The sequence below is a fragment of the Microcoleus sp. PH2017_08_TRC_O_A genome (assembly GCF_020738665.1).
GTDB lineage: Bacteria > Cyanobacteriota > Cyanobacteriia > Cyanobacteriales > Microcoleaceae > Microcoleus.
In genome coordinates this window covers 1-57,671 of the sequence record NZ_JAEQCE010000055.1, presented here as the reverse complement: position 1 = coordinate 57,671, position 57,671 = coordinate 1, and the positions used below count along the sequence as shown (strand labels likewise).

The 57,671-nt window shown below is 45.5% G+C and carries 56 protein-coding genes (1 of these 56 running past the window's edge); 26 read left to right on the top strand and 30 right to left on the bottom strand.

Annotated elements, in window-relative coordinates; genetic code table 11:
- A protein-coding gene (locus JGK22_RS19880) for a TetR/AcrR family transcriptional regulator (protein WP_293184083.1) crosses the window boundary here: on the top strand, positions 1–449 show its 3' portion. It extends 148 nt beyond the left edge of the window; the window shows 449 of its 597 coding nt (coding positions 149–597); its start codon lies beyond the left edge, outside the window; the stop codon is at positions 447–449.
- An 813-nt stretch (positions 450–1,262) separates the two neighbouring features.
- On the opposite strand, the gene JGK22_RS19875 is transcribed toward JGK22_RS19880, so the two are convergent.
- The 4 genes from JGK22_RS19875 to JGK22_RS19860 all read right to left on the bottom strand — a co-directional run bounded on the left by JGK22_RS19875 (position 1,263) and on the right by JGK22_RS19860 (position 7,066).
- Positions 1,263–3,278 carry a family 10 glycosylhydrolase gene (locus JGK22_RS19875; RefSeq protein WP_293313454.1) on the bottom strand — a complete coding sequence of 672 codons (2,016 nt, stop codon included), beginning with the start codon at positions 3,276–3,278 and terminating at the stop codon, positions 1,263–1,265.
- A 185-nt stretch (positions 3,279–3,463) separates the two neighbouring features.
- On the bottom strand, positions 3,464–4,870 hold the full coding sequence (locus tag JGK22_RS19870; protein WP_293184088.1) for an N-acetylmuramoyl-L-alanine amidase: 1,407 nt from the start codon (positions 4,868–4,870) through the stop codon (positions 3,464–3,466).
- Between the two features lie 169 nt (positions 4,871–5,039).
- Positions 5,040–6,137: a DJ-1/PfpI/YhbO family deglycase/protease gene (locus JGK22_RS19865; RefSeq protein ID WP_293206893.1), complete on the bottom strand. Its 1,098-nt coding sequence runs from the start codon at positions 6,135–6,137 to the stop codon at positions 5,040–5,042.
- A gap of 170 nt (positions 6,138–6,307) precedes the next feature.
- Positions 6,308–7,066 (bottom strand): SDR family oxidoreductase, encoded by a 759-nt coding sequence (locus JGK22_RS19860; protein WP_293184092.1) that lies wholly within the window; start codon positions 7,064–7,066, stop codon positions 6,308–6,310.
- 146 nt (positions 7,067–7,212) lie between these two features.
- On the opposite strand from JGK22_RS19860, the gene JGK22_RS19855 reads away from it, so the two are divergent.
- The 3 genes from JGK22_RS19855 (at position 7,213) to pip (ending at position 10,905) form a co-directional block, all read left to right on the top strand.
- Positions 7,213–8,166: an NAD(P)-dependent alcohol dehydrogenase gene (locus tag JGK22_RS19855; protein ID WP_293242938.1), complete on the top strand. Its 954-nt coding sequence runs from the start codon at positions 7,213–7,215 to the stop codon at positions 8,164–8,166.
- 853 nt (positions 8,167–9,019) lie between these two features.
- Positions 9,020–9,787 carry a twin-arginine translocase subunit TatC gene (tatC, locus tag JGK22_RS19850; protein WP_293313461.1) on the top strand — a complete coding sequence of 256 codons (768 nt, stop codon included), beginning with the start codon at positions 9,020–9,022 and terminating at the stop codon, positions 9,785–9,787.
- Positions 9,788–9,960: 173 nt separating this feature from the next.
- Entirely contained in the window at positions 9,961–10,905 is a 945-nt protein-coding gene (gene pip, locus JGK22_RS19845; protein WP_293184098.1) for a prolyl aminopeptidase, read from the top strand.
- 200 nt (positions 10,906–11,105) lie between these two features.
- On the opposite strand, the gene JGK22_RS19840 is transcribed toward pip, so the two are convergent.
- A complete protein-coding gene (locus JGK22_RS19840) occupies positions 11,106–11,414 on the bottom strand; it encodes a carbon dioxide-concentrating mechanism protein CcmK (RefSeq protein WP_106149684.1) in 309 nt (102 codons plus the stop codon).
- 46 nt (positions 11,415–11,460) lie between these two features.
- Between JGK22_RS19840 and JGK22_RS19835 the strand changes: the two genes are divergently transcribed.
- A complete protein-coding gene (locus JGK22_RS19835; protein WP_293184100.1) occupies positions 11,461–11,610 on the top strand; it encodes a hypothetical protein in 150 nt (49 codons plus the stop codon).
- Positions 11,611–11,865: 255 nt separating this feature from the next.
- On the opposite strand, the gene JGK22_RS19830 is transcribed toward JGK22_RS19835, so the two are convergent.
- Entirely contained in the window at positions 11,866–12,183 is a 318-nt protein-coding gene (locus tag JGK22_RS19830) for a DUF3067 family protein (protein ID WP_293214398.1), read from the bottom strand.
- 206 nt (positions 12,184–12,389) lie between these two features.
- Between JGK22_RS19830 and petC the strand changes: the two genes are divergently transcribed.
- The 6 genes from petC to JGK22_RS19800 all read left to right on the top strand — a co-directional run bounded on the left by petC (position 12,390) and on the right by JGK22_RS19800 (position 17,892).
- Positions 12,390–12,932, top strand: a complete 543-nt coding sequence (gene petC, locus JGK22_RS19825) for a cytochrome b6-f complex iron-sulfur subunit (RefSeq protein ID WP_293184104.1) — start codon at positions 12,390–12,392, stop codon at positions 12,930–12,932.
- Positions 12,933–13,134: 202 nt separating this feature from the next.
- Positions 13,135–14,124, top strand: coding sequence for a cytochrome f (petA, locus tag JGK22_RS19820; protein WP_293184106.1), 990 nt, complete (start codon positions 13,135–13,137; stop codon positions 14,122–14,124).
- 312 nt (positions 14,125–14,436) lie between these two features.
- Complete coding sequence (locus JGK22_RS19815) at positions 14,437–15,288, top strand: alpha/beta fold hydrolase (RefSeq protein ID WP_293189855.1); 852 nt, start codon at positions 14,437–14,439, stop codon at positions 15,286–15,288.
- 91 nt (positions 15,289–15,379) lie between these two features.
- Positions 15,380–15,823 (top strand): photosystem II protein PsbQ, encoded by a 444-nt coding sequence (psbQ, locus tag JGK22_RS19810; protein ID WP_293184111.1) that lies wholly within the window; start codon positions 15,380–15,382, stop codon positions 15,821–15,823.
- A 365-nt stretch (positions 15,824–16,188) separates the two neighbouring features.
- The gene (locus JGK22_RS19805; protein ID WP_293184112.1) at positions 16,189–17,358 is read left to right on the top strand and encodes an FAD-dependent oxidoreductase; all 1,170 of its coding nucleotides are present in this window, start codon (positions 16,189–16,191) and stop codon (positions 17,356–17,358) included.
- Between the two features lie 51 nt (positions 17,359–17,409).
- On the top strand, positions 17,410–17,892 hold the full coding sequence (locus JGK22_RS19800) for a hypothetical protein (protein WP_293210853.1): 483 nt from the start codon (positions 17,410–17,412) through the stop codon (positions 17,890–17,892).
- Between the two features lie 252 nt (positions 17,893–18,144).
- On the opposite strand, the gene JGK22_RS19795 is transcribed toward JGK22_RS19800, so the two are convergent.
- From JGK22_RS19795 to JGK22_RS19785, 3 genes are all read right to left on the bottom strand, one after another.
- Positions 18,145–18,561 (bottom strand): NUDIX hydrolase, encoded by a 417-nt coding sequence (locus JGK22_RS19795; protein ID WP_293184117.1) that lies wholly within the window; start codon positions 18,559–18,561, stop codon positions 18,145–18,147.
- Between the two features lie 321 nt (positions 18,562–18,882).
- Positions 18,883–19,164: a hypothetical protein gene (locus JGK22_RS19790; RefSeq protein WP_293197484.1), complete on the bottom strand. Its 282-nt coding sequence runs from the start codon at positions 19,162–19,164 to the stop codon at positions 18,883–18,885.
- 77 nt (positions 19,165–19,241) lie between these two features.
- On the bottom strand, positions 19,242–21,860 hold the full coding sequence (locus JGK22_RS19785) for a M1 family metallopeptidase (RefSeq protein WP_293313452.1): 2,619 nt from the start codon (positions 21,858–21,860) through the stop codon (positions 19,242–19,244).
- Between the two features lie 227 nt (positions 21,861–22,087).
- Between JGK22_RS19785 and JGK22_RS19780 the strand changes: the two genes are divergently transcribed.
- Positions 22,088–23,170: a class I fructose-bisphosphate aldolase gene (locus tag JGK22_RS19780; RefSeq protein ID WP_293184119.1), complete on the top strand. Its 1,083-nt coding sequence runs from the start codon at positions 22,088–22,090 to the stop codon at positions 23,168–23,170.
- A 431-nt stretch (positions 23,171–23,601) separates the two neighbouring features.
- On the opposite strand, the gene JGK22_RS19775 is transcribed toward JGK22_RS19780, so the two are convergent.
- From JGK22_RS19775 to JGK22_RS19760, 4 genes are all read right to left on the bottom strand, one after another.
- Positions 23,602–24,369: a glucose 1-dehydrogenase gene (locus tag JGK22_RS19775; RefSeq protein ID WP_293189848.1), complete on the bottom strand. Its 768-nt coding sequence runs from the start codon at positions 24,367–24,369 to the stop codon at positions 23,602–23,604.
- Positions 24,370–25,152: 783 nt separating this feature from the next.
- Positions 25,153–25,638, bottom strand: coding sequence for an MFS transporter (locus JGK22_RS19770; protein WP_293189847.1), 486 nt, complete (start codon positions 25,636–25,638; stop codon positions 25,153–25,155).
- Between the two features lie 40 nt (positions 25,639–25,678).
- On the bottom strand, positions 25,679–26,806 hold the full coding sequence (locus JGK22_RS19765) for a transposase (RefSeq protein ID WP_293184125.1): 1,128 nt from the start codon (positions 26,804–26,806) through the stop codon (positions 25,679–25,681).
- A 55-nt stretch (positions 26,807–26,861) separates the two neighbouring features.
- Positions 26,862–27,578 (bottom strand): MFS transporter, encoded by a 717-nt coding sequence (locus JGK22_RS19760; RefSeq protein ID WP_293197492.1) that lies wholly within the window; start codon positions 27,576–27,578, stop codon positions 26,862–26,864.
- A 531-nt stretch (positions 27,579–28,109) separates the two neighbouring features.
- Here JGK22_RS19760 and cas6 point away from each other — a divergent pair.
- The gene (gene cas6, locus JGK22_RS19755) at positions 28,110–28,991 is read left to right on the top strand and encodes a CRISPR-associated endoribonuclease Cas6 (RefSeq protein ID WP_293197493.1); all 882 of its coding nucleotides are present in this window, start codon (positions 28,110–28,112) and stop codon (positions 28,989–28,991) included.
- Here the strand turns inward: cas6 and JGK22_RS19750 are convergent, their stop codons facing one another.
- The 4 genes from JGK22_RS19750 to JGK22_RS19735 form a co-directional block, all read right to left on the bottom strand.
- Positions 28,992–29,318, bottom strand: a complete 327-nt coding sequence (locus JGK22_RS19750) for an antibiotic biosynthesis monooxygenase (protein ID WP_293206906.1) — start codon at positions 29,316–29,318, stop codon at positions 28,992–28,994.
- A gap of 220 nt (positions 29,319–29,538) precedes the next feature.
- The gene (locus tag JGK22_RS19745; RefSeq protein ID WP_293197508.1) at positions 29,539–30,270 is read right to left on the bottom strand and encodes a DevA family ABC transporter ATP-binding protein; all 732 of its coding nucleotides are present in this window, start codon (positions 30,268–30,270) and stop codon (positions 29,539–29,541) included.
- Between the two features lie 121 nt (positions 30,271–30,391).
- Complete coding sequence (gene devC, locus JGK22_RS19740; protein WP_293197495.1) at positions 30,392–31,558, bottom strand: ABC transporter permease DevC; 1,167 nt, start codon at positions 31,556–31,558, stop codon at positions 30,392–30,394.
- Positions 31,559–31,595: 37 nt separating this feature from the next.
- Positions 31,596–32,984 (bottom strand): HlyD family efflux transporter periplasmic adaptor subunit, encoded by a 1,389-nt coding sequence (locus JGK22_RS19735; RefSeq protein WP_293197496.1) that lies wholly within the window; start codon positions 32,982–32,984, stop codon positions 31,596–31,598.
- Positions 32,985–33,153: 169 nt separating this feature from the next.
- Between JGK22_RS19735 and JGK22_RS19730 the strand changes: the two genes are divergently transcribed.
- The 3 genes from JGK22_RS19730 to JGK22_RS19720 all read left to right on the top strand — a co-directional run bounded on the left by JGK22_RS19730 (position 33,154) and on the right by JGK22_RS19720 (position 35,194).
- Positions 33,154–33,627, top strand: a complete 474-nt coding sequence (locus JGK22_RS19730) for a MarR family transcriptional regulator (protein WP_293197497.1) — start codon at positions 33,154–33,156, stop codon at positions 33,625–33,627.
- 703 nt (positions 33,628–34,330) lie between these two features.
- A complete protein-coding gene (locus tag JGK22_RS19725) occupies positions 34,331–34,801 on the top strand; it encodes a response regulator (RefSeq protein WP_293197498.1) in 471 nt (156 codons plus the stop codon).
- A gap of 99 nt (positions 34,802–34,900) precedes the next feature.
- The gene (locus JGK22_RS19720) at positions 34,901–35,194 is read left to right on the top strand and encodes a DUF2103 domain-containing protein (protein ID WP_293184136.1); all 294 of its coding nucleotides are present in this window, start codon (positions 34,901–34,903) and stop codon (positions 35,192–35,194) included.
- Here JGK22_RS19720 and JGK22_RS19715 read toward each other — a convergent pair.
- The 10 genes from JGK22_RS19715 to JGK22_RS19670 all read right to left on the bottom strand — a co-directional run bounded on the left by JGK22_RS19715 (position 35,183) and on the right by JGK22_RS19670 (position 42,640).
- Positions 35,183–35,809, bottom strand: a complete 627-nt coding sequence (locus JGK22_RS19715) for a HEAT repeat domain-containing protein (RefSeq protein WP_293206909.1) — start codon at positions 35,807–35,809, stop codon at positions 35,183–35,185. The genes JGK22_RS19720 and JGK22_RS19715 overlap by 12 nt on opposite strands.
- 330 nt (positions 35,810–36,139) lie before the next feature.
- Positions 36,140–36,754 carry an antibiotic biosynthesis monooxygenase gene (locus tag JGK22_RS19710; RefSeq protein WP_293206911.1) on the bottom strand — a complete coding sequence of 205 codons (615 nt, stop codon included), beginning with the start codon at positions 36,752–36,754 and terminating at the stop codon, positions 36,140–36,142.
- Positions 36,741–37,370, bottom strand: coding sequence for an antibiotic biosynthesis monooxygenase (locus JGK22_RS19705; RefSeq protein WP_293206913.1), 630 nt, complete (start codon positions 37,368–37,370; stop codon positions 36,741–36,743). Before JGK22_RS19705 ends, JGK22_RS19710 begins: the two co-directional genes overlap by 14 nt.
- A 309-nt stretch (positions 37,371–37,679) precedes the next feature.
- Positions 37,680–38,519 (bottom strand): HEAT repeat domain-containing protein, encoded by an 840-nt coding sequence (locus tag JGK22_RS19700; protein ID WP_293206915.1) that lies wholly within the window; start codon positions 38,517–38,519, stop codon positions 37,680–37,682.
- A gap of 383 nt (positions 38,520–38,902) precedes the next feature.
- Entirely contained in the window at positions 38,903–39,772 is an 870-nt protein-coding gene (locus JGK22_RS19695) for a phycobilisome linker polypeptide (protein ID WP_293206917.1), read from the bottom strand.
- Between the two features lie 174 nt (positions 39,773–39,946).
- Complete coding sequence (locus JGK22_RS19690) at positions 39,947–40,054, bottom strand: phycobilisome linker polypeptide (RefSeq protein ID WP_293184146.1); 108 nt, start codon at positions 40,052–40,054, stop codon at positions 39,947–39,949.
- A gap of 343 nt (positions 40,055–40,397) precedes the next feature.
- The gene (locus tag JGK22_RS19685; protein ID WP_293184180.1) at positions 40,398–40,628 is read right to left on the bottom strand and encodes a phycobilisome rod-core linker polypeptide; all 231 of its coding nucleotides are present in this window, start codon (positions 40,626–40,628) and stop codon (positions 40,398–40,400) included.
- 223 nt (positions 40,629–40,851) lie between these two features.
- A complete protein-coding gene (gene cpcA, locus JGK22_RS19680) occupies positions 40,852–41,340 on the bottom strand; it encodes a phycocyanin subunit alpha (RefSeq protein ID WP_293184148.1) in 489 nt (162 codons plus the stop codon).
- A 106-nt stretch (positions 41,341–41,446) separates the two neighbouring features.
- Positions 41,447–41,965, bottom strand: coding sequence for a phycocyanin subunit beta (locus JGK22_RS19675; RefSeq protein ID WP_293184150.1), 519 nt, complete (start codon positions 41,963–41,965; stop codon positions 41,447–41,449).
- A gap of 534 nt (positions 41,966–42,499) precedes the next feature.
- Entirely contained in the window at positions 42,500–42,640 is a 141-nt protein-coding gene (locus tag JGK22_RS19670) for a hypothetical protein (protein ID WP_293184152.1), read from the bottom strand.
- Between the two features lie 53 nt (positions 42,641–42,693).
- On the opposite strand from JGK22_RS19670, the gene JGK22_RS19665 reads away from it, so the two are divergent.
- From JGK22_RS19665 to JGK22_RS19645, 5 genes are all read left to right on the top strand, one after another.
- On the top strand, positions 42,694–42,828 hold the full coding sequence (locus JGK22_RS19665) for a hypothetical protein (protein ID WP_293184154.1): 135 nt from the start codon (positions 42,694–42,696) through the stop codon (positions 42,826–42,828).
- Positions 42,829–43,099: 271 nt separating this feature from the next.
- Complete coding sequence (locus JGK22_RS19660) at positions 43,100–45,919, top strand: cation-transporting P-type ATPase (RefSeq protein ID WP_293184156.1); 2,820 nt, start codon at positions 43,100–43,102, stop codon at positions 45,917–45,919.
- Between the two features lie 221 nt (positions 45,920–46,140).
- Complete coding sequence (locus tag JGK22_RS19655) at positions 46,141–47,394, top strand: DNA replication/repair protein RecF (RefSeq protein WP_293184158.1); 1,254 nt, start codon at positions 46,141–46,143, stop codon at positions 47,392–47,394.
- 294 nt (positions 47,395–47,688) lie between these two features.
- The gene (psb27, locus tag JGK22_RS19650) at positions 47,689–48,087 is read left to right on the top strand and encodes a photosystem II protein Psb27 (RefSeq protein WP_293184160.1); all 399 of its coding nucleotides are present in this window, start codon (positions 47,689–47,691) and stop codon (positions 48,085–48,087) included.
- Positions 48,088–48,508: 421 nt separating this feature from the next.
- Positions 48,509–50,158 carry a family 10 glycosylhydrolase gene (locus tag JGK22_RS19645; protein ID WP_293313450.1) on the top strand — a complete coding sequence of 550 codons (1,650 nt, stop codon included), beginning with the start codon at positions 48,509–48,511 and terminating at the stop codon, positions 50,156–50,158.
- 35 nt (positions 50,159–50,193) lie between these two features.
- Here the strand turns inward: JGK22_RS19645 and JGK22_RS19640 are convergent, their stop codons facing one another.
- Entirely contained in the window at positions 50,194–50,898 is a 705-nt protein-coding gene (locus tag JGK22_RS19640; protein WP_293313448.1) for a Uma2 family endonuclease, read from the bottom strand.
- A gap of 101 nt (positions 50,899–50,999) precedes the next feature.
- Here JGK22_RS19640 and JGK22_RS19635 point away from each other — a divergent pair, with 101 nt between their 5' ends.
- The 3 genes from JGK22_RS19635 to JGK22_RS19625 all read left to right on the top strand — a co-directional run bounded on the left by JGK22_RS19635 (position 51,000) and on the right by JGK22_RS19625 (position 54,006).
- Positions 51,000–51,896 carry a polysaccharide deacetylase family protein gene (locus tag JGK22_RS19635; RefSeq protein WP_293184166.1) on the top strand — a complete coding sequence of 299 codons (897 nt, stop codon included), beginning with the start codon at positions 51,000–51,002 and terminating at the stop codon, positions 51,894–51,896.
- A 134-nt stretch (positions 51,897–52,030) separates the two neighbouring features.
- A complete protein-coding gene (locus JGK22_RS19630; RefSeq protein ID WP_293184168.1) occupies positions 52,031–52,654 on the top strand; it encodes a restriction endonuclease subunit R in 624 nt (207 codons plus the stop codon).
- Between the two features lie 74 nt (positions 52,655–52,728).
- A complete protein-coding gene (locus tag JGK22_RS19625; protein ID WP_293313446.1) occupies positions 52,729–54,006 on the top strand; it encodes a bifunctional sterol desaturase/short chain dehydrogenase in 1,278 nt (425 codons plus the stop codon).
- A gap of 182 nt (positions 54,007–54,188) precedes the next feature.
- On the opposite strand, the gene JGK22_RS19620 is transcribed toward JGK22_RS19625, so the two are convergent.
- Positions 54,189–54,788 carry a glyoxalase-like domain protein gene (locus JGK22_RS19620; RefSeq protein ID WP_293144617.1) on the bottom strand — a complete coding sequence of 200 codons (600 nt, stop codon included), beginning with the start codon at positions 54,786–54,788 and terminating at the stop codon, positions 54,189–54,191.
- A 120-nt stretch (positions 54,789–54,908) separates the two neighbouring features.
- Between JGK22_RS19620 and JGK22_RS19615 the strand changes: the two genes are divergently transcribed.
- Both JGK22_RS19615 and JGK22_RS19610 read left to right on the top strand, forming a co-directional pair.
- On the top strand, positions 54,909–55,316 hold the full coding sequence (locus JGK22_RS19615; protein ID WP_293277328.1) for a gamma-glutamylcyclotransferase: 408 nt from the start codon (positions 54,909–54,911) through the stop codon (positions 55,314–55,316).
- Positions 55,317–55,609: 293 nt separating this feature from the next.
- Positions 55,610–55,885, top strand: coding sequence for an SUMF1/EgtB/PvdO family nonheme iron enzyme (locus JGK22_RS19610; protein ID WP_293187195.1), 276 nt, complete (start codon positions 55,610–55,612; stop codon positions 55,883–55,885).
- A gap of 482 nt (positions 55,886–56,367) precedes the next feature.
- On the opposite strand, the gene JGK22_RS19605 is transcribed toward JGK22_RS19610, so the two are convergent.
- Positions 56,368–56,931, bottom strand: a complete 564-nt coding sequence (locus tag JGK22_RS19605) for an ATP-binding protein (protein WP_293189833.1) — start codon at positions 56,929–56,931, stop codon at positions 56,368–56,370.
- Between the last annotated feature and the right edge of the window lie 740 nt (positions 56,932–57,671).

The following is a 57,671-nucleotide window of genomic DNA, read 5'->3' as shown; positions in this document are numbered from 1 at the left end:
TCTTCAGTAGCAAAGAAGAATTCGGTTTGGCAATCATCGAGTACGATTCCCAAATGCACGATCGCATTGTCGAACAGTATTTAGGTGATATCAATCTCACTCCTCTGAATCGGCTGAAGCGTTATTTTACCTTTAAGTTAGAGGAATTTGAAACTCTGCAATACCGAGAAGGCTGTTTGTTTGGCAATCTCAGCCAAGAAATGGCCGATCAAAACGATCGCTTTCGCCTGCGGTTGCAAGAAGCTACGGATCGCTGGCGAGATCAGTTTGCTGAGTGCATTGAAGCTGCCCAAACTGCGGGTGAAATCTCCAAAAACCAAAAGGCTCAAGACTTAGCAGAGTTTTGTTTAAATAGTTGGGAAGGTGCTTTGTTGCAAATGAAACTGAGCAAAAGTGATGCTCCGCTGAAGAACTATATTCAGTTTATGTTTGGGATGATTTTAAAGTAGCTCAAAAAGTTGAACGATCGCTGGATCTGTCTCAATTCAACTTGTCCGCAAGTTTGGCAACATACAGCAAATTCCACATTTATGAAGTACACTCGCTCCCCGTAGGGACACGGCACTGCCCAAGGCGTGTCAACTTAAGCCTGAAAGCCTTGATAAATGTCGTTTTTACCATAGTCCAGATCCCCCTAAATCCCCCTTAAGAAGGGGGACTTTGAGTACGTTCTTGTCCCCCCCCTTCTTAAGGGGGGCTAGGTAGGGCGGTTTTATTGTCGTCAGACAAATTAGGTACGTAGTTGCGCTTCAGCGCTCCTTATAATATTAGGAAAGAGCGCTAAAAGCGCAACTACGTACCTTGGCCCAAACGCGAGCCGACATTTGAGCGATACTTTTGGTAGTTTTATATTTCCTATCCTGACAATAAAACCACCCTACTTCTTAAGGAGGGCTAGGGGGGATCTAGATTTAATAGTCAAACAGCAATCTCTGACTGGATTTGACCTTAAGTTGACACCTATGGGCTCTCGGAGTGTCCCTACACTTCACAAACCTCGAATACGCTACATATAGATCAATACGGTTTACTTAAGATTGTCATTGCGAGGAACGAAGCAATCTCAGTATCTATTTTTCATAGGGTTTTACCCCAGGGCAGTCTTAAGTAAACGGTATTGAATTATATTACCCACAATGAGGAAACCACACTGCCGTTTCCCTGCAATTAATCGAGGTAGGGAAACGGCAGTGCCGTTTCCTCCGTTTATATCATCCCGATGTAACCGGAATTGATATCAGGAATATTTTTATGTTTTATCCTCAGATTTCTATGAAAACTCCGACACTTTCTACAGCCATTATGCTAACCGCACACAAAGCATAAATTCCCGTTCCTACCGTTACTTGTACGGTGTCTGCATTGATGATTTTGATGAGTTTCCAGCTATCACCATTCTTTTGATAAAGCGTCCAAGAACGGATGTTTTTATCGGCGGGATTTTTCCACTGCAAAACATTGCTATTCCCCACTTTTTGTACTACCACTGATACTGGAGGGGCCGGCGGCTTTCCATTTTGCCAAGGCATCGCGGGAACGAGTGCGGGTTGCGCGTATGTAGTGGATTTAAAATTATCGTAGATTTGCTGGCGGTTGTCGCTAAATGCTTTCATGCTGAAGAAAACATTGCCTAAAGCTAAGCTGTCTTTAGAGTTGCGCGTAATCTCAATTTGATTGTTTATTTCCTGCACAGTCCACTTGTTGCCGTCAAGTCTTCCTAAGTTGTTTCCTACATAAATATGTCGGTTTTGGGGGTTGTTTTCTAGCCACCATTCCAGCAACATTGGATAGCTTTGAGCTGTTTGATCGATGCGCCAGTAAAGTTGAGGATTTAGATAATCTACCCAACCTGATTCTAACCATTTTTTGGCGTCGGCATAGAGTGTTTCGTAGGCGTCTAAACCGCGACTTTGTGGTGGTTGTCCGGGTCGATAAATACCGAAGGGACTGATGCCGAATTTTACGTTGGGTTTGACTGTTTTAATTCCTTGTCCGAGTCTTCTAACTAATTTGTTGACATTTTCGCGGCGCCAGTCTCCTAAACTCATTTGGCCGCCTCTAGAAATATAACTATTGTAAATCTTGCTGTCGGGAAATTCTTGACCGTCAATGGGATAGGGATAGAAATAATCGTCGAAGTGAACGCCGTCTATATCGTAGCGCTTAACTACATCTAAAATTACGTTGTAAGTCTTGTCTAAAACTAAATCAATTCCCGGATCCATCCACAAGTCGTCGCCCCACGGATAAACGCATTCGGGATTGGTAACTGAGAGGTGCGGGCGGACGTTGGGAGGGGTTTGAGTGGAAACTTTGGCGCGGTACGGATTGAACCAAGCGTGAACTTCGATGTTGCGTTTGTGGCTTTCTGTAACGGCAAATATTAAAGGGTCATAGTAAGGTTGCGGTGGCTTTCCTTGAGTTCCTGTCAGCCACGCACTCCAAGGTTCTAATTCTGAGGTGTAAAGGGCGTCGCCCGCAGCTCGAATTTGGAGGATAATTGCATTGAAATTCATTTCTTGCAGCCTGTCCAGGATTTTCAGGAGTTCGGCTTTTTGCTGTTCTGTTGAGAGTTTGTTGCTGAATGGCCAGTCAATATTCCACACGGATGTTATCCAAACTCCGCGAAATTCTCGCTGGTGGTTGACGTAAACTTGCGGCCTGGGAACTTTGCTGAGAACTATAATATATTGATTGTATATTTGTGGCGCTCTTTTGAGATATACTAATGCTTGATAAACCCAGGCGACTACATCGGCTCTGGTGGCGTTTCCGGCGGGATTTAATAGGTTTAAGTTGGGGGCGTTGACGACTATTTCGGATTGGGTTGCTATGACGATCGCCTTTTTGGCATAATTAGGAATTTCTGTGCTGTCTTGGTAGATGTTTGATAGAACCAGATTGCTTGTCGGTACAGCGTTTGACCCAAATATGCCGCTGACTAAGGCAACTAATGCTTCGGCCCTGGTAATCAGGCTTTCGGGTTTAAACAGGTTGTCGGGATAGCCGGAGATAAATCCTCTTTTATATGCTGCTTGAATGGCTGTGGCGGCCCAGTGGGTGGCGGGAACGTCGATAAAGGGTATGTAGGGCCGTTTGTCGGGTACGGGAAAGGCTTTGCTGACTATGGCGGCGAATTGGGCCCGGGTGAGGTTGCTGTTGGGGCGAAAAGTGCGATCGGGAAAACCGCTGATTACGGCCCTTTCTACTAAGCCATCAATGAATATTTTTGCCCAATGATTTTGAATGTCGGAAAAGCGATTTGTGCTGGAAACCATAGTTGTATTTATAATCGGGAATTGGGAATTGGGAATGGGGCATTGGGCATTGGGAATGGGGCATTGGGGAGCGGTTATTAGTTATTAGTTATTTGTTATTAGTAGCAAGTCACAAATAACTAATAACAAATAACTAATACAACTATAATTGCTATAGCAACTGTCAACTGTCAACTGTCAACCGACTACAGCAAACTGGCATTTTCGTAAAGCAGCCGGATGATATTGATGATTTTTTGTCCGTATAAAGGGTCAGAATTCCAGCGACCTGCAAGTTCGTTGACGGTGGGGGCTACGCCGCGCTTGACAAAACGAAAACGCACGTTTTCTTTAACTAAAGGTTGGTTGATTGGTTCGGTACTGGCGTAAGCTTTTAGGTGCTGAATTTGCGCTCTAATTCCTGTTCTGGCATCGGGAAAGGAAATGCCGGAATTTGTGGGGCTGACGATTCCCATGTCAGCAAAGTTGAATTGTTCTGGTTTGACTGCACCGCCAAAGTTGAGATAGTTTGTTTCTAAACACATTTGGCAAAAAGCTACGTCGTGATTGACGCCTTCTGCGGCTGCTTCTTGGACGTAAATTTGAGGTAGGTTGGGAAATATTACCAGGGCTTTGCTGTTTGTTTTGGTGAGAAATACTGTGATTTGTTGGGCGGTAGTTAAACCGCGTCCCATGATTTTTCCTACGCCGGAGAGGATATCACGGCGCGATCGCAGGGATACTGATGTGGTGGCCTGATCCCAAGTTACGGAAATGTCGCGATCGCGCAAATCGACAGCCCGCACGAATACTACTCCATTGTAGGTGATTCGGCGATCGGCTGTTTCTGGTTTAACATTGAGAGCGTCTAGAACTTCGGAAGGGACAAAAGCATTTCCGTTGACCAAAATGCCTTTGTCTTCGTGGGGCGCACCGTTGATTTGGATATTAATTAAAGGATAAACTATAGGTTTTGGTGTCGGTGTCGGTGTCGGTGTCGGTGTCGGTGCAGGTGTCGGTGTCGGTGTCGGTGTCGGTAAGGGTTTTAAAGGAGTATTGTTTAACCAAGCTTCAAGTCCGTCAGCGAGTCCGAGGGCGACATCACGGCGGCGATTTTGAATAGTTCGCAAGTCATCAATGTTAGTTAAAAAACCGAGTTCTATTAACAGCGAAGGAATATTTACGCGCCGACAGAATGCAAGGCTACCAACACCAGCTTCTGTATCTGCTCTTGCGCCACGATTCGGTATTTGTGGACACCTGCGTAAATAGCCATTTAAAATTAAATCTGCATCTGCTTTTCGTCTGGGGTTGCTACCAATATAAAACGCGCTAGCACCGCGGACTTGGGGATTAGAAAAAGCGTCTATGTGTATTTCAACCGCTACATCTCCCGGCTGAGAGCGACTATTGATCCAAGCGATACTTTCGATTAAGCTAAGAGTATCTGGTACAGAGAAGGTGTCTATACCTCGCTGCCGCAATTCAGGTACTAATAAATCCCGAGTGAGAATAAGTTCCTGGGATTCGGTGGTGCCAAATGCGATCGCCCCGGGATCGCGCACGCTGCCTTCAAACCCGCCATGCCCTGCTGAAACAAAAATAGAAGCCATTTAATAAAAATCTCCACCTTGCAGCTACTTGATGTCTGTTTTTTATGCTCGGCTTTTATTTTACCGCAAAGGCGTATATTTTATTATTGCAGCAAAAACTTGTAGTTGCGTTCTGGGTGGGGGTTCTCACCCCCGAACACAACTACAAATTTGTTAATCCGCGTGGAGATCACATTTTGACAGCGGGGCTAGTCGAAGGTTTAGGTGCCTTAATTTCCTGCGATACTGCACGGGTGCGGAAGAGTTTAGCAACGACTTGCTCGCACTTGGACAAATCCGCTTCTATCTGTGTAAAGATGTCAGTTGATACCGGATCTGTGAACTTCGCTCGCAGGTTGTTGATATCGACAACACCTGTTTGCAAATCGCCGAGAGTGCTCCGCAGCAAGAAGGTTTCATCTGTTCCTTGCACCGAGGCTTTTAATTTAGCGTATTTGTCAGCAAGTTGGGCGGGAATTGAGGGTTTTTCGCCGAAATCGCTGAGGCGGTTTTCGAGAGCGAGGATGTGTTTCTGTTTATTTTGGATCATTTCCGCCAGGAGCGATCGCAAATCGGCATCTCCGGTTTTTTCCGCATAATTCTGAAACGCTTCGCAAGCATAGCGTTCCCCTGCGAGGGCGGTATTCAAACCTTTCACAATGTCCGCTTGTGTCGAGCCGCCCCAACCATTAGCTAGTTTCCACCATTCTGCACTCGTATCAGTTTCTTCTGGCAAACCAACTGCTTTACCGCCGTAACCGAGGCGCGCTAAAATAGCGGTGGTAAATATTCCTAAATCTCCCGGTTGGCGGGAAGTAATCAAGTTACCGTCAACTACTAAAGGTTCGTTGATGTAGTTAGCTCCGGCATTAATCATGTCTGTTTTAATTGCCAAGAAACCCGTCGCATTTTTGCCTTTGAGTACGTCGGATTCAATCAAAAGTTGCGGGCCGTGACAAACAGCAGCGACTATTTTTCCTTGCTCCATCGCTTCTTTCACAAACCGCACTGTATTGGGATTTGTCCGCATGGTATCGGGAGCCATACCGCCGGGAATTACGACTGCATCAAATTCTTCTGCTAATGATTCAGTGGTAGTTCCGTCAGCTTGCTGGGCGACTTTACCATTTTTCCCTGCATACTTTTCGTTTGTCCGCGAACCGAGGACAACTACGTCAAATCCTGCTTGTTTTAAGGCGTTGTAAGGAACCAGAAATTCTGAATCTTCTACTCCATTTTCGATTAGTATGGCAACTCGTTTGGTGTTAGTTCCGTTATTTGTTGTCACAATCACTTTCCCTCAGGCTATCTTTTTATCTAAACATAAGTCACTTCTCGTTTTTTGAGCATCTGGCTAAAGTGATAAAGTAGTTATTCTTAAAAGCTGTTAAGGTGAGTCTTTAGAGATATTTTATAGTAGAGCAACACGATCAACAGTCAACAGTCAACAGTCAACAGTCAATGCACGTAAGAGGCTCCGTTAATGTCGATCGTTGTTCCGGTAGCGTGCACAGCCAAACCCGATGCTAGAAAAGCGATCGCGTTGGCGACATCTTGAGGAGGGGCGATTTTGCCGATCGGGATATCGCGCACAATCTGTGCTTCGCCACACTCCCTAATAAACTTATCCGACATTTCCGTACTCACAAATCCCGGCGCCACAGTAAAAGCCAAAATATTATCAGCCGCAAATCCTCTAGCAATGCTGCGAGTTAGAGAAACGATCGCACCTTTTGATGCAGCGTAGTGCAGATAATTCGGGTCATCGCCGCGAAAAGCAGCGCGACTTGCTATATTAATAATCGTACCAACCTTGCGAGTTTTAAAATGTAGAATTGCTTCCCGGCACAAATCAGCAACCGCAACTAAATTAACTTGTAGAGTTTGCTGCCAAGCCGACGACCAAATATCAAAATCGTCCTCGATACCAGCCGACTGCATAATCCCAGCATTATTAACTATAATATCAATATGACCGCGCCACTTTACAGCATCTTGCCACAAAAGAGAGGCCGCGTTTGGTAACATCAAATCTGCTGCTAATAAATAACAGCGATCGCCCGCCACACTTGCTGCTACCGATTCCGCCGCTTCCTGACTGCGACAGTAATGCAAAATCACCTCGGCCCCAGCATTAACAAGAGTCCGCACCGTCACTGCACCAATCCCTTTCGAGCCGCCCGTCACTAAAATTACCTTTCCAGTTAAATCAATCATTTCTCTCTCTCTTTTCTCTTTCTCTGCGCCCTCTGCGCCCTCTGCGGTTAAAAAAAATAAATCCCATTCACAAGCGAAATAGAATTTGCTATATGATAATTGTACATGATTAAATGTCCTCTTAAAAATAAATCAAAAAAATCGCCATGAAAGCAGTTGTGTTCGATCGCTACGGCAGCGTTGACGTATTGCAGTACCGAGAAGTAGAAAAGCCGATCGCCAAATCGAACGAATTGTTAGTCAGAGTTCGCGCTAGCAGCGTCAATCCCGTAGACTGGAAAATCCGGCAAGGACACCTGCAACTACTTACAGGATTTAACTTTCCTCGAATAATCGGTTCCGACATCTCGGGAGTTGTCGTAGAAGTCGGCTCGGAAGTCACCAAATTTCAACCCGGAGATGAAGTTTATACATTCTTAAATCCAATCGCTGGCGGTGCTTGTGCCGAATACGCTGTCGTGCCAGAATCGAGTGCATCAATTAAACCTCACAACATCACCCATGTCGAAGCAGCAGCAGTACCCATCGCAGGTTTAACGGCTTTGCAAGCGTTGAGAGATTTGGGTGAAATTAAAGCAGGATACAAAGTATTGATTAACGGTGCTTCCGGCGGAGTCGGGATTTTTGCGGTGCAAGTTGCTAAAGCAATGAATGCGGAAGTAACGGGAGTTTGCAGCGCCAAGAATATAGAATTTGTCAAGGATTTGGGAGCAGATTGTGTTCTAGATTATGCAGAAATTGATTTTACTCAACAACCCGAAAAGTATGATATAATTTTGGATGCTGTCGGTACAAAGACATTTGCTGAATGCGAAAACGTGCTGCAACCGGAGGGAGTTTATATCTCGACTTTGCCGAGTTTCGACAACCTCCCACCGATGTTGACTAGCTGGTTTATTCCTGGTAAAAAAGCTAAATTCATTCTAGCCAATGCCAACCCAGCCGACTTGGAGATTTTGCGGGAGTTAATCGAATCCGATAAAGTTGAGCCGATTGTCGATCGCACTTACAGCTTGCCTGAAGTAGCCGCCGCCCACGCGTACAGCGAAACTGGCCGCGCTGTCGGCAAAATTGCGATCGGCATTGAAGAAGTCAGTTGACAGTTGACAGTTGACAGTTGACAGTTGACAATTAGTAGGGGCGGTGGATGGTGCGTGCCCGCCCTCTTAGTTGACAGTTAATAGTTAATAGTTACCAATTACAATTACCAATTACCAATTACCAATTAACAATTAACAAATCTAAAATTGCCCCATTACCGATTTCCGATTCCCCATTACCAATTCCCCATTCCCTATGACTGTGCCCTCAGACTTGGAGACATCCGAACAAGATTCCGACAACAACCTCGAACAAGTTAGCGCGGAAAATAGCATTTCACCAGTCGCTGATGATTTGATGGCTGTCAACAACTTAGAAGGTGCAGAAGTTAACTCAGAAAATATTGCACCAATTGCAGATGATTCTACGGATGTCGGCAACTTAGAAGCTGAAGAAGTTAGTTCGGAAAATAGCATTGCACCAGCCGCCGACGATTTTACGGATGTCAGCAACTTAGAAGCTGAAGAAGTTAGCGCGGAAAATAGCATTGCACCAATCACCGATGATTTCACGAATGTCAGCAACTTAGAATCTGAAGAAGTTAGTTCGGAAAATACTATTGCACCAGTCGCCGATGATTTTACGGATGTCAGCAACTTAGAATCTGAAGAAGTTAGTTCGGAAAATACTATTGCACCAATCGCCGACGATTTCACAGATGTCAGCAACTTAGAAGCTGAAGAAGTTAGCGCGGAAACAGAAAATACTATTGCACCAATTGCAGATGATTCTACGGATGTCAGCAACTTAGAAGCTGAAGAAGTTAGCGCGGAAAATAGCATTGCACCAATCGCCGATAATTCTACGGATGTCAGCAACTTAGAAGCTGAAGAAGTTAGTTCCGAAAATAGCATTACACCAATCGCCGATGATTTTCTCGGTTCCCGCAACCTCGAAAACGAATATCTCGACGAACTTCCCGACGAAGTTGAGATGTCTTTGTTCGACCATTTAGAAGAATTGCGTCAGCGACTTTTCTACTCGCTAATTGCCGTAGCAATAGGTGTAGTTGGTTGTTTTTTAACAGTTAAACCGATCGTACAATTGCTAGAAGTACCCGCCGGGCCCGTCAAGTTTCTGCAACTAGCTCCCGGTGAGTATTTCTTTGTTTCTATCGAAGTGGCGGGATACAGCGGTTTGCTGATTGCAAGTCCGTTTATTTTTTACCAAATAGCGCTATTTGTGCTACCCGGTTTGACTCGCAAAGAACGCGGGTTGCTCGGGCCAGTGTTTTTCGGTTCTAGTTTCCTCTTTTTGGGCGGGCTGGTATTTGCTTATATTGCTCTGATTCCGGCGGCGCTGAACTTCTTTGTTACCTACGGGGCGGATGTTGTAGAGCAGTTGTGGTCGATCGACAAATACTTTAAATTTGTACTGCTGTTAATGTTCAGCACGGGTTTAGCTTTTCAAATCCCGATCGTCCAAGTATTGCTCGGCGTTTTGGGCATAGTTTCTTCTCAGAAAATGCTCTCCGGCTGGCGTTATGTGATCTTAGGTGCGGCTGTTTTGGGTGCTGTTTTAACGCCTTCTACTGACCCTTTGACGCAAAGTCTTTTGGGAGGTGCGGTGCTCGCTCTTTACTTTGGCGGCGTCGGTTTGGTGAAGCTTTTGGGGCGGTGAAAATTAGGAATAGCAGAGAATACAAAAGATCGATCGCTCCCGGTAGGGATACAGACCCAGCCTAAGTCCCTACAAGGGTTGTATGTCAAGTTCGATCGATCGCTTATATTTATTTACGAGTGCGATCCTCAGGATGTAAAATAAACACGATCGAGTTATAAATCCTTGAAAAAATGCGAGAACTTTACCCGCCTAGACAACCTTATAACGAAGGAGAACTCAAAGTTTCTGACATCCATACCATTCATTTTGAAGAGTCGGGAAACCCAGAGGGAAAACCTATTGTATTGCTACACGGGGGGCCAGGAGGTGGATGTCCTCCTTTTTACCGACAATATTTTGACCCGGAAAAATGGCGTTTGGTGATGTTTGACCAACGCGGATGTGGTCAAAGTAAACCTCATGCAGAATTGCAAGAAAATACAACTTGGGATTTAGTCAGCGATATTGAGAAACTTCGAGAATATTTAAATATTCAGCAATGGGTTGTTTTTGGTGGTAGTTGGGGAAGCACTCTATCTTTAGCTTACAGTCAAACCCATCCCGACCGTTGCAAGGGTTTAATCTTGCGGGGCATTTTTATGTTGAGACAAAAAGAAATTCGCTGGTTTTATCAAGAAGGAGCAAGTTATATTTTCCCGGATGCTTGGGAAGAATATGTTAAACCTATCCCTATAAATGAAAGGGACGATCTGCTAACAGCTTATTACCAACGCTTGACAAGTCCAGATGCTCACATTAGATTAGAAGCGGCTCGTGCTTGGTCAATTTGGGAAGGGAGTACGAGTAGATTATTTCCAGATTTAGATTTAAAGCAAAGCTTTGGAATTGATGCTTTCGCGGAGGCGTTTGCCAGAATTGAGTGCCATTATTTTATAAATAAGGGATTTATAGAGCCGGAAGATAAATTGCTTTTAGATATCGATCGCATCCGCAAGATTCCGGCGGTTATCGTTCAGGGAAGATATGATGTTGTTTGCCCGATGATGTCGGCGTGGGAACTGCATCGTGCTTGGCCTGAAGCTGAGTTCATTGTAGTTGCCGATGCCGGACATTCGATGAGCGAACCGGGAATTCGCACCTGTTTAATTGAGGCGACAGATAAGTTTGCAGACTGATAGTCATCCAAATTGCTAATGGTTAATTGCTAATTTTTAATTAGTCCTATAAAGATTTTCCGCGTGATGGTAATTTCTTGCTGAGTATTGGGATATCGTTCAATTTTAAGGTTGATAAAAAATATAGAGGTGCGATCGCCCGCGCCTCTATATTTTACTAAAAGTTAAAATTCCATACCAAAGTTTTGTCAAAACTTTGTCTACATTCGGAACTGTTCTACTTCAGGCGTATAGCCGATCGGCAAAATGTAATCGAGATTCTCGTGGGGACGAGCAATTATGTGATACGATAGCAACTTTCCGCCATCGACCTTTTTAACTGATTCAATTCCAGCAGCAACGGCTGCTTGCACTTCAGAGATATCTCCTCGAACTATAATTGTCCAGTAAGCACGGGTTATTTTTTCATAGCGAACTAAAGTAACTCGGGCTGCTTTCACCATTGAGTCTGCAACTTCTACGGCAGCGGGAAATCCTAAGACTTCAACCATTCCAACTGCAACACCCATTACAACATTCTCCTAAGTTTCACAAGATATCTGAGACTCATTGTATGTGAAAGTGTTGACAGAAATTGGTTCCGATGATTTTGGTCAGCTAGAAGCCCGATCGCCCAAAATTAAAAAAACTCCAGAAGCTGTTGCGACATTTAAATCCCACAGCAGTCTTCGCGCCGGAAAGCCCGCCACATCAGAGTTTGAATAAAATAAACTGCAAAAATTAGCTGCGCGACAGCTTAGTTTCTCACCGCCAGCAAGTTGGCTGACAAATTTGCCTGACGATTTTTGGGACTTTCAACTTAAAAAATCCAGCCCCGCCCAGACACAAAACTTTACAAGCTGCGAAGGGGCGATCGACCGTTGTGGTTTCCCTTGCAGCGAGCAGAACGCTCGCACTCCGGTATCATTCGGATATGACTGATGACTGATGACTGATGACTGATGACTGATGACTAATGACTCAAAACTCGTCAAGCAACCACTCCGAGGCTCTTTCGCCCAAATCCAGGGGAATGCTGACAGCTTTGCCCAAGCGCGGACGATCGCGAGTAGTGACAATATATTCTCTCACCTGTTCGGTGCTGCCCCAGCCATTGAGGTAATTGGCCACCGCCTCCAAATGCTCGAAATAATCAGCCTCCGTCATCGGAAAAGACACCTGTTCCAAATATTTCCACATCACCTGCACAAAAATCTTGCCCCGCGTCCGCCGCAATCTGATATCGTAAGACTTTCCCCATTTTTGTAGGAGTAGCTGGTGTAAATCCTTGCCCGTCATGGTTGCTCCTGAGTGAATCTGTTAAACATTAAAAGACAAAGTTCAAAAAATGTAATAATACTCTAATAAAGGCTGGAAGGCGCATTCTTAAAAGGAATTTTCGCTGCCTCAAATTTGTGCGAGCAGATTAGCACCGATAGTCCGAGTTGTCTGCACGTACAAGTTGGCTCACAAACAAACGTAACTTAAAACCGTAAAGGCAGGTCATGGCTCAAACTTCTGCTGGAAATCCCGATGTTCCCGATATGGGGCGTCGCCAATTTATGAATTTGCTGACGTTCGGTACAGTCACAGGTGTGGCACTGGGCGCACTTTATCCCGTTGTCCAATATTTTGTTCCTCCGTCGAGTGGGGCTGTTGGCGGTGGCGTGACAGCTAAAGATGCCTTGGGTAACGACATCATCGTTAGCGAATATTTGACTTCGCACCCTGCGGGCGATCGCAGTTTGGCCCAAGGCCTCAAAGGCGACCCCACCTATCTCGTGGTGCAAAAAGACTTAACTCTCGCCGAATACGGCATCAACGCAGTCTGCACTCACTTAGGTTGCGTCGTGCCTTGGAATGCTAGCGAAAACAAGTTTATGTGTCCTTGTCATGGTTCTCAGTACAACAGTGAGGGCAAAGTGGTACGCGGCCCCGCACCTTTATCTCTCGCCTTGGCCCACGCCACTGTCGCAGATGACAAGGTGGCCTTTACCCCTTGGAAAGAAACAGATTTCCGCACCGGCGAAGCACCTACCTGGTCATAGTTATTAGTCATTAGTTAGCAGTTAGTAGTTAGTAGTTAGTCATTAGTCGTTAGTGGTTAGCAGTTAGTTTCAATAACCAATAACCAATAACCAATAACCAATAACCAATAACTAATAACTAATGACCAATGACCAATGACCAATGACTAATGACCAATGACTAATCACTAAATTGTCTGAACCTTTGAGATTGAATACTCTGATGCCACAAACTAACTTATCTGCGATATTTCGCCGCAGTGCCAGGACGATCGCCAAAACTGCCTTAATTGCGATCGCCGCCGCCGGATTTTTTCTTAGTAGCGACATCGCACTTCCCCAAGCAGCATTCGCTTACCCTTTCTGGGCCCAGCAAACAGCACCCGCTACTCCCCGCGAAGCAACTGGCAAAATTGTTTGCGCCAACTGTCACCTCGGTGCCAAACCGACTGAAGTAGAAGTCCCCCAATCTGTTTTACCTGACACAGTTTTTGAAGCAATTGTCAAAGTTCCCTACGATCAAAGCGTGCAGCAAGTTACCGGCGACGGTACTAAAGGCGGCTTGAACGTAGGCGCAGTTGTGATGTTACCCGAAGGTTTCAAGATTGCTCCCGCTGACAGAATTCCCGAAGAAATGAAGGAAAAAGTCGGCGATCTTTACTTCCAACCTTACAGCGAAACCCAAGAAAATATTGTGTTAGTGGGCCCGCTGCCTGGTGAACAATACAAAGAATTGGTATTCCCAGTTTTGTCGCCAAATCCCGCAACTGACAAGTCAGTTCACTACGGCAAATATCTAATTTATGTCGGTGGAAACCGCGGTCGCGGTCAGGTTTATCCTACTGGCGCCAAGAGCAACAATACTGTTTATAATGCCTCAGTAGCTGGCACTATTTCTAAAATTGCTCAACCCGAAGATGGTGGCTATGAAGTGACAATTCAACCAGCAGAAGGTGCAGCGGTTGTTGATACAATTCCCGCAGGCCCAGAACTGATTGTTACTGAAGGACAAACAGTTGCAGCCGCCGAACTTTTGACGAACAATCCTAATGTAGGCGGTTTCGGTCAAAAAGATGTAGAAATTGTGCTACAAAGTGCCAATCGAGTTACAGGATTGATGGCTTTCGTAGCTTTGACTATGTTGGCTCAAATTATGCTGGTTCTCAAGAAGAAACAGGTGGAAAAAGTTCAAGCTGCTGAAATGAATTTCTAAGCAGGACTTTCATGAGTTGGGTAAGGCGTTCAGTTATCATTGTCAACAAATACGTCTTGTGTAGTGCCAGACTGCTGCCTTACTATTAAGCCTAGATCCCCCCTAACCCCCCTTAAGAAGGGGGGAACAAGAGTATTCTTAAAGTCCCCCTTTTTAAGGGGGATTTAGGGGGATCGAGACTTAGATAGAAACCTGAGATACAAAAGGTTTTAGGCAATTGTTGAGACTAATGGTGCTTTGTGCGTACCCAACTATTAAGTAAGTAAGGCGGGGAATACCCGCCTTATTCTTTGATAAATAACAAGTAAAATAATGCCAATTGATGAGAAAACAATTCAAGTAGGGTCACTGGAATGGTTTTATCGGGAAGCAAATCCGGTAAACGAAAGTGATAAATCACCAGTGTTGCTGCTGCACGGTATACCGTCCCAAAGCTTTACCTGGACTGCGATTATGCCAGATTTGGCGACGAGTGGATTTCGATCGATCGCGCCGGATTGGGTGGGCTACGGGCGATCGACAAAACCAGACAAACGCGACTTTGCTTATACTCCCGATGCCTTTGTAGACGCCCTCACAGGCTTTATTCAAACCCTAGAAGTAGACCGAGTTTCCCTAGTCGTCCAAGGATTTTTAGCATCTGCCGGCATTCAATACGCTTTACGAAACCCCGATAAGATCGATCGTTTAGTCATTATAAATACACCAATTTCAGCAGATATCAAATTGCCTTGGAAAATGCAGCAGTTGGGGCTGCCTTTTATTGGCGATATGCTGACGCAAGACCCACTTTTGGTGGACAGAACCCTCGAAGGCGGAAGTCGCATCAGGGTATTAGACAAGGATTTAGATGTTTACCGACGCCCGTTTTTGAAGAGCTCGGATGCAGGGCGATCGCTAATGAACACCATCCGCAACATTCAACTGCCAAAGTCAATGGCAGAAATTGAATCCGGCTTACAAGGATGGACAAGCCCAACCTTATTTGTGTGGGGTTTAACCGACCCTTGGCTGAGTGTTGAACCAGCTAAAAAATTAGTCAATTCCATGAAAAATGCCGAGTTAGTCACCCTAGAAGAAGTCTCCCATTATCCTCAAGAACATTGGTCAGAAAAAGTTGGCGGTGCTCTGATAACTTTTCTGCGCCAAAAGGAGGTAAAATAATATTTTGTACCTAACTCTCGGTGCAAAGTAGGGGCGGTGTCCCGGTGCCGGCCCGCAACGAGAAATCTAAAATCTAAAGTCTAAAATCGCTATGACTCGTCCCCGTTCCTTTTTTGCCTTGATGATGGCATTTTTGATGGCATTTCTGGTTAGTTGCAGCAGTGTCGAAGCAAAAGTTCCCACGACTTACACAGCAGCCCAGATCCAACAGATTCAGCGCTATGTTCCTACTCTGACAGAGTTCCGATCGCGCATGAACAACCTAGGAACCCTAATTCAGAAAAAAAATTGGATTGATGCCAAAACTTACATTCACGGGCCTCTCGGCGAATTGCGCGGCACCATGAAAACCGTGTCGGGCAGTTTGTTGCCGAAATCTCAACAGCAAGCTATGGATTTGACCAAGAGTTTGTTTGCTGATTTGGTAGAGATTGATAACGCTGCTAAAATGGCTGACAATGCCAAAATCACCGCTAGTTATAGCAAAGCTGTGAAGGATTTCGATACTTTCTTGCAGCTACTTCCTAAAGCCTAATCGCTTTAGTTTGTCGCGCAGATCGGACGTATGGTTGAAACCTGGTTTACACACACGAACACGGCGGTTGAAACCTGGTTTACACACACACACGGCGGTTGAAACCGCGTCTACACACACGAAGTCCACCTCCGTGGACTGAAGAAAATAACGTAAAACGTAATTTTTACTGCCACGGCGGTTGAAACCGCGTCTACACACACGAAGTCCACCTCCGTGGACTGAAGAAAATAACGCAAAACGTAATTTTTACTGCCCGTTCTTCAACCCCTCTGAGCTCGGGTTTCGTTTATGTAGCCGCGGTTTCTAACCGCCCGGTATTCTTCTGTACAATCTAAAATCTAAAATCTAAAATCTAAAATTCAATGGTTCGCGTTGCAATTATTGGTTGCGGTATTGTCGGGGCTTCGATCGCCTTTGAACTAAGTAAATTTCCCGAATTAAAAGTCACTGTATTCGACAAACAGCCCCCAGTACAAGGTTCTACAGGTGCAGCCCTCGGCGTTTTGATGGGAGTTATCAGCCACAAAACTAAGGGCAGAAATTGGCATTTAAGGGAAACCAGCCTTCAGCGCTACGAAACTTTGATTCCTGAATTGGAAGCAGCTACGGGGCGGAAAATTCCATTTAACAAACAGGGAATTTTGCTGCTGTGTTCGGAAGGAGAAGATTTAAGTAAGTGGGAAAAGCTAGCAGCAACTCGCAAGTCTCAAGGTTGGAAATTAGAACTTTGGGAGGTGGAACAAGTGCGCGAGTTTTGCCCTCATCTTGATTTAAATCATAACATAATTGCTGGGATTTATTCGCCTCAAGACCGGCAAGTCGATCCAACTACTTTAACTTTAGCTTTGGTTGATGCTGCTAAGCTCAATGGAGTTAATTTTCAGTTTGGGGTAGAAGTTCAAGGCATCAAGAGCGGGCAAGATGCCTGTTCCACAACAAACTCCCTATCTTGTGGAACAGGCATCTTGCCTGTTACTGAAAATAGTACCAACCCCACAATAAACTTAATATCTTGTGGAACAGGCATCTTGCCTGTTACTGAAAAATTCGATCGACTAATTGTATCTGCTGGCTTAGGTACTGCTGCTGTCACTGCATCCTTAAATCAATTGGTGGACATTCGCCCGGTGTTGGGACAGGCGCTGCATTTGCGGTTGAAAAATCCCTTGGGAAACCCAGATTTTGCGCCAGTAATTACCTGCGATGACATTCACATTGTACCTTTGGCAAATCAAGAATGTTGGGTGGGGGCGACGGTAGAGTTTCCCGAAAACGGCGGGGAAGTGCAGGCGAATGCTGAGATGTTGGAGGAAGTGATGGCAAGGGCGATCGCACTTTGTCCAGCCTTAGCCGAAGCTGAAATCATCCGAAAATGGTCGGGATTGCGCCCGCGCCCCGAAGGACGCCCAGCCCCAATTATCGAAGCGCTTCCCAGTAACAGCAAGGTTTTCATCGCTAGCGGCCACTACCGCAATGGTGTTCTGCTGGCCCCTGCTACCGCGCGATCGATCCGAGAAGCAATTTTGCAATAATTAACAAATGTTAATATAATCAATAAAGCCATTCATATCTTACATCTAAAAATGTCCGAAAAACCCTTAGGAAAGCCACGCATTTTGTGGCGAGTAATCTTGCTATCTGGAGTCAGCTTGCTGCTATATTACGGCTGGTACAAATGGATTATTCAAGAAGAATTGCGGAGTTATAACGGCAAGGGTTGGTCGGGGACACTTTGCTTATTGCCCTTTGTTTTAGGAGTAGCCATCCCCCAAGCTTTGCGGATATTCGACCCCGACGTTCCCGGATGGTTTGGTTGGTTTTCCTTCGTAGGAATTGCTTGGATTTACATCGTGCAGTTCAAACTTTATAACACAGTTAACGAATTGTACCGCCAAGAAGGAATTAAAGAACCGCTAACAGTTTGGTGGATGTTTGTACCAGGTTTAAATTTAATTGTCGGCTTGCGGCAAATTCATTTCTTAAGCCAGTTTTGGGGAAGAAAACAGGGCATTGAAGTCAAGGATAACTTAGCCGAAAGCCTTCCTTTTCTGTCAGCTAACGCTTGAGGTAAAACTTTTCACACCGATATCATAGGTTTGTAGTGAGGACTTCAGTCCTTTCCATTTACACCGGAATAATGATTTTTCGAGTATAGTGCGATAGACAAATTAGGTACGTAGTTGCGATGAAAGCGCTCTTTATAAGATTAGGAAAGAGCGCTGAAGCGCAACTACGTACCTTGGCCCAAATGCGAGCCGACCTTTCTCTATGTTTGAGTTAGTTAATTAGGACTAAAGTCCTCACTACGAACCTTTTAATCAGCAAAACCGATTCGGTAAATTAGCAAGAATAAGTTTAAGTTCCGGTTCATTAACCCGCTTAATTGCTTTCGGAATAGTTACCCACTGTCGCTTTCTACAGCTAGCTTCCGGCCATTTTTCCAGAACAGTTTGTACTTGCAGTAAAAATACTTCTACCTGACAAATATAGCCAGACTTTTGGTACTCATAAGTTCCCAGCAAATCAGGGAACACCTTACCCAACAAACCTGCTTCTTCCCAAGCTTCCTTAGCAGCAGAATCTTGAGGAGTCATGTCAGGTTCAATTAACCCTTTAGGAATCACCCAACGCTTACCCGTTGAAGAAGTAATCACCATTACTTCAATTTGTCCGTTTTGAATGCGGTAGGGAATGACAGCCGATTGTTCTACCAATACAATAGTTCTTGTACTCATGATTTATGCAATCTTTAGGGTGCAAAGGCTGCTTCAACTTGATTGACAGTTGAAGATTCAAAACAAAAAAGTTGATACACCCCGATTATCTATTAGAACTTACCCACCGATACAGCAAAATCAGTTCCTTTTATGAAAAATAATTGCTGAAAGCTATTTTTTCATAAAAAAAGCCCGGTTTATTTATTGAGTGGGATTGCTTAAGTTCTATTTGCGCTCTCAGTCGAGACAATAACTAAGTCAGAAATAGAAATATGTAGGATTTTACCTGTGCTTAAAATACCAAACTTCAAGGCAATACAGCTAAAAAATAAGATTATTTTAATAACAGGGCGATCGCCAATCGCAAACTGCACCCAACACAACTAACGGCGTTTCGAGACTTTTGGCAAATTCATCCACAAAATAGATGGCTGCTGTTGAGCTGGTAAAATGTCTTCCAGGATACCTAATGCTAGAATTATTGTAACTGTTAGCTGGTAGGGTGCGTCGCCCGAAACAATCCTCGATCGCAGCGACAGTCTCATAGCGACGCACCTTACCAGAAAGAATTGGTTGAAAGTCGGAACCCTGATCGGGAGAAATTAAAATCAGACTATTCATTACTCCAATCCTCTTCCTTCTAGGTAGAGGTCGCTCTCAAACTCTCAACTGTCAACTGTCAACTGTCAACTGTTGAACTAATCTTTCTTCGCCTTAGCCTCCAGATTTTCCATCCGACTCTTCAAATCTTGATTCTCCTTTTTCACCTGATCTAACTCCTCGCGCAATTGCTTCACTGCTGCATCGGAACCAGCATTTTTCTGCACTCTTTGCACAGCTTCATCAGCCATCATGCGGACGCGGCCATCAGGAGTTTGGTCAGCTAAAGAACGTAAAATTCTGATAGCTTTGCGAGTTTCCATCTGTCCTAAACCGACAACAACAGATACTTGAGTCAAGAAAAAAGTCTCTTTAGAAAGTTCTGCCAATCGATGCAAAATCCGTTCCAAATTGAGCTTAGTTTGACCTGTCGAAATTGTCCCCAAAGAGCGAATTGCAGCCAAGCGCAAAGCTTGCGGAGTACCGACGGCTGTGTATTTCAAAATCAGGTTGAGCGCATCTTCCGAAGTTTTCATTTGCGCCAAACCGGAAATAGCACCCGATCGCACAACCTCATTCCAGCCCTCGCGCTCTTTCAAAACCAATTTTAACTCTTTGAGTACCTGTTCGTCCGTGGGTTTTTCGTCGGGATTCGCGCCTGCGATCGAACCCATAGCACTCGCTGCGGCCGCTTCTACATAATAGCTGTCATCGCCTTTTTCAACGATCGACCTCAGCGCCTTATAAGTCTCGTGAGTCTTGATTTTACCCAGCGCATTCACCACCGCACGGCGCACCCGAGCATCTTTATCCTTCAAACCAGTTACTAAACCATCAAAAGCTTGGTCGAGTTTAATATCAACCAACTGACCGGCTACTTCCGCCCGCACAGCCCAAAACGGCTCTTTTTTGAGAACTTCTGACAGCGCTTTCACAGCTTCCAAGCCTCCCTTTTTCGCCAAAGCGTGGGCGGCGTAAATCCTAGAAACCGGGTCTGGATCGAACTGTAACTGAGCTTTAAGTTCGGCAACTCCATACTCTAGAGCAACTGTTTTTAGGTATTTATTGCCGACATCAAAACTGATATATGCGGGCTTATCTTCTAGGGGAAAATAGAAACTTTGCTCGCGTTCGTGAACTCGAACCGTGAAAGTTTTTATATTAGCAGCATTTCGCTCATCTGCATCTTTTTCTGGTTTGTAACCGAAGCCGAGCGGAATTTTTAGGTCAAAGACATCTTTGCTGTTCCCGTTACCATTTTTGTTGTCTTTTACCTGAGTTTGGGTAATAGTAACCTTGGCTAATTTGCTGTCGCCGTCCCAGGAATAAGCAACTTTGTAATCTGGATGACCGCCACGATAAACGTACTGGTCAAACAAAAATGTCAGATTGCGACCGGTAGCTTTTTCGATCGCCCTTAGCAAATCGATCGTTTCCACAGTTTGGTGAGCGTTATCGCGCACAAAAGTGTGAATTGCTTTGTAAAATAGTTCGTCGCCCAACTCGGCGCGGATCATGTGATACACGCAAGCGCCTTTTTCGTACAAATGGCGATCGTACAATTCAATCGCTTCGCGGTAAACGTGAGTCACCATCGGGCGGCGGTAGCGAGAACTGTCTTCAGCTAAATAATTGCGGGCTTCACCTAACATATAATAAGCCGCATCTTCTTTGCCGTATTCTTGGTCAGTCCACAACACCTCACAATAGGAAGCCATGCCTTCTTTGATCCAAGCATGAGACCAATGTTTAATTACGACTAAATCGCCGAACCATTGGTGAGCTAATTCGTGGGCGACCAAGCTTTCTGTACCGCGATTGTCCAGGCTGGCGCGTTCATCTAACAAGCACCTATCTGTTAGCAAAGTTGTCGAAGTATTTTCCATGCCGCCGAAGATGAAATCATCGACGCAGACTTGAGCGTATTTAGGAAAAGGGTAAGGATAGCCAAATGCTTTAGAGAAAAATTCAATCATTTTCGGCGTTTTGCCCATGCTGCGCTTACCGTCAGCTTCGCGGCCTTTTTCCACGTAATAATTAACTGGTTTGCCGTTCCATTCATCTTTGATTTCAGCAAAATCTCCGACTGCTAAGGTCATTAAATATGTCGGGTGGATTTGGGTTTGCGACCAGTGATAAATCTTGTCGTCGCCATCGTTTTTTGTGCTAACTAATTCGCCGTTGGATATTGCAAAAAGTTGTCTGGGAACTTGCACGCGAATTTCGGAAGTTGCCAACTGTCCGGGATAGTCGAAACAGGGAAACCAGAAGCGAGAATCTTCGTCTTCGCCTTGAGTCCAAACTTGTGTTGGTTTGTCGGGATAGTGTTTGTCTGGCCCGACAAAATAGAGGCCGCGCTGGGGTTTTTCGACCGAGTATGCGATCGCAATTGTAATCGGTTCGTAAGCTGTTGTTGGTTCGTGCAGTTGAATTTGCAGCACTTCGCCGTCGCTGTCAAAATTCTGCTCGGTTTCCCCGACTTTGACAGATTTAATGTTCAGGTTGACAGCATCTAAGGTTAATTTGTCAATACCGCTGCGGACTGGATTTATGCGGATGCTGCAAGTGCCGCGAAAACTTTGTTTGGGAATATCGAGGACTAAATCGAGGAAAATATGCTCTACTTGTCCGGGGCGATCTGGGTTGTAGTGGGGCCTAGCACCGGGCATCTCGAAGGATTTGTGGCTGTTTTCAGAATCAAAGTAAGTGTGTGACATTGTGATGGAGGAGTTGTGAGTCGATCGGCGATCGCAGGCAGCAGCTATCGGGCGGAACTGCCAGCTTAATTACAGAGTAGCGCGTCCTAGTTGCTGTTGTCGCTAATGTTGTTAAAAATTCAGGCGATCGTTGCCAGGATGGAAAAAAAGATTTTTCAGTTACAATATCAGTAAGGCTAATGTCTGCAATCATCAGCCTGCCATTGAAATTGAGAGGGTAAATCTGCATGACAGCTACACTATCAGTTCCCAGTGCGATCGAATCTTGGCTAGGCGACGAAGCCGAAGACTTGCTCACCCATCAAGCAAAAATTTCTAAAGATTTGTTGCACCTGCCGGGCCCGGATTGGGTCGATCGCATTTTCGCTCAAACCGATCGCTCTCCTCAAGTTTTGCGATCGCTCCAGCAACTATATTCTAGCGGACGCTTGGCAAATACCGGCTATTTATCAATCCTGCCAGTAGACCAAGGAATCGAACACTCAGCGGCCGCTTCTTTTGCACCAAATCCCATCTATTTTGACAGCGAAAACATCATCAGACTAGCAATCTCCGCAGGATGCAATGCTGTCGCGACAACTCTCGGAGTGTTAGGAAGCGTATCTCGCAAATACGCGCACAAAATCCCTTTCATTCTCAAACTCAATCACAACGAACTGCTAACTTATCCCAATCAATCCGACCAAATAATGTTTGCTTCCGTCGAACAAGCTTGGAATTTGGGAGCCGTTGCAGTCGGAGCCACAATTTATTTTGGTTCCCCGGAATCGACCAGGCAAATCCAAGAAGTGAGTCAAGCTTTTGCCCACGCTCACGAGTACGGAATGGCAACAATTCTGTGGTGCTACCTCCGCAATGATATCTTCAAACAAGACAAAGATTATCACACAGCCGCTGATTTGACCGGGCAAGCAAATCACTTGGGAGTGACAATTCAAGCTGACATTATCAAGCAAAAATTGCCGGAGTGCAACAACGGTTACGAAGCTGTTGCTAAAGCTAGCGGTCATAGTTACGGCAAAACCGACAAGCGGGTTTATACTGATTTGACGACGGATCACCCGATCGATCTAACCCGCTATCAAGTCCTCAACTGTTATGCAGGAAGGATGGGTTTAATCAACTCCGGCGGTGCTTCGGGAAAAACCGATTTTGCCGAAGCAATTCGCACGGCGGTAATCAACAAACGCGCAGGCGGCTGCGGCTTAATTTCCGGCCGCAAAACTTTTCAGCGTCCGTTTGAAGAAGGCGTAAAATTGTTTAACGCCATTCAAGACGTTTATTTGTCGCCCGAAATCACGATCGCCTAAAACTTCACAGCACACTAAAATTAGGGTGCGTGCCGCGCACCCAATGCTATAAGGTTCGTAGTGCGGACTTGAGTCTCAATGCAAGCGAATATATCCGTAGGGGCGAAGCATGACCGCAGTCAATATGAGATGATAACTAATAACTTATATGCGGTCATGCTTCGCCCTCTTCAAAAACCAGATGCACCCAGTCCGCAGAATAAGAGCGGACTCGCATTCCGCACTACGAACCGTTTTTGTTATGCTAATCTACCGGACATGATATCAGTTCTAATCTCAAGCAAAAAAGTTGAGGAAACGGTCTGATTTCCATACTGTGCAACTATCAACTGTCAACTATCAACTGTGCAACTGTCAACTGTCAACTATCAACTGTCAACTATCAACTATCAACTGTCAACTATCAACTGTCAACTGTCAACTATCAACTATCAATGAGCGGTATAACCCCCATCAATTACCAATTCAGAACCAGTAACAAACTTCGATTCATCCGATGCCAGATAAAGAATACCGTAAGCAACATCATCAGGTTCACCCACGTGTCCCACCGGATGTAAGCTATCAAGAATTTTCCGTCCTTCAGTCACATCACCTTGTTCGGCCAACAACTTCTCTACCAGCGGTGTCCAGATAAATGCCGGATGAACTGAATTAACCCGAATCTTATTTTTGGCATACAATAGCGCATCTGTTTTGCTCATCAACCGCACTGCTCCCTTTGAGGCATGATAAGGAGGCATATCCGGGCCGCCAACCAATCCGTAAACAGAAGACAAATTAATAATGCTGCCACCTCCCGTTTCTAGCATCGAAATCAAAACGTGTTTAGTACAGAGAAAAACACCATTTACATTTATTGCCATCAACGAATTCCATTCATCTTCGGCGATTTCGTGGGTGGGTTTATTGATACCAACAATCCCTGCATTGTTCACTAAAATGTCAATTTTGCCCCACTTTTCTCGAACTTCAGACACCACCTGTTTAACGCTCGCTTCTTGTGTAACATTTAGATGCCAGTATTCTGCTTTTCCGCCTTTTTCGGTAATCTCTTCTACCAAACCTCTGCCTTCCTTCTCAGCTATATCCGTTACCGCTACACAGGCTCCTTCTTTCGCCAGCAACAGACAAGTCGCCCGACCAATTCCCGAAGCGCCACCTGTGACAACCGCAACTTTCCCTTCTACTCTATTCATAAAAACCTCTTCAAGAAATGAGTTAAAACTGTGACATCGGATACACCAACTTGGCTACAAGTATGATGTAGCGAAACTAACCAATTTGCCGATCCATCCCGACACCAACCAGGCTACAGGTATAATGTGGGGATTCTGGCGAATATGCTACGCAAATAGTATAGTGTATCAGGAACCTGCTTGTACGATGTGTGGGTTGAACCAAGCCACAATTACTTGTTGTAACTCAATCAATTTTTGTCGAAGTATGGCATTCGCGCGATCGTCCACGAGAGGAAGCGAGAACCAGGGAGATATCAGAAAACTAGGATTTAACGTTCAGATTTTTATTTTAATTAAGGCTCGCGAATTAAATAACTTACAATTTTAATTGTGATGTGGGATGGGCCAGAAGAACCCGTCCAAAAAGGGCGGACTCGACATCCTACAAAATTGTGAAAGTTATTTAATTATCATTCCTAAGAGGCTGATGGACGCATTTTTGAAGGCTGGTAAACCGCAGATGTCCGGCAGGGCGGCGTAGATATTTTTTGGTGAATCTGGGTTTTGAAGAGGGCGAAGCATGACCGCATATAAGTTATTAGCTATAATCTCATGTTTACTGCGGTCATGCTTCGCCCCTACACATATATTTGCTTGCACAAAGATAGACCCATAATCTTAAGAATATCCAGGAAAGCATCGGAATAAAATTGTTACAAAAATAACTTTTAAAAGTTTTGGTTGGCATCAAAATTCCCAAAAAATGAGCAGTCGATCGACCCGCCATACACAGCCTAGAAACTACCGGAACATGACTCCTAAAGTGATTGCTGCGGTTGCCAGCATCAATCCACCTGCTAGACCATAAGTTGTTCCTAAACTTACCCATTGGCTCAATGGTTGACTCACAAACGGTGAAATAAATTGACCTAGGAAAAAGCTGGTGGTAAGTCCGCCCAAAATTCGCCCTCGCAGGGATGCGGGAGTTGATGAAGTCAAACATACGTTCATATTTGGCATCAGTAACCCGACACCTAAACCAGCGATCGCCAAACCAATCAAAACTATCTCATAGGTGCGAGCCCAACTAATCACCAGATAACCAATCCCCATCAACCCAAAGGCGATCGCATAAATGTTCGTGAAGGTGAAACGAGCTTTCAGGCGTTGATAACTCAGGGCGCTGATCGAAGTAGCGAGGGTAGCAAGGGCGATCGCCAATCCACTTTGCGAAGCATTAGCACCCATTAACTGCTGAAGATAAAACGGAATCTGCACTGGAATCATTTGACATACTCCCCGGCGTAAACGCACGGGGATTCTAAGGTCAAACAGCAATTGCAGGCAAAACCTGTCTAACATCACCTAACTTAGCGGTCGATGCCCCAACCGCACAAATATTTCTAGCAGCATTTTCATCTCGTCCATTCACAGACTGACAAGATGGACAACGCCATTCTCTGACTGATAAATCCAGATTTTCTAGAACATGACCACAGGAAGAACAGGTTTTGCTAGATGGATACCATCGATCTATAAAAACAATGAGTTTTCCTTTCTTCTGGGCAACCCATTCTAAAATCTGGAGAAATTCTCCCAAAGCTAAATCTGATATCTTCCTACCCCACAGACGTTGCATTCCTTTCAAGCTCAAGGTCTCAAAACACAGGATATCAAATTTATCTGTCAGGTGATGGGCTAGTTTCCAGAACCAGTCAGTACGGTGATTTGAAACATCTTCATACTTACGAACTAAATTCTTTCTAGCCTTCTCTCGATTATTTGAACCTTTGACTTTCCTTGAGTGCTGACGACTAGCTTGCTTAATCTGGTTTAGGGATTGCTTGAGGAATTGGGGGGATTCAATCTTGGTTCCATCTGAAATAGTCAGAAAGGTTTTCAAGCCAAAATCAAATCCAGCGATTCTACTCGTCTCGGATTTGATTTTGGGTTCTCTTATTTCTTGGTCAACAACCACCATCATAAATAATTCCCCTAGGGGTGTGCGCTTAATGGTTAAGGTTTTGACTGTTCCTTCTATTTCTCTAGAGTTCCAATACTGATAAACCTGATTTCCAATCCTAACTCTATTGCCTAAGAGAAATTTGTATCCTGCTTGCTTGAGGGTGAAGGATTTGTATCTTCTAACTTTTTTGAATCCCGGTGGTCTTACCCCCTTTTTATGTTGCTTGAAAAATAGTTGGTAGGCTTTCTCAATGCGTTGACAGATATCCTGCACTGCTTGAGAGCCTACTATTTGCCAAAAGGGTTTACGCTTCCGCAGTTTGGCTAGATGAGCCTGAAGTTTGGAGCAGTTTAAGTGTTTTCCCCACATTCTGTAGTACCTTTTATGTAGGGCAATACAGTGGTTGTAGATAACTCCGGCGGCGTTAATTGACCGTTTGAGAAATCTATTCCGCTTATGTTGATACAGCTTAAACTTCAGGGTTTTCATGCTGGTATTTTATCTCAGATTCAGAGAAATTCAAAGAGAAATCAAGAGAAAGCCGTCAAGCGAAGGACGGGGCTTTATACCCAATTTTTCGGTAAAACACGATTTGAGTAAGCAGTGCAATACCGTAGGTTGTCAGTAGCAGCGTCCGCGGGACTGGCTCAGAGGCGATCGCACCCGTTTGTTGAACAGCATCTTGATGGCGATCGGGTTCGGGAAGTACCAGCAAAATTAATGGCAGAATCAACCACGCCATCAGGTAAATTAGAAACGGTTGCCGCCAATTGCGATCGGCCAAATAGCCGCCGAGGGTGAGAAAAATCATGCCGCCGAACCCCATGAAAGCTGCTTGCAATCCCAGGAATTGCGATCGAGCCGCACCGATGTAATAATCAGCAATCAGCGTGGTTGCAGTCGTCATAATACCTGCCACGCTGAAGCCCAGGAGCATCCGTCCCAGCAAAATTAGTCCAATTTGATCCAACAGGAAGCCAGAGCTGCCTGCGAAGCCATAGAGAAACACAGATAAACCCAGCAAGCCTTTGCGCCCAAAGCGATCGATCGCAATTCCGGCAATCGGCGCACCGATCGCGATAAACAAAGCTGGGGCTGTCAACACCAATCTCACCCAATAATCGGCATTAGGAACAGCCGAAAAGTGCTGCCGCATTGCTGGGAGGGAAGGGGCGATCGTGGCTCCTGCCATCACGGTTAGGGTGCTGACTAGCAGCAGGGTTGCTTTAACGAGAAAAGTGTCAGAGCTGCGTGGTTTCATAGATTATGAGAGGAAATTATCTGCCTTTATCTGTGTGGATCTGCTTGTCATTTGCGATCGACCTATCAAATTGTTACATACCAAGATTTTTTTTCACCCATCTGCTTAGATCGACCCCAAATATCAGGCAGGTAAACACAGATGAGCGCAGATAATTTCAGGGTATTTTGGAGATAATGCAATTTCTGTCTATTCAAAATGGTTGACTAGGGTTTGAAGTCGATTATAATCTCACATCTTGTACCATTCTGAATAACAGACAAGATGCCTGTTCCACAAAGAATGGATTTCTTGTGGAATGGGCTTCTAGCCCGTTCCTAAAAAGCTAATTGGGAATGGTGCAAGACCTCAGTTATAATCCTACTTGACCAATGTATTCTGCTACAGAAGTTACTGCGAGCGGCGGATATTGAATCTTCGCAATATTTTCTAGCTTGCCCTTACCATAAACCATCGTGAATAGATACAAATCTTAAATTTAAAATCTAAAATCATAACTTATTTTTTTGAAAAAAGCTATATAATTAAAAGATGCCTCACAGCCTGATTTTAAACCTACTGCCAGTTGCACCAATCCCATCCCAATTTTTAACGGGACGGCATCTCCACGCCTTATTTCTCAACCTTGTGAGTGCTGTAGACAGCGATTTGAGCGCGTACCTGCACGACCAATCAAACGAAAAAGCTTTCACATTAAGCCCTTTCCAAGTAAGCAGAAAAGAAACTTACAAAACTAGCAACCCACAGCCACAAAAGAGAGTTTTGCCTCCGGCTGCGCGCACTATTTTGCAGGCCCTACAGTGGGAACACAAGCAAGCAATTGGGGAAAATACAGCGATTTGGTGGCGCATTTCTCTGCTGGATGACGGTTTGTTCGATCGCCTAACTCAACTGTGGCAGCAACTCAACTTCGAGCGCCCGTGGCATCTGGGCCCGACAGATTTGTACGTGACTAACATTGTCAGCCAACCCACTGCAAACCAGCCGTGGGTAAACTTTTCCAGTTACGCCGAATTGTTTGACAAAGCTTCGGAAACTGAGCGCCAAATTGCGTTTACCTTCTGCACTCCTACTAATTTTCGGCAAGGCGTGTACGATAGTGCGATGCCAAGTAGAGAAAGTGTGTTTGGCAGTTTGGCAAATCGTTGGAACAAGTATAGCGAAATTGCGATCGAATCTACTTTCACAGAAGCTATTTTTCCCAGTTTCTTCGATATCCGCACCGAAGTTTGTACGGATTCTCGCAGTAAATTTATTGGTTGCGTCGGCGAGGTTAGTTACCGAATTATGGGAGATGTCAATCCGCTTGCTGTCAAGCAAATTAATGCTTTAGCAGATTTTGCGCTTTACAGCGGAGTCGGGCGCAAGACGCCGATGGGAATGGGAATGACGCGCCGATTGCCAAATTTTTAATTATTCACTTTTCTGCTTAATTTCACTGACAATTTCATAAACATCAGTGTCGGGAATTTTTGCAAACAAAGGCGTCATCTGCTTCAATATTTGCTGATAAGCTTCGCTTTGATTGGCAGCCATCTCTTCTACGCTTTCCCAAAAAATGATGGCAATACCTTTGTCTGTATTGGGCAATTGCAGTAGGTATGCTCCCTTAAATCCTGTGGCATAAGTCGCAACCGCTTTGCCAAAAAGTTCTTCGGCTTCTTTGAATTTTCCTGGTTTAAATTCGCCAATGGCAACGTAGGCAAACTGATGTCTGAGAAAGTCTAAAAATTCTGACATATCCTTATTCCTCAAAAAATCGTGATATACCAAGTTATATCAATAAAGTTCATTTAACACTCTTTCTCCCCCGGATATACCCTCAATACCCTTGGTTGTAGCGGGACTTTGAGCAAGTTCTTGTCCCACCCTTTTTGAGGGGAGTTAGGGGCGATCGGCCTTAACTGAACGGTATTAAGCTGTATTCTACCCGATCGCCAGAAGTTTGTGAATAGTAACTTTACAAAGCATTATCTTTGGTCAGACGACCATCTTCCATTAGAACAATGCGATCGGCAATATCTAAAATCCGGTTATCGTGCGTTACTAACAAAATTGTGCAACCCTGTTGCTTAGCCAGCTTCTGCATCATTTCTACCACATCTCGACCCGACTTTTTATCAAGTGCAGCAGTTGGTTCATCAGCTAAAATAATCTTGGGACGACTTACCAAAGCCCTGGCAATGGCTACGCGCTGTTTTTGTCCTCCAGAAAGATTGTCCGCATAGTAATCAATGCGATGTCCCAGCCCAACTTCTTCAAGAATATTAGCAGACATTCGATCGATATCTTCTCCCAGGCGATCGTCGTGCAATTCCAGAGACATTCGGACGTTCTGCTTGGCAGTTAAAAAAGTCAGCAAGTTATGTGCCTGAAAAATATAACCTATCTGGCGCCGCAAATACATCATTTGCTGCTTGCTTGCACCGCAAATCTCCTGTTCAAGAATTTTCAGGCTACCAGATTGTGCCGATCGCAAACCTCCCATCAACGTTAGTAAAGTTGTTTTTCCAGAACCCGAAGGCCCGGTCATAATCACAATTTCACCTGGATTAATATCGAGATTTATTTCAAATAAAACCTGTTTGCGAAGTTCTCCATCGCCAAAGTAGTGATTTAGGTTGCAAGCAGAAATTACAGGCTTATTTGATGCCGATACATCAATCTGATTTGAGGGATTTAAATTTTGCATCATTGCGATAAATCTCAGAAAGAATACATGAAGTTACAAGTCAATTTTTAGCGAGTAATTCAGATTTCCGGAATCTGAGAAATAAACTCCTAAATACAAACACTTTGATGGTGGGAATATTTCAGAAAATATCAGCCGGATCGGCTCCCTGCAATTTGCCCATAGCAACAGTGCCAGAAACGGTACACATGATAATAGTTAAAACCAGCACTAAAATAGCTCGATTAAAAGTCATGCCAATCGGCAATAGGGTAGCAATTCCAGCAATCACATACAATCCAGATGAAAGAATAAATCCTGGTATAAAACCCAAAAATGCCAGAATCAAAGATTCTTGAATCAGGATACCAACTAAGTAAGAATCGCTGTAGCCCATCGCTTTGAGGGTAGCGTATTCAGGTAAGTGATCGGATACGTCGGAATAGAGAATCTGATAAACAATCACAATCCCGACAATAAAACCAATCACTGTTCCAAATCCAAAAATAAAGCCGGTTGGGGTACTGCTAGACCAATATTTCTTTTCGCGATCGCCAAATTCAGTGCGCGTCAGTACCAAAACATCGGCTGGCAAGTGGTTTCGGAGTGCTGCTTGCAGTTGCTTGAGGTTTGCGCCCGGCTGTAATTCGATTAAACCGACATCTATTCGATCGGATCTGCGATCGGGAAATAGATGTAAAAAGGTAGAATCACTGACAAACATAGTACCGCTAGCCCCAAAGGATACTCCAAGATTAAATAATCCTGTAACCCATAGCTGTCTGTCATTAACTTGTACGGAGAGCGGATTGGATTGCTTGAAAAGACTGGTAATATCTCCAAATTCAGCGCGACTAGCTCTGTCAAAAAGCACTCGATCTAAAGGTTTAATTCGATCGGCTTGCTGATTCACTTCTGGTAAGTTAAATGCTGATTTTGCTGGGTCTAATCCAATAGTTAAAACTATGCGTTCCTGTTCTTTTTGTTCGGGATTTTGCCATTGAGAGCTACCCATGTATACGTGATTGATTGATTTGACGGCCTCAAAGCCTGCTGCTTGATATAGCCGTTCTTTGGGAAAAGATTTCAGTGATACTACGGTTTCAGATATGGGATTGATTAGGAATAAATCGCCGTGTAATAGGTTTTGAATGCTAGCGGCAGATTCGTAGAGTGTATCATTGAGTCCGAGTTGGACAAACATCAAGACATCAGCAAAAGCAATTCCTGCCAAGGCTACAGCAAGTCGCTGTTTTTCTCGTTTGACCTGAAGCCATGCTAGGGGTGTTCTGCGAAAAGATTTTAGCATTTTTGTTAAAGTTGATGAGTTGATATTCATGGAAAAGCTAAAAATCAATGGCTACCTGAACTTGCAAGTTAGTCAAATCTGCAACTCGCTTACTACCTTCAGCATTCAGGTTAATTCTGACTTCTACTACTCGACGGTCTAGATTCTCTCCAGGTGTATTGCTGCTAATTTCTTGCTGAGTAACTTGCAGTCCAATTTGTCTAACTATTCCAGATATTTCACCACTGAATGATTGACTGGTAATAATAACTTTTTGACCAGTACGAATTTTGCTGATATCAGTTTGATAGACTTCTGCAACTACTTGCATTCGATCGGTTTGACCCAAATCGGCGATACCTTTTGAGCCAACAACTTCTCCCGGTTTGGCGTAAATTTCGAGAATGCGACCTGCTGCGGGAGTGCGGATGTAGGCTTTTGTTAAGGAAGTTTCAGCGCGTTTGAGAGAGGCACGAGCGTTGCTAACTTCTGCTGCTGCTGCTTGTACGTCGGTGAAGCGAACTTCTGCTGTTTGTGAAAGCGTTGCTTTGGCTTCGTTAATTTGTTCTGCCAAAGTTGCGATTGTTTTGTCTCGGTTGGCTTTGGCTTCATTAATTTGTTCTGCCAAAGTTGCGATTGTTTTGTCTCGGTTGGCTTTGGCTTCATTAATTTGTTCTGCCAAAGTTGCGATCGCCCTCGATCGATTTGCTTGACTTTCCAAAAATTGTTGCGCGGAAGTTTCCGCACTCAGGCGTTTGCGATCGACTTCTTGACTAGAAACAGCGCCTTCTCGGTACAGCGATTCGTAGCGCTGCAAGTCCGATCGAGCATTTCGCGTCTCCGCCCCAACTCGATCGACTGTTGCCTTCAAAGCTTGTTTCTGTCCTTGCAGTTCGGCTCGCAAGCGATCGATCGCCGCTTCCTGAGCCGTACTTTCCCCTTCCAATTGAGCCGTCAAACGAGCAATTTCGGCTCGCTGAGCGCTAATTTGTCCTGCAAGTTCTGCTTGCAAGCGAGAAACCGTTGCCCGCCGCGCTGCAATTTCGCCCGGTTTCGCTCCTGCTTTAACTTGAGCTAGCTTTGCGCGAGCGATATTAACTTGTTCTTTGGCTTGTTGCACTTCATCTTCCAGCCGATCGCGCGAGTCCATAACTGCGATCGCCCGATCGGCCTCAACCCGATCGCCCCGCTGCACCAGCAGTTGAGATATGCGATCGTTGCTCATCACCGCTGGTACCGACACGCGAATTACTTCGCCCACCGGTTCTAAACGCCCCAAAGTCACAACTTGCTTCGGGATGGGAAGCGTCGGTGCTAATTCAGAGGGTTTACTCGTCGGCCCAAACTGCTGGATTGCATAGAAAGCCCCTCCGCCTGTAATCGCAATCGCGGCTAAGATTGGGGCGATCGTCCATCTACTTGACTTTGACAGTAAGTTAAGGTTCATGTGGATTCTGGTTGCGAGCAATCCTCAGGCGGCATCTGCGCGCGGAATGCAGCCTTAACAGGAACTCGACGTATCTCAATATATTGATATTTGCCATCATATATCAACATATTGAGATATGCAACCAGAATCAGAAACTTTGTGCAAAAAAAGTCAGAATGTAAGATAAATGCCCGTCACAGCTTGCCTCAAGCACGAAGTCGAAGTGAATCAATCCTCCAATAAGTCCACAATCATCAATTTTCTGCAAAGCTACTGGGCAGTTAACGCTGCTTTCGAGACAAGGCTCTCGGCCTACGGGCTGAGCGGGCCGCAGTGGGACACGCTGCGAATTTTGCGGGAACATCCGGGGGCAAACGGTGCGGACATCGCCCGCTTTGCCCGCGTGAGTCCCCAAGCGGTAGCAACCATGTTGCAACGTTTGGAACAAGCAGGGCTAATTTTTCGCCGCGCACCTTCGCGGGGTCGATCGGTCAAAAGCTACATTACCCCGAGTGGTGAAGCACTGCTGCGCGAGGGCGATCGTATTGCCAATGAGATTGAAGCACAAATCTTGTCCGACTTTAGCAGCGAAGAACAAGAGCATTTCAACGATTATCTTCGCCGCTGCACGGCTAACGCGAACTCCGATCGAGTCGAGTAAGCTGTTGTGCATCTAGATTGTGTATGGTAATTCAGAGTCCGATAAGGACAGGATTTGACGATTGTTGTTCGGTACTCGAAATATACAATTTAAATGCACAACAGCTTAGTGCAAAATCCGGGTTAAAAACCCCTCTATTGTTGAATAGAGAGAGGAGAAAAATCAGCGTTCAGTAGTCGGAGCATCTCAGTTTTGTATTTTTTTACAAAAGTGAGATTCTCGATGCTCGCCTGGTAGTAAACCAGGATTTGTTCAACAGTTGACAGTTGACAGTTGACTGTTGACAGTTTGAGAGCGACCTCTACCTAGAAGTCCGAGGATTCGAGTAATGAATAGTCTGATTTTTATTTCTCCCTCAAAGGGAGAGGCTTTCAACCAATTATTTTTGAAAAAAACTTAATCCGCCGCGCGACTGAACAATTTTTATAGAACTTAGATACCGTGTAACAAATGATACTAATTACTGTTTTGGTATCCTCTTGATTCTTTAGTCTCCCTCTGATGGGAGGAGACTTTGACTCTCTAACGGTTTCAATGGCAGAGTTTTACCGGAGATTTTTAACACTTGCGATACCAGCGGAGACGAGAGAGCACTTAACCCATAAAAAACGGTTTTTTGCAATAACCCTATTGAAATTTGTAGAACTTATCTGCAAAAATTCTAACAGAAAAATATCAATAAAGTAAATAATCGCTACAAAAAATGCCAAAAATATTAGTAATTGAAGACAATAACTTAATCCGAGAAACCGTTTTAGAAATTCTGAACTTGGGCGATTTTGAAGCTGTCGGCGCCGAAAACGGAAAACTTGGTGTCGAGTTAGCGATCGCCCAAATTCCCGATCTAATCTTGTCTGATGTCATGATGCCGGAATTCAACGGCTTTGAAGTTTTCGCGATTTTGCGATCGCACCCTGTAACCGCCAGCATTCCGTTTATTTTTCTGACAGCCTCCGAAATGGAAAAAGCCCTCGAACTCAAAGCAGACGGCTATCTCAAGAAACCTTGCAGCATGACAGAAATCCTCGGGGCGATCGCAACTCAACTAGAAAAACCGACAGTTACCAACCCAAAATATCAAAAAATACAAGACAATTCCGCCCGCTCAAATCTCAGCTCGCGCGCCAGGAATCAAAAATCTCGCTTTGAGATTGCATCGCTTTGCTCCCAATGACGCCCGCAGTAACATTACTGATACATAAATTCAGGGAATATCAAATTGGTTCCAGCCGGAGGTGACTTAGACTGGGTATGTTGATTTGGTAAAAAAGTCATGAAGGCACAACCCAAAGGCCGCCTAGTTTGGAATCACTCTACCCACCTTCCCGGTTTGATACCAATTTTAGAGCGCCTCACTCTCATAATGGGCATTCAAACCGTTACCCCAGGCGTCATTAACAAAGTTAAAGGACACATCCCCCACATGACATTAAGAGTGTCAGTACCCATTCGCGGGGGATTTAAAATCATTGCCAGACAAGGCAAAACCGTACAAGAAGTCTTTATATTAACCACTCTCACACAAAGGGACTTGGAAGAGACGATCGCCCAAACCCTAGCCAAATGACAATTTTTCCTTAGCAAGCAAAGCCCGGGCTCTAACTGCCAAAGTTTCATCGCTTTGGGCTATTTCCTCAAGTTTTGCCGAAACTTCCGCTAACCAATCCGGTTTAACAGTCGCAGCACCAGCCAAAGCTTGCAAACCTCCCGCCGCTGCGTAGCGAACCACCCATTCCGGATCTCGGGACGCTTGCAGCAGCGTTTTCACAGTGCGATTTTGAGCCTCTAAAACTTGTTCTGTCGGCATCAATTCCCAGCAAATCGTCCCCAAACCCCTAGCCGCCGCCCGCCGCACGCTCAAAGCAAAGTCATTCGCCGCCGCATCCAGCAAAATCTCTAAACCCCTAGGATCGCCAATTCCCGCCAAAGCCCGAACAGCCCAAGCTCTCGCTCCGTAATTGTAGCCGTCAAGCTGTTCTAGCAGCGGCAGCACCGCAGGTTCTCCGAGTTGAATTAGTCCGTCAACGGCGGCCACGGCGGCACCTGGGTTGTTGTAGCCGAGGACTGTAATTAAGGTAGGAATTGCTGCTTTTGAGTCAGCAGCCGACAGTGCTTTGACTGCGTTTAACAAGCCTTCGGAAGAATCTGCTTGTTCGACGGCGCGAATTAGTTCTAATGCCATTTATTTATAGTATTTACAACAGGTTTACAAACAATTTGAGGTTGGAGATTGCTAATTTTAAGAATATATGAATTATGCACGGATAGCCAGAAACCCGGTTTTCTGCGAGAATCCTTGAAATCGATCTCTATTGCTTGTTCCGACTTTGGCAGTCTATGAACAGACGATAATTTGCAAAAGTTATCTGCGTTTGGCGATCGGGAACGTTGTGCTACGATCCCTTACCTTGTCTCAAAATAATAGATTTCTTGCCTCAGTCATTTTAATCAAATTTTGGGACGCTGTTGGGAGCAACGTCCTAACTATTTTTGGAAGAAGTCTAATAACTAATCAAGTGGTGAAAACTACTTCATGCAATGTCTTCTGGTACTCGTTATTCGCTAAGTCGAGCATTTCTCCAAAAATAGGAGAGAACGGGCGGTTTGAATCCATCGCTGTATATTCTTCTAGCGATCGCCAATGTCCAAAATTGATGCAACGCCATCCATCCAAACTGCGGTGAGCATGGGTTGAAATCAGTCCCGCTTGTCCTGACACCATCTCAAGTGCCTGTCGAAATAACTCAATAAACCGAGGCTGATTTTCGGGCTGCTTCATCTTGAAAATTCCGAAGTTGATAAGTCCATCCATGCTCGGCGAGAGATGCAACTCGCTATCTTTAGGTTCTGCGGCAAAGATTTCAAACAGTTGAACATCTGGAAGTGCAAAATCTGTGAAGGGTTGAGTAGCGGCATAAGATTCTTGATCCGCCCATTGAACATAGCTTGTAACTCGCAATCCATCACGGCTACGGAGAACTGAACCAGAGGCAAATCCTTCCTTGTGTTTGAGAACAGACTCGATATTTTGAATTACGTATTCTACTAAACTTGCTTGGCTCTCAGGTTCTACAGGAAATATGGCGAACTCAGCTAGTAAGCCATTAACTTGGTTAACAATAGGCATTTGAAACCTCCGAGTGGACGACATGATAGAGATGAAACTCGTTTCGTGCTAATCCTTCCCAATAGGGTTTGTCGGGATTAAATCCTGCTTGCTTCAAAATTGCTTCAAACGCCTCTTGACTCTCCCACTGTCCGTAATTGAACATCCGGGTTCCGTCTAAACTGCGATGAAACGTTGCCGATATAAGTCCTGGTGAATTATTCATTGCTCGATCGAGTTCCGTCGTCGTTCGCTTCACCATTTCTGGTTGATTCGATGGCATCATCCGAAACTCCGCCAGATGGGTAATGCGCTCTCCTACAACAATCTCAACTTCTGCCGATATCGATTTACTTGCCGACACCTCTAACTGCACTGAGTCGGGCGGAAAAAACTCACTCAACACCACCGGAGGCTGCAAACTGCGCCGATCGAACTTGGGTTGCCATTGACTGTAAGTGAAGACGCGAACCCCATCTAAGCTTTGATGCACGCTAGCCGATACAAAGTCGGAATTTGACTTCCAGGATTTGATTTGTTCTTCGATCGCATTGACTAATCCCGATTGATGTCTCTGAGCAACCGTATACAAATCTAGCCAAACGATCGCGGTATTCGACCGATCGATCTGAACCATAAATAATCCTCAATGTGTTTCGGTTTGCACATTCTGACTTAATGTTAAACACCAATCCACAATCTGGCAACTACTACTGACACGATCGAGCGAAGTGGCATAATGTTCTCGCTCACTGGATGCGGATAGCCTTTGCATCTCAACGATAGCTTATAGCGGTTCTCACAAAGATTCGCGGACGTTGTTGGGCTTGGGCCCTCTTGATTTAAGCGGTTATATAAGCTGTCAGTCATACCTCATCTTTCTGAGAAAGGCTATATACTGCTGCATAAATTTAAAAAAAATTGCTATCATAGTTCCCTGGACTATTTACAAAAGGCTATCCATTAAATTCATAACTTGGATCGCTTCATCTGACAAAGATAGAGATGGTTGTTGATTGAGGTGATGCTCCAAAACTCCTTTGAGCGCAATCAATTTCATGCTATTTTCTGCTAAAGTTTCAGCAATAGCGGGCGCTGAGGGCAAATAGCCGATCGCCCCCAAGTCCATCAAAGCCGATCGCCTCAACTGCAAATTATCCCCATTCAAAGCAGTTACCAACCGATCTCCGTAAATGCGATCGCCAGTCAACTGATACATCGCTCGCGCCGAAGCGTACTGCACCCGCTCCACAGAATGCTCTAAAAAAGGTGAAATTAGCGGTATTGCCTCTGTCGCTTCCAGCGTACCCAAAGCTTCAATTACCGAGTCGTAAGGCTGCACGAGGTGCGATTTTCCAGGCACTCGCAGGGCTACAGCTACGCCCCCATCTAAGAGTTTCATCAGCGGTGGAATGGAATCGCGATCGCCCAGCATTTCTAGAGCTTGAGCCGCCGCTTCCCGCACGTAATAATCCGCGCATTCCAAACAGCGAGTTAGCGCCGGCAAGGCTTGTTTATCGCCCAATTTTCCTAGAGCTCGTGCCGCATTTCGCAGTAGGGAATAGTCGCCAATTTTTGTTTGTTCTGATTCTTCTTGCAAGGCGGCAATCAAAGCTGCAATTGCTGCGGGTTCCTTGACTCGAAATCTGCCTACCCACCAAGCAGCATAATAGCGGAGACTGTAGTCTTGGGAATGCAAATTTGCGATCGCCTGTTCTATTGTTAAAGACTCGCCCTCAGCTACACCCGCTGGTGGTGAGTCGGATTCATCATAATTCATAGTCATAATTCATAGTGATTAGGGAAATCGGCGATTGAAATCGCTGCTAGACAAACAAAACCCGCCTGCGCGGGTTGGGGAAACTCGGCGATTGAAATCGCGTCTAGACAAACGAAACCCGCCTGCGCGGGTTGGGGAAACTCGGCGATTAAAATCGCCCGTTCTAGCGGACTTTGCTATTAATTATGATCCGACGATGATGCAGGCAATGATTCTGCGATCGCACAGAACCGGACAATCATAAAAAATTGATTTCTGCATCTAGTCGGATTACACTAGCTATTAGACCTTAGCCAATGGCCATTAATCTCTAGTAAATTTACTAATGACTAACGACCGATGACTACTGTTCGCGAGCGGGGACAGCACTAATAACTGATGACTAACGACTAAATTGGAGTAATGCTGGCGATTTTCCCGCCCAAGCGTTGAAATTTCTGCATTTGCGAGGACAAATCCTCACCAGGTACGATAAACGCCTTGCTGCTGTGGCGCACCCTGGGATAGCCACCCGTCCGAATGCCCGACACTTCAACGCGGAAAAGCCGCCCTTCTTTACCGTAAGCTGCCGCACCACCAAAACCGCTGCTGGGAGTTACGTTTTGTGTCGAAGACCGGTATGCCCAACCTTCGTTGCCACCAGAAGGCCCAACTACAGCAGTAGCGCTGTTAGTGCCTAATTCGACAGCTAAGCGGGAGTTATTTCCTTCGAGTTGAGATGTATCGCTGTTGGCATAGCCGCGATATAGCCGGAACATCCGGGTAAAACCAACGGTTTTTTGACCTGTCTGAGTGTTAAAGCCCCGGTAGTAAGGGACGATATTATCACCGAAACTTTCTTGATACTCTACTGAATCGATGTAAGAATCAATATCAGCATCGTAGCCTTCTGTTTGGTACAAATCTAAGTGATAAACTACTTCAGATTCGTCGTAGGGAGCGCGACCGAGCAAGTGTTTGTAGTTTAGTTCGATCGTCCGAGTTTGGAAGCTGCTGTACAAAAACTTGGTTTTGTACAGTTCCGATTTTGCCACTGCCCGCACAAATTCTCGCACCGTTAAACTGCCGTCTCGCAGGAGAGATTCAGCACTTGTCAGGCGCTCGGATTTCATCAAATAGTCGTTGCCCAGCACCTGACGGTAAACTGCACGAATCACAGTTTCAATGTCGTCTTTGGTGTAGTTCGGGCGCAATTCTACCTTAGGTGCATCGCTCAATGCGGATGTTCCCAGTCTGGACGCTGCTGTGGAAATAGCCACCAGATTTTCTCCTAAATTAATAACAAAAATTTAAAGCTTGGTTGAACTTGAGATTTTTAGGACTAAGGCCAAGATGTGTCAAATTTGGGTGCACTCCCGGCGCAGCTTGTATGTACACATCAATTAATCCTAATTTGCTAAAGACGTTTCAAAAAACATCTTTACATACAAACTTTAAGCTGTGGTAATACTTACCACTTTGCCACCACGTTTGTTGATTTGCTGCAAGCGGGTCGAAAGTCGATCGTAAGACACGAGATATTCGGTAGTTCTACACCGCACTTGGGGTGAAAACTTAGCCGCCGAACCTTCGATTCAAAAAACTTTTTCCGTTGACACTCTCAGCGCTCTTCGCGACTGAGATTCTTAAGAAATTTCGTTCTTAATATCCCTATTGCTAGGGTTCCTGGGCGCAATCCTCTTACCAAAAAATGGTGGGCTGCTATCCTTGCCTTTGGGCAAGCTCCTCAAGCGTTTAAGGGGCTAAGCCCTTGGTAACGCGAGAGTCCCCGCGTACCTTTAATATATGGTAGGAATTTGCTTCTCAGGTTTGCACCTGTGTATCCATCCCAACAATAGAGTGTAACGGCAAAAGCCCTTTTTACACTGCTAAAAATGTGAAAAATCAAGAAAGATTCACGGCGGTTAAAACCGCCCGTGCCGCTTTCATGGAAGGTCTAAAGACTCGCTCGTTTTCCGCTTGCCGAACTTTTTTTATAAGTTTCGGACTCAGGAACTCCCGCACAAAATCTTTAACTGAAATCTGCCCTTCCAGCAGGAAAGATTTGGCACTGGTAACTCGTTCGCTCGACATTAAATACTCGTTACCGAAAACTTGGCTGTAAGCGACACAAATTACTGCTTTCGCATCGTCTTGCGTCCACCGAGGGCGCAGTTCTACTCGTCTCGCTTTTTCAAATGCTTTTATTCCTAACTTTTCTGCTTTTCATGCTTGAAAAACTAAAAAGTTCTGAAAAAAGTATTTGGAAGACTCCGCTAAGATCGCAGATGCCCGGAATCGTAAACAACAGTTAACACTCAAGCTAACAGCAGCTTACATTTCCGGGCATCACGCAAATCTAGCTTAGAGCGTTGACTGCGTAGTCGAGGTAGGAATTGGCTTCAGTTGCAGCATCGCCACTCAAACCGTGGTTGGCTTTGATGTACTTGAGAGCTTCAACATACCAGCTAGGAGACAATTCAAATGTCCGGTTGATTTCGTCAATACCTGCAATCAGGTACTCATCCATTGGACCTGTGCCGCCTGCAACTAAGCAGTAGGTTACCATCCGCAGGTAGTAGCCGATGTCGCGGGAGCACTTAGCTTTACCGGTTGAGGTAGAAGCGTAGTTTGGCCCTTGCATTTGTTGAGTGTACGGGAACTTGTTGTACACAGCTTGAGCTGCACCGTCGATCAAGCGCGCAGAGTTGGCGCTCAAAGACTTGGCTGCTTCCAAACCTGCTGCTGCTTGGCGGAAACGACCGAAGGCTACTTGCAATTCGGTGCTGCTCAGGAAGCGGCCTTGAGAATCGGCGGCGGTTACTGCTTCAGTCAAAGGGGTTTTCATTGTTCTGCTGTCTCCCTAATGTTGTTTTGTTTGTACCAAAATGATTGCTTGCAAATAATGCGATCGCTCGCTTCTTTACAGGAAGAAATGTTCGGGCTCGCTATTTTTAGCCGACTGCATTAGCTGCGCGGTCGAAGTAGCTGCCGATTTCGGACATCAGCGAGCTGCAATCACCACGGGTAATGCCGTTGGGGTCGTTAGCAAGCGCGATCGCTGCTTCTTTCATTTTTTGTACGCCGGTTGCAACGGATGCACCTGGAGTTCCCAGAGCTTGGTATGTTTCGCGCAGACCGTTCAAGCAACGATCGTCCAAAACGCTGGCGTCGCCTGCAAATGTGGCGTAGGTTACGTAGCGCAAGATGATTTCCATGTCGCGCAAGCAAGCTGCCATGCGGCGGCTGGTGTATGCGTTGCCACCGGGGGCGATCAACTGAGGCTGTTCAGCAAACAAAGAGCGAGCTGCATTAGCGACGATTGTGGATGCGTTACCGGTGATGCGGTTTACTGCGTCAATCCGCTTGTTGGCGTCAGAAACCATGCTGCTGAGAGCATCTAGTTGGCCAGCAGCCAAAAATTCGCCGCGAGCGTCTGCTTGGGAAACCACTTTTGTAAATGCGTCAAACATGAACGAACTCTCCTACTTTGAGTTAATTGAGTTTGGTTGCGGTATAAAACCGTTAAGTTAAATTTGTTCAGGCTGTTGGGCCTGCAAGGGTTGAAGGTTGACGCCAGCTACTGCGCTGGCCGGCTCGATCTCTCCCTTTCCGCTACCTTCACTATTGTGACATTGCAACGGACATTTAAGAAACCTTAGAAAATTTTACATCTTTTATGAGATGCGACAAACCTTGTCAATCAGTGTTTTTGTTAACTTTCGCCTGTCGTTTCAACCCTCTGATAACCTTTATACAATGCTGGTTCCTCTTTGTTTATTACAAATTATTACGAAAACTTATTTCTGTGAGAAGGTAAATCGATGTGGGGCAAGTGGTGGCAAATCTAATCCCTGGGATAGATGCCAGATTGCAGCGGTAAACTGCCGATCGAGAGATTGTCTGTGATATTCGAGGGTTCGATGGGGAGAAAATCCGATGGGATTCGGGGATTAGGGCAGACAGGGAAAGGATTTGACGAGTTTCGATCCCTTGAAATATAGAATTCAAATGCAGCACAACATAAGTCTAGAGTTGGCTTCGATCGCCCTTTTTGTCACTCTGCCATCGCCCTGAATTGTCCCGTGGGCCGATCGCCTCTGTTGGCTTTCCCAGGGCAAAGCCGAATAGTGAAGAAAAGTTAACAAAATTTAAGTTTTGCTAAAACAAGCCCGGGGGAATAGGGAAAAAAGCAAAAATTATGTCCGATGCAGGATGTCGGCAGAATGTGGTGTTGGTAAAATCCAACAGATTGGCAGGGCGATCGGCACAACCTCAGCTTTTGAACGAAATATCACCATTTAAAGACAAAACTCAGCCGCTGGGTCTTGGGTAAAAGCCGGAGAAATTGCTAATTTTTAGTTGTAAGGTGGATAAGTGCTATCAGCGGTAGGTCTACAAACGGTGCGAGAGAGCCGCCAGACGCAGTGAAGTTGACAGCTTCCTGCTCTCTCGGCATCGAACCGGGGCCCAATACGAGTCTCAAGTTCAGCAGTTTTTGATTCAGAACTCAAAACTAAAAACTCTTTTACTGCCATCAGCCACATTCATCGGCTGTAACTTGTTCGGCCGCAGTCCCCTAATTGCCCCATGCTCGATCGTAATTTATGTCTTCAAATTCTCCATCTTCTTGGCACACCGTACCAATTGATAAAACCCTCCAGCAGCTAAGCAGTAACAAAGACGGGGGCTTGAGCAGCCAACAGGTGTCCGAACGCTTGCAGCAATACGGCCCCAATGAACTCGAAGAAACAGGAGGCCGCAGTGCTTGGTCGATTTTTGTCGATCAGTTCACCAACATCATGTTGTTGATGCTGATAGGTGTGGCGGTGGTTTCTGCATTCTTAGATATCAGGTCAAATACTTTTCCGAAAGATGCGATCGCCATTTTTGCGATCGTCATACTCAACGGCATTCTCGGCTATTTCCAAGAGCAAAGTGCCGAAAAAGCCCTCGCAGCCCTCAAAAACCTCTCTTCCCCCCTAGTCCGAGTCCTGCGGGACGGCAAAACTTCGGAAATCGCAGCCAAGGAACTCGTACCCGGAGACGTGATGCTGTTGGAGGCTGGGGTAAAAATAGCAGCAGACGGGCGCTTGATCGAAGCTTCCAACCTGCAAGTCAGAGAATCTGCTTTGACGGGAGAAGCGATCGCAGCTACCAAACAAGCCGATCTCGAACTTCCCGAAGATGCTTCGTTGGGCGATCGACTCAACCTGATTTTTCAGGGGACAGAAGTTGTTCAGGGACGGGCCAAGGCGATCGTCACCAACACCGGAATGCAAACGGAATTGGGCAAAATTGCCGCCATGCTTCAGTCAGTAGAAACCGAACCAACTCCCCTACAACAGCGGATGGGACAGTTGGGAAATGTTCTAGTCTCCGGCGCCCTAGGCTTAGTGGCAATTGTCGTCATCGGTGGGATGATTACCTTCAACAACGGCAGCATTGGGTTCGATACCAGCAGATTTGAAGAATTGTTAGAAGTTTCTCTCAGCATGGCTGTGGCTGTCGTTCCCGAAGGACTTGCGGCCGTCGTCACAGTTACTTTGGCGCTGGGAACTAGGCGGATGGTGAAGCGAAACGCTCTAATTCGCAAACTGCCGGCTGTAGAAACTTTGGGTTCGGTAACAACCATTTGTTCCGACAAAACAGGTACTCTGACTCAAAATAAAATGGTAGTGCAGCTACTATCTACAGGCGACTGCACTATCAGTGTTGCAGGCGACGGCTATGCCCCGATCGGAGATTTTACCGATCGGCATACCTCGACCCAAATTAATAATTTAGAAGAATATCCAGAACTCGAATCTTTATTAATTGCTTGTGCAGTTTGCAACGACGCAGTATTGCAGCACGAACAGCAAGAATGGAAGATTTTGGGCGATCCTACGGAAGGAGCTCTGCTATCTTTAGCGGGAAAAGCAGGCATTTATAGGGAAAAACAGTCTCAATTGCTGCCGCGCACGGCGGAGTTTCCTTTTTCTTCCGAACGCAAGCGGATGAGCGTAATTTGCGAAGTACCCGGACATTCGGGACATTCGGGCTTTCCCGCACCAAACGGACAGCAGCAGAATTATTTGATGCTGACGAAAGGTTCTCCCGAGTTGACTTTGGAGCGCTGTCAAGGAATTATAGTCGGCGATCGAGTACAACCTTTAAACCAGGAAATGCGCGATCGCATCCTCGCCGAAAACAATAACATGGCAAGCGGGGGTTTGCGAGTCCTCGGGTTTGCATACAAAATCTGGGAAAACGTGCCGCCCGAAGGTTCCGAGGAAATCAGCGAACAAGAGATGATTTGGCTGGGACTCGTCAGTATGCTTGACGCGCCGCGCCCGGAAGTACGGGAAGCCGTGGTGAAGTGCCGCGATGCAGGGATTCGGGTGGTGATGATTACAGGAGATCACCAGTTGACGGCACAGGCGATCGCCTACGATTTAGGTATTGCGACAGAGGGCGATCGAGTTCTCACCGGTCAAGAATTAGAAAAGCTCAGTCAAGAACAACTAAAACAACAAGTCGAACACGTCAGCGTTTACGCCCGCGTCTCCCCCGAACACAAATTGCGTATCGTCCAAGCTTTGCAAAGTTTAGGCAAATTTGTCGCCATGACAGGCGACGGAGTTAACGACGCGCCCGCCTTGAAACAAGCCGATATCGGCATTGCAATGGGGATTACCGGCACCGATGTCAGTAAAGAAGCTAGCGATATGGTACTCCTCGACGACAACTTCGCAACAATTGTCGCCGCCGCCGAAGAAGGACGAGTTGTTTATACCAACATTCGCCGCTTTATTAAGTACATTTTGGGCAGCAACATCGGCGAAGTTTTGACAATTGCCGCTGCACCTTTATTGGGTTTGGGAGGAGTACCGCTGACGCCCCTCCAAATTTTGTGGATGAACTTAGTAACAGATGGCGTTCCGGCTTTGGCCTTAGCCGTGGAACCAGCCGAACCAAACGTGATGAGAAAACCTCCTTTCAGTCCGCGCGAAAGTATTTTTGCCCGGGGTTTGGGTTCTTACATGATTCGGATCGGGATTATCTTTGCAATTTTGACGATCGCGATGATGTCCTGGGCTTACGGATATACTCACACTCCCGGACACGGCGATCCAGATGCTTGGAAAACCATGGTATTTACTACTCTGTGTTTAGCGCAAATGGGTCATGCGATCGCAATTCGATCTAACACTCAGCTAACGATCGAGTTAAATCCCTTCACTAATGTTTTTGTGTGGGGAGCTGTGATTGTGACTACTGCTTTGCAATTAATGTTGATTTACGTTCCACCGCTGAGAGCATTTTTCGGAACTCACTATTTAACGCCTTTTGAATTGATGATTTGCTTCGGATTCAGCGCCCTAATGTTTGTCTGGATTGAAATGGAAAAACTGTTCGTGCGCTTATACAAAGCTCGCAAATAGTGTTAACGGCTGACGGATAATGAGCGCTGTTTCATTATTCGTTAGGTCGCTGACACTTGGCAAGATTTTCAACACCATCAAGTCATAGCAAGCACAACGATCCGCAAAAAATGGAATTCCACCGATTTGCCCTTGAATTAGGTAAGGTGCCCAATGCACACCCTACGATGACTGTATTACCAATAACTAATAACGAATAACAACTAACCAATAACAATATTATGTATTTGAAAACACTGCACCTACGGCAGTTTCGCAACTACTTCGATCAAAAGGTAGCCTTTGACGCTCCCAAAACCATATTAGTAGGAAATAACGCCCAAGGAAAATCTAACCTGTTAGAAGCGGTAGAGTTGCTTTCGACATTAAAAAGCCACAGAGTATCGCGCGATCGCGACTTAATCCTCGACTCAAAGCCGATCGCCCAAATAGATGCTACACTCGAACGTCAAACCGGAGCGATCGACTTATCTTTAACACTGCGCTCCGGGGCGCGCCGCAGCCTGAAGCTCAACGGCGAACCGCTGCGCCGCCATTTAGACTTCTTGAGCGTCATCAATGTAGTACAATTTTCCTGTTTGGATTTAGACTTAGTGCGCGGCGGGCCCGAAGGAAGGCGCAACTGGATCGATCGGCTAGTCATCCAACTAGAGCCGATTTACGCTCACATTTTGCACCAGTACAACCAAATTTTGCGCCAGCGAAACGCTCTGTTAAAACGTTCTAGAGAAACCAGAAAAACAGAATTTTCCCAAAGTTTGGACAAAATGCGATTTATCGGATCTGAAACTCCCGAAGACCAAAATATCGCAGAATCCCCAATGCCCAATGCCCCATTCCCAATGCCCAATGCCCAATCCCCCATTCCCAGTTCAGAATTAGCCTTGTGGGACGCACAGTTGGCGACAGCCGGGGCTCGGGTAATCCGCAGGCGCGATCGTATTTTGGAACGTTTGATGCCTTTAGCGCGCAATTGGCACGGTTCAATTAGCGGTTCCACAGAAGTTTTAGATGTCAAATACGATGCTAATATTGAAGTCAGCTCGGAATTAATCGGTAAAGACAATCTCGAAGGAGTGCGGCAAGCATTTTTAGAGAAAATTCAAAAAAGGGCGATCGCAGAACAATTTCAAGGAACCACCTTAGTCGGCCCGCACCGCGACGACATTACATTTACAATTAACAATACTCCAGCGCGCCAGTACGCATCCCAAGGTCAGCAGCGAACTCTCGTACTAGCATTAAAATTAGCCGAATTGCAGCTTATTGAAGAAGTCGTGGGCGAAGCACCTTTACTATTGCTCGACGACGTACTTGCAGAACTCGATCTGAGCCGCCAAAATCAACTTTTAGAAACAATTCAAGAACGATTTCAAACTCTGATTACTACCACTCACCTAGGCGCTTTTGACAGTCAGTGGCTGCGCCAGACTCAAATTCTATCCGTCGTTTCCGGACAAATCAATCAATTTTAGATTTGAGAGTTGAGATTGATAAATCATATTATGTCTGCTCACTTATCCCTAATAAAAATAGTTTGTAGTGAGGACTTTAGTCCTAGTAGTGGATGCGGACTAAAGCCCGAACGATCAAACCAATTTGATTGTGGTCGTTCGAGCGGATATGATATCAATCTATGTGAGATTGACAAATTTTACTTTTCATGGTATCCATGCAAAAATCTTGAAAAGTTGACATAATTAGGTCAATTCGAGATAGGATAAAGGTTAATTTTGATTGCCGCTTTCGCCTCCATTTTTCTAAGCCTTATGAAGCATTACATTTCCCGTCTGTTAGCTCTGGTATTAGTTGTTGTCATCGGCGTAGCAGGCTGTACCAATGTTCCTGCCACTCTGAGCGGAGACTACAGCAAAGATACATTAGCATTAGTCACCAGCTTGAGAACAGCGCTTACTTTGCCAGAAGGCACGCCGGAAAAAGCAGCCGCTCAAGCCACTGCTCGCACAAGTATCAATGATTTTTTCGCAGCATACCGCCGCGATCCCGCTCTTACAAAGCTGGCATCTTTCACCACAATGCGGACGGCATTAAACTCTTTGGCTGGACATTACAGTTCCTATCCAAACCGTCCCGTTCCTGAAAAGTTGAAAAAACGTCTTGAGTCGGAATTTCAGCAAGTAGAATCTGCTCTCAATAGAGGAGCTTAATCTCAAACATTAGGGATAAAAGATAATTTGAATAATTCATCTTTTATCCTTAATATTTGATAATCAACAATTTTTAGTAGAAATATCAACTGCTTTTAGCGCCGGCTGTACCCAGGCGCTTTTTTTGCAGGATTTTGCTGTAGGGTTAGCCGCCATTGACATTTGCATTGTGCGATCGACTTGTGCCATAACTAGGTCAGTCCATTTTAGATTTGAGATTGACTGACTCCACAGATTAGTCTGGGAAATTTAACTTTGATCTAAGATTAGGGTTCTCCACAACTCGATTGGGGGGCTTGCACCTGTTGTTGGACGGGGTAAACCTAAAAAAAAGTAGAAAATTTGTAGCTGTGCGTCTGCGCGATCGCCAAAAATGCGATCGCCACCCAATTTCAACTAAAAAACCAGATTCAATTATCCCATGAAAATTGCACCAACTCGCATCGCCAACTTTCAATCCCAGCGACGCTGTTTAAGTGCGGTAACTGCTGTTTTAACCAGTAGCTTCATCAGCCAGCTTGTTTTGCCATTTATCGAAAATCAACCAGCTTTTGCCGAAACATCAGCCTATTGTCAATTATCCAAAGAGCAAGTCAATCAAAAAGAAGACTTGCGCCGCGCCGCCCTGTCAGGAAAACCGGAATCCCAGCAAGCATATTTTGCCGTCTTGAGCAAACACGCACGGGAAATCGCAGAATGCCGCCAAAAAACTTGGCCCGAAACCCAAGCAGTTTGGTTGCGTTTATATCCCTGCGATGTCAGGCCCGGAGAGATCGATCGCGTATTAGACAAAGTTGTCAACAAAGGCTACAATCAAGTCTACGTCGAAGTGTTTTACGACGGTCAAGTGCTCCTCCCAGCCGCAGATAATCCAACTGCTTGGCCTTCGGTTTTGCGAAATCGCGGCTACGAAAAGTATGATTTGTTGGAAAAGGCGATCGCCAAAGGCAAACAGCGAGGATTAAAAGTATACGCCTGGTTATTTACCATGAACTTTGGCTATACCTATGCTCAGCGTTCCGACAGACAGCAAACCCTCGCCCTCAACGGCAAAAATCAGACAAGTTTAACAGTAATTCAAGACGCAGGTTTAGACGACCAAACCGGAGAAAATCATGCCACCCACGCCTTTGTCGATCCCTACAATCCGCAAGCAAAGCAAGACTATAGTTTGTTAGTAAATCAAATAGTCAAGCGCAGGCCACAAGGAATGTTATTCGACTACATTCGTTATGTGCGGGGCGTCGGGCCTGCCTCAGTTGCTACCAAAGTTCAAGACTTGTGGATTTACGGTTCAGCATCGCAGCAAATGCTTTTGCAGCGGGCTAACAATCAGCAAGGACGAGATTTAATTCAGCGATATTTGACTAAAGGATTTATCAATACTAATGACGTTCAAGCCGTAGTCAAACAGTATCCAACCGAGCAAGAACCTCTTTGGCAGGGGCGAATTCCGCGAGCCATTCCAGTAGCAACTCCAGCTTCTAGAAGGGGAAATGCCACATCAAAAGCAGCTTCAATAACTCCCGCTACCAAATCGCAAAACCCTGCAACTCCCACACCAAAACCGACACCAACACGGCCGCTTCCCGATACCGGCATTCTGCAAAAAGACCTCTGGCAACTGAGCGTTGCTCACGCAGTCCAAGGAATTTTAGATTTTTTTGGGATGGCGACTCAACCAGCTCAAAGAATGGGGATTCCTGTAGGAGCGGTGTTTTTTCCTAATGGAAATGAAAAGATAAATCAAGGGGGATTTGATTCGAGATTGCAGCCTTGGGACAGGTTTCCGGCTGGGGTGGAATTCCACGCGATGTCTTACGGCAATTGTGGGAATGTAAGCTGCATTGTGCCGCAGGTGCAGCGGACGTTGAGTTTAGCGCCTCCGGGAGCAAAAATCATTCCTGCTATTGCCGGAGATTGGGGAAAATCTCTAAAAAATCGTCCGTCTTTGGAGATTCAAATGCGGGCAATTCGTGCTGCAACGCCCCAAATTAATGCGGTGAGCCATTTTTCTTTTGGCTGGCAAGAACCGGAGGATGAAAGGGCACGGCAAACTTGCAGACTGTAGTGTAATTATTTGTAGAGACGCAATTCGTAGCGTCTCTATAAAGTAGCCTTTGGAAAGGAAGCTAACTGTTGGACAAACTCTTGATGTGCGTCACTGTTTAATCCGGCTTGAAGAGTTGCCATCGCACTTGGCATATCCCCGTCCAAGAGTGCTGAAACTGCCAGCCACAACCCCGGAAAAACGTGGCTGCGGATAATTCCTGCTGCATCTGGGAGCAGAGAAATATATTCTTCTTCCTGCAATGAAAACCAATCAATCCGGCGATTCATTACTTGCCAAACCAGATATTCTTTGACTCCATTGCGGCGGTAAACTCGCTTTTTGTCGCGCAGATCGATCGTAGCGGTACTTGCAGAAATTTCGGCAACAAATTCGGGTGCGCCTTCGATATATCCGTCATCGCTAAGGCAAGTTTGGCCGCCGCGTTGAGCATCAATTAGCAGTACAGCATCGGGTTGGGGTTCGTTATCTACATCGAGGCGCACAGTGGGATTATCGCCCAGACGCACGCCTGGAGTAGCAATTTTGTAAGTCCACAGCCAGCCCATTAAATCGGCATGGGGTTCGGCGTGGGGTTCAAAGCGTAAGGGTGAAGCCATATAAACAATTCCTTCAATCAATTCTGCTTTTTTGAGTGCTGGCATGGCTGTGTAGCGCCGCTCGAATTCGGCACGGGTAAGCAAATCGCCATTTTCCAAAGGGGGGATCGTAATGCGGCTGAGATTTGCCGGAGCAATCATGGCTTTTCTCCTATTATGATGTGTCGGTATCTTAGATTTTAACTAATTTTAGGTAAAGCTGTAAGCGATAATTAGAGCGTCGATCGCAAATAGTACAGTCAATGAATACCAGATTTACTAAGAAATTGTGGTTTAAAATCGCTATAATTATCAGTTTTATCTCTGTAATTTTGCTATTTCCCGATCGCCTAAAAACTGCGAATTCAAATTCGTTAGCCCAAATCCCCCCTTTTGGCAATCCCCCGCCCAACCTCCTCAAACCGCCCAAACCCCAAATACTTCCTTCTCCCGCCGCAACTCCGTCTCCGAAACCTGTCGTAGAACCTTTAGTATTCGCACCACCGGCGCAATTTCGCGGACAAATTGTTTACCAAGCAAGTATCAGCGACTCAAAAGTTATTGCCCTGACTTTTGATGATGGCCCAACTGCGGAAACTTTGAAAATATTAAAAATATTGCAGAAACATAACGCGGTAGCTACGTTTTTCTGCTTGGGTGCAAATTTGCGAGAGTATCCCGAAATTGCCAAACAAGTAGTAAAGGCCGGAAATGCGATCGGCAATCATACTTGGCATCACTTTTATCACAATGTCACGGAAAAAATAGCATCGGATGAAATTGATAATACAGGAGTGCACATTTATCGATCGACTGGGGCGAAAAGTTTGTTGTTTCGTCCTCCCGGTGGGCGCTTAAATAACGGTTTTGCGGATTACGCCAAAAAGAAAAATTATGTGGTGGTGATGTGGTCGATCGATCCTAAGGACTTTTCGCAACCTCCGGCGGCTGCTATAGCCCGTACTGTGCTGTCTCAAGCGACATCAGGGGCGATCGTATTGTTGCATGACGGTGGTGGCGATCGCCAGCAAACAGTCGAGGCCGTATCTGCAATTATTCCCAAACTCAAACAGCAGGGATACCGTTTTGTCACCGTACCGCAATTACTGGAAATGCAAGCAGCCCAAAAACAGGAAAAGGGCGATCGCAAATCCCAATAAACACACCTTGTATCTCATCTGCGTACCCTTCGGGAAGGCTTCGCCTACATCCGCGTTAATCTGCCTTTATCTGCGGTTCAAAATCCCGATCGTGCTAAACTTATGAATAACCATAAAAACTTTTATCAATCATCATGCAAAAACTACAAGCAAGAGATATCAACCTCCGCTATTTAATCGACAACTTCGGTTTACAGCGAGTGCGGAATCAAGAGTTTTTCCGAGAATGGCAAGAAAACTTGCCCGAAGTAACAGACTCGGAGAAACAATTGCTCGATCGCGTTCAAGACATATACTTTAACTTAGTAGACACCCCGCCTGTGTTGGAGAATGCAGTCAAGCTAACAATCATCAGCCCGATTTTGTTTATTGCCGGTCTCTTTGAGTCTCCTTTTCAAGTCAAAGCCGAAAAGTCGATCGCCATTCAAGAAGAAGACGAAGGCAGAATCATCGAAGGTAGAATAGATATCTTAATTATGAAAGCAAACCTATGGGTGACAGTAATTGAATCCAAACAACTTGCTTTCTCAACAGACGAAGCACTTTCCCAACTCCTGACATATATGCTGGCAGATCCGAATCCAGAAACTCCTACTTTTGGGATGATTTCCACAGGTGCTAACTTCTCTTTTGTCAAGTTAGTCAGAGGCGAAACTTTGCAGTATGCCCGATCGCCTGAATTTGTTGTTTCCAATCCCGGCAATGAATTGTACCGCGTTTTGCAGATTTTAAAACGCCTGAGTCAACTTCCAGACTAGCTAAAAAAGCCATTTTGAGCTATCTTTCAAAACAGACAATCATCTAATATCTCAAATTTCAAACTGGTGCGAGCATGGTAAATTACTGGATAGTCGGCGCTGTAGCAATAGCTTCTGTATTTTGGGCAGAAATCATCCGAGACTTTTATCACGTTGCGTCTCATTATGTGCCGCCACTGCAAAAGCTGCACAATTGGCATCACCGGGTTTTTCGCCCGAATTTGACGCCCGTTAGCGAGACAATTTACAAGCAAGCGCACTGGCGTCACGATGTGCCCGAAGCTGCGGCGATGTTGGTTTTGGGCTTGTTGCTGTGGGTTTTAGCTTATTTTGCGTTGCCGCAATATCACTGGGGCGCAGCAGCGGGTTGTATTTATACTTTAAGCTTTTTGTTGAGTGCGATCGCCCGCGCGATCGGAATCAAAGGCGCAGACGAGTTAACCGACATCACCCACCAACCGGGAAACTTCCAAACTATCCCCGGTAAATGGTTTGTGAATAAACCTTACCACTGGAAGCATCATTTCGACAATCAAAATGCTTACTATTGCGGTACTTTCACCTTAATAGATAAACTTATGGGTACAGCACTTTCTCTCAAAGGCAAAACTGTCGCCGTCACCGGCGCATCAGGAACATTGGGGCGTTTGCTTCTGAAACACCTGCACAAAGCTGGTGCAAAAGTTATCGCCCTCTCCTCTGGAAATGAGGAAATTACTGTGAATGTAGACGGCGAGATTTTGCCTGTAAAAACCGTAACTTGGCAGGCTGGCGAAGAGGCTGATTTAGCTAAATTGTTAGAAAAAATTGATATTCTCGTCATCAATCACGGGATTAATTTACAGAAAGAAAGAACCGGAGAGGCGATCGCAAACTCATACGAAATTAACACTTTTTCCGCGTGGCGGCTGATGGAACTGTTTTTCTTAACAGTCCGTACTAATGAAAATATAGCTTGCAAAGAAGTTTGGATCAACACTTCCGAAGCAGAAGTGATTCCCGCTGTCAGTCCCCTGTACGAACTCAGCAAGCGTGCCCTGGGAGATTTAGTCACTCTGCGACGGCTGGATGCGCCCTGTATCGTCCGCAAACTGATTTTAGGGCCGTTCAAAAGCAACTTAAACCCGATCGGCATTATGTCTCCTGACTGGGTAGCGCAGCAAATTGTCAAACAAGCTAAAGCTGATGTCCGCAATATCATCGTCACAATCAATCCTTTGACTTTGATCGTTTTCCCAGTTAAAGAATTCTTTGTTTCTTCGTATTTCCAACTCTTCAGCCGCAAGACAGTTGCAGAGATTAAAGCAGCGGCGACAGCGGAAAAATCCAGCGTTGAAGCTAAGATTAATTGACAAAGAAGAAGACCGGGCGGTTGGAAACCGCGGCTACACAGACACTCACGCGCCTCCGCGGGTTGAAGACAGGCCGTTAAATTTACGTTATTATCTTCAGTCCGCGGAGGCGGACATCGTTTGTATAGACGCGGTTTCAACCGCCGAGTTTCAACCGCCGAGTTTCAACCGCCTACTCCGATCTAATTACTAACCTCAGCCATTTCAATCACGCGCCCATCATAATCCTTAACCAAAAAATTAAGCGGCTTTTCCCGGCGAATTTTATAACTAATCCCGCGAGTTTGTACTCTCATTAATAGCTGATCCAAACAATCGCGATCGAAACAAACATGACGTTCGCGATTTTTTTCGCCTGCGCCAGCCCCGCTAATAATGTGCAGTTGCGTATTTTTCATCAACTGATACCACAAACCCTCGGGACTCCCCATCGTTTGAGAGCTCGTTCCCCTCCCGACATTGGGCGACAAATACAGGGGGTCGATACCCGTTGTCCCCAAGGTTTGTTCGTAATTGTAGTAGTAATGCAGCGGCACTTCTGCTACAGGAAGGCTTAGCATACCTTCATAGAACTCCCTCGCCTGTGCGAGATCCGATACCATCACCGTGTGTACCTTGGGAGCACTGGTGAGAAACATCCACATCGCCCCCGCATAGGCGGCCAGCAGCATCACCATAATCCCTTGAGTCGAAAACAAGCCGTCTAGGGGTAAGTCCGGCAAAAAAGAGCTCAGGTACAAGGGCCGAAGTCCAAAAGCAATAAAACTAACTGCTAGAGTCATGAATTATAAGAAAGGGTAAACAACGAAATTTATCAAGATTGCGGTCGCGATCGCCCGCGAGACTTAAACTATTAGCTTAGGCATCTAATATAGCAAAAACTAGCGATTAGGCCCTACCCGATGAAAGTCTTTGTCTACGGCACTCTCAAACCGGGGGAGTGCAACTATCTGCGCTACTGCGAGGGAAAGGTTGTGGATGCTTTGCCCGCGATCGCACGTCAATGCCAACTTTTTGCACTGCCGATCGGCTATCCTGCAATGGTGGTCGGAGAGGGCACTGTCTATGGTTTTCTGCTTTGTTTCGCAAATTCCGCTATTTTGGACGATTTAGACAGACTGGAAGACTATCATCCGCTGCGGGAATCGACGGAAAACGAATATCAGCGGCAGGAAATCGAAATTTGCGATCGACACCTCAAACCCTTAGGCACAGCTTGGACATACTGCATGGTACCCGATCGCGTTCGTACCCTAGGAGGCATCTGGCTGCCCGATGGGACGTGGGAAAATCGGTTTTTGACAAAATAAGATCGGACGGCGGTTTTCTTCAACTTCAACCCGCTTGCAGTGGGTTTTGTTTGTATCGACGCGGTTTCAACCGCCGGGTTTTCTTCAACTTCAACCCGCTTGGAATGGGTTTTGTTTGTATCGACGCGGTTTCAACCGCCCAGTTTTCCGATCGCGAATTGCGATCGAACCTGTAACCATAATCCCGAACACATCGCTCGATCGCTTCTAACGACCAGCTTGAGTGCTATGTTGAGGTAGTACAGGCTGGAAATATTTAACGATCGACAGATAATTGCGGCGCTCAGAATTGTATGTATATAGCCTTTCTCAGAAAGATGAGGTATGCCAAGATATGCTGGAACTCCTACAGTGTAAAGCTTTTCATTTCAAGACACGATCGTCCTTATCAAAACAGTATTGATTTATTGGTCAATACCAATGAGGATTACCAAGCTCGAATGCTGCGCGGGGGTTCGTGGTTCCTCAGTCCGTGGCTCTGCCGCTCTGCTTTTCGCTACTACGATGCGCCGGACATCGACTTTAACGTCCTCGGTTTTCGGGTTGTGTATATAGCTGCGTGGACTTAAATAAAAATGTACCGCTAATTCGTAGTAGGATGTTGATGTAAATCATGGCAAAGAGAGGGCGAGTTTATGAGATTGTTTGTGGGTTTGATGGATGTCTGCGAACCCATCTCTGCAATTTAGTAATTGCGAATTTAATCAAATTTGTACCGACGTATATTTATAAGACAATGTTTATTAACAGATAGACCAATACGCTTGATTTAAGACTATTTTGGACATAAAAAGCTGTGAAAAATAAATACTGCGACTGCTTCGTCCCTCGGACTAAAAATGTCAACTCAACTGTATCGAGCTAGAATTATTCAAACAATGCTGAAGCAGTCTCCCCATTTGCATTAGCAGTCATGACAAAAAACTTTTTTCATGGTAAATTTAGGACTTAGGAATAGACCAAAGAAACCGCGTTTTTTCCTTAATATGCAGGTTAAAAGGCATCTTTTCGTAAAAAACCCGGTTTGTGGTCACCCGTGCGTACAGTCATGTTAGCGAAGGGTAAATCCCAGCTCGTTCCAGGTAAACGGACTTGTTTCTGCCAATTCTCCTTGCAGTTTTGCTTCCAAGTCAAAGGGCTTCCCACAATCCCAAATTTTGATTTCTAGGCGTTCTGGAAATACTGTTATTTCCAACTCGATTGGAGTTGCTAATGGCAGGTCTTTATGAGCATGGCGAACAGCATTTGTAAATCCTTCGATTGTTGCAAGTTTCCATTGGTGAAAAACTGCTTCTGGAATCTGTAGATGCTCTAATTGATCGACCCAAGATAAAACTTTAGCAACCGCCTTGATATCAGAATTACTTGTAAGGCTGATTTTTTGAAGTGGCTGGTTTGAACTGACCTCGGATTCGGTATCTCGTTGTTTTTGAAACCATTTATTTAAAACATCGATCGGTCGCTTAACACCACTAGCTTGAGTGCTGTCTTGGGGCTGATAATGTTTCATCAGGAACAAACAGTTTCGACTGTCATAAGTACGGGTATAGCTTAGCTGATCGGCTATTTTGCCAAGGACTTTTATGCCTATCCCACCCGACGGAATGTCATCCATGTTATCTCTCATTTGGTTGCTATCCTTTGTCATTATTTAATGGGTAATTTTTTAGTTAAAAAAGGAGTGGCTTTCTTTGACTGGAGTGCGAACATCTCGATCCCTGGAAATATAGAGCCAATTTGGCATATACAGGCTTAGCTGTGGGGGACGATCGCACTCAAGCACAAAAAACGAACGGTTTTTACGAAATAGGGATGCTCCCGTTGTAGTCCTTATCATTGTCTCTTGGTTGCTCGCGTCTTGACAAACTCAGTTGGCGATCGCTAAACCGATCGAAAACTGACATTGACAAATAAATAAGTAAATTATACAGTGACGGCCCTCAAAGCCTCGACGACCCTCAAAGCCTCTGAGGAGGGACGAGAAAGGATTAAGCAAGCTAGAAGTGAGAGGGGATGCACTATAGAAGAGCCCTGATGGCTGGTAGAAGCGAGTCAAGAGTTAGAGCGCGATCGCCCTTGGACAGAGGTCGGGCCCTATGCCGATCGCCTCTGGCTCCCTACTTAGGGGCGTTGGCGATCGAGTTTAATTGCGATCGATCGCCCTCCCGTTCACCTTTACACTTGAGACCCAGTAGAAATGATATAATAGCCAAAAGTTTTTATAACAGTTCGCTATCCGCTAAACACTGGACAAAGGTGGACGAGATAGCCAGTCTAAGTCTTTAACTAGGCTACGTTAGTAAGGTCACGACACCTACGAGTGCTTTCCAGCTTGTAGCTATGTCGCCGGAGATT

Coding starts and splice junctions, on each gene's coding strand:
- JGK22_RS19875 (WP_293313454.1), bottom strand. CDS start 3,278: ATGGTTTCCAGCACAAATCGCTTTTCCGACATTCAAAATCATTGGGCA.
- JGK22_RS19645 (WP_293313450.1), top strand. CDS start 48,509: ATGAAAATTGCACCAACTCGCATCGCCAACTTTCAATCCCAGCGACGC.
- JGK22_RS19605 (WP_293189833.1), bottom strand. CDS start 56,931: ATGGATGACATTCCGTCGGGTGGGATAGGCATAAAAGTCCTTGGCAAA.
- JGK22_RS19620 (WP_293144617.1), bottom strand. CDS start 54,788: ATGACTCTAGCAGTTAGTTTTATTGCTTTTGGACTTCGGCCCTTGTAC.
- JGK22_RS19815 (WP_293189855.1), top strand. CDS start 14,437: ATGCCAATTGATGAGAAAACAATTCAAGTAGGGTCACTGGAATGGTTT.
- JGK22_RS19785 (WP_293313452.1), bottom strand. CDS start 21,860: ATGTCACACACTTACTTTGATTCTGAAAACAGCCACAAATCCTTCGAG.
- JGK22_RS19795 (WP_293184117.1), bottom strand. CDS start 18,561: ATGAGTACAAGAACTATTGTATTGGTAGAACAATCGGCTGTCATTCCC.
- JGK22_RS19630 (WP_293184168.1), top strand. CDS start 52,031: ATGCAAAAACTACAAGCAAGAGATATCAACCTCCGCTATTTAATCGAC.
- cas6 (WP_293197493.1), top strand. CDS start 28,110: ATGCCTCACAGCCTGATTTTAAACCTACTGCCAGTTGCACCAATCCCA.
- JGK22_RS19830 (WP_293214398.1), bottom strand. CDS start 12,183: ATGACGGGCAAGGATTTACACCAGCTACTCCTACAAAAATGGGGAAAG.
- JGK22_RS19745 (WP_293197508.1), bottom strand. CDS start 30,270: ATGCAAAATTTAAATCCCTCAAATCAGATTGATGTATCGGCATCAAAT.
- JGK22_RS19660 (WP_293184156.1), top strand. CDS start 43,100: ATGTCTTCAAATTCTCCATCTTCTTGGCACACCGTACCAATTGATAAA.
- JGK22_RS19665 (WP_293184154.1), top strand. CDS start 42,694: ATGTCCGATGCAGGATGTCGGCAGAATGTGGTGTTGGTAAAATCCAAC.
- JGK22_RS19730 (WP_293197497.1), top strand. CDS start 33,154: ATGCCCGTCACAGCTTGCCTCAAGCACGAAGTCGAAGTGAATCAATCC.
- JGK22_RS19735 (WP_293197496.1), bottom strand. CDS start 32,984: ATGAACCTTAACTTACTGTCAAAGTCAAGTAGATGGACGATCGCCCCA.
- JGK22_RS19780 (WP_293184119.1), top strand. CDS start 22,088: ATGACAGCTACACTATCAGTTCCCAGTGCGATCGAATCTTGGCTAGGC.
- JGK22_RS19800 (WP_293210853.1), top strand. CDS start 17,410: ATGTCCGAAAAACCCTTAGGAAAGCCACGCATTTTGTGGCGAGTAATC.
- JGK22_RS19860 (WP_293184092.1), bottom strand. CDS start 7,066: ATGATTGATTTAACTGGAAAGGTAATTTTAGTGACGGGCGGCTCGAAA.
- JGK22_RS19750 (WP_293206906.1), bottom strand. CDS start 29,318: ATGTCAGAATTTTTAGACTTTCTCAGACATCAGTTTGCCTACGTTGCC.
- pip (WP_293184098.1), top strand. CDS start 9,961: ATGCGAGAACTTTACCCGCCTAGACAACCTTATAACGAAGGAGAACTC.
- devC (WP_293197495.1), bottom strand. CDS start 31,558: ATGCTAAAATCTTTTCGCAGAACACCCCTAGCATGGCTTCAGGTCAAA.
- JGK22_RS19705 (WP_293206913.1), bottom strand. CDS start 37,370: ATGGTTCAGATCGATCGGTCGAATACCGCGATCGTTTGGCTAGATTTG.
- JGK22_RS19675 (WP_293184150.1), bottom strand. CDS start 41,965: ATGTTTGACGCATTTACAAAAGTGGTTTCCCAAGCAGACGCTCGCGGC.
- JGK22_RS19840 (WP_106149684.1), bottom strand. CDS start 11,414: ATGGGTGTTGCAGTTGGAATGGTTGAAGTCTTAGGATTTCCCGCTGCC.
- JGK22_RS19700 (WP_293206915.1), bottom strand. CDS start 38,519: ATGACTATGAATTATGATGAATCCGACTCACCACCAGCGGGTGTAGCT.
- JGK22_RS19775 (WP_293189848.1), bottom strand. CDS start 24,369: ATGAATAGAGTAGAAGGGAAAGTTGCGGTTGTCACAGGTGGCGCTTCG.
- JGK22_RS19855 (WP_293242938.1), top strand. CDS start 7,213: ATGAAAGCAGTTGTGTTCGATCGCTACGGCAGCGTTGACGTATTGCAG.
- JGK22_RS19715 (WP_293206909.1), bottom strand. CDS start 35,809: ATGGCATTAGAACTAATTCGCGCCGTCGAACAAGCAGATTCTTCCGAA.
- JGK22_RS19790 (WP_293197484.1), bottom strand. CDS start 19,164: ATGAATAGTCTGATTTTAATTTCTCCCGATCAGGGTTCCGACTTTCAA.
- JGK22_RS19725 (WP_293197498.1), top strand. CDS start 34,331: ATGCCAAAAATATTAGTAATTGAAGACAATAACTTAATCCGAGAAACC.
- JGK22_RS19655 (WP_293184158.1), top strand. CDS start 46,141: ATGTATTTGAAAACACTGCACCTACGGCAGTTTCGCAACTACTTCGAT.
- JGK22_RS19770 (WP_293189847.1), bottom strand. CDS start 25,638: ATGATTCCAGTGCAGATTCCGTTTTATCTTCAGCAGTTAATGGGTGCT.
- JGK22_RS19635 (WP_293184166.1), top strand. CDS start 51,000: ATGAATACCAGATTTACTAAGAAATTGTGGTTTAAAATCGCTATAATT.
- JGK22_RS19615 (WP_293277328.1), top strand. CDS start 54,909: ATGAAAGTCTTTGTCTACGGCACTCTCAAACCGGGGGAGTGCAACTAT.
- JGK22_RS19625 (WP_293313446.1), top strand. CDS start 52,729: ATGGTAAATTACTGGATAGTCGGCGCTGTAGCAATAGCTTCTGTATTT.
- petC (WP_293184104.1), top strand. CDS start 12,390: ATGGCTCAAACTTCTGCTGGAAATCCCGATGTTCCCGATATGGGGCGT.
- JGK22_RS19765 (WP_293184125.1), bottom strand. CDS start 26,806: ATGAAAACCCTGAAGTTTAAGCTGTATCAACATAAGCGGAATAGATTT.
- JGK22_RS19710 (WP_293206911.1), bottom strand. CDS start 36,754: ATGCCTATTGTTAACCAAGTTAATGGCTTACTAGCTGAGTTCGCCATA.
- JGK22_RS19720 (WP_293184136.1), top strand. CDS start 34,901: ATGAAGGCACAACCCAAAGGCCGCCTAGTTTGGAATCACTCTACCCAC.
- JGK22_RS19610 (WP_293187195.1), top strand. CDS start 55,610: ATGTATATAGCCTTTCTCAGAAAGATGAGGTATGCCAAGATATGCTGG.
- JGK22_RS19870 (WP_293184088.1), bottom strand. CDS start 4,870: ATGGCTTCTATTTTTGTTTCAGCAGGGCATGGCGGGTTTGAAGGCAGC.
- cpcA (WP_293184148.1), bottom strand. CDS start 41,340: ATGAAAACCCCTTTGACTGAAGCAGTAACCGCCGCCGATTCTCAAGGC.
- petA (WP_293184106.1), top strand. CDS start 13,135: ATGCCACAAACTAACTTATCTGCGATATTTCGCCGCAGTGCCAGGACG.
- psbQ (WP_293184111.1), top strand. CDS start 15,380: ATGACTCGTCCCCGTTCCTTTTTTGCCTTGATGATGGCATTTTTGATG.
- JGK22_RS19640 (WP_293313448.1), bottom strand. CDS start 50,898: ATGATTGCTCCGGCAAATCTCAGCCGCATTACGATCCCCCCTTTGGAA.
- JGK22_RS19805 (WP_293184112.1), top strand. CDS start 16,189: ATGGTTCGCGTTGCAATTATTGGTTGCGGTATTGTCGGGGCTTCGATC.
- JGK22_RS19760 (WP_293197492.1), bottom strand. CDS start 27,578: ATGAAACCACGCAGCTCTGACACTTTTCTCGTTAAAGCAACCCTGCTG.
- psb27 (WP_293184160.1), top strand. CDS start 47,689: ATGAAGCATTACATTTCCCGTCTGTTAGCTCTGGTATTAGTTGTTGTC.